Here is a 53,772-nt window from a genome sequence, read left to right as displayed (position 1 = left end):
CCCTGCGTCTGGCGCGCCCTGCCGAGGGGCTGGCTCGCCAGCGGCGCCGGGTGGTCCTGCTGGCGCAGCGCTGGGGTCAGGTCTTGCCTCGTTGGGAGAGCCTGCAGTCTCAGCGCCTGGCGCACTTGGCGCAGCGCCACCGCGCTGCGGCGCCCCAGCTGCTGCGCGGCAGTCAGCAGCACCTGGACGGCCTGGCCGCGCGCCTGGCAGCGTTGGATCCGAGGCAGGTGCTGGCCCGCGGCTATGCCTGGCTGGACGACGGCCAGGGCAGGGCGCTCACAACCGTGGACCAGCTGCAGGCCGGCCAGCAGCTGCGCGCCGTGCTGGCGGATGGCGAAGCGTCGCTGGAGGTGCTGTCCCTGGCGAGGTCCGGCAATGCCGGAGGATCACCGCCCCCTGTCAAGCGCCGTCGCAAAGCCACCAAAGACTGAGGCAGATCAAAGCGCCTGGATTGCCGAGGGTTTTGCAGGCTCTGCCTACAATGCTTCGGCACCGCAAGTGGCCATGCGCCCTTGTCCACATCCAGCGGGCCCTGGCTCCCCGGTGGGCCGCGGCCCCTTCCTTCACCGACAACGAGAGGACTCACCATGGAACACACCCTGCCCGCCTTGCCCTATGCCAAGGACGCCCTGGCACCCCACTACAGCGCCGAGACGCTGGAGTTCCACCATGGCAAGCACCACAACGCCTATGTGGTGAACCTGAACAACCTGCAGAAGGGCACCGAGTTCGAGACCAAGACGCTGGAAGAGATCGTCAAGACCTCCAGCGGCGGTATCTACAACAACGCCGCCCAGATCTGGAACCACACCTTCTTCTGGAACTGCATGAAGCCCCAAGGCGGCGGCGCCCCCACTGGTGCGCTGGCTGATGCCATCAACGCCAAGTGGGGCAGCTACGACGCCTTCAAGGAAGCCTTCGTCAAGAGCGCCGTGGGCAACTTCGGTTCCGGCTGGACCTGGCTGGTCAAGAAGGCGGATGGCAGTGTGGACATCGTCAACACCGGTGCCGCCGGCACGCCGCTGACCACCTCCGACAAGGCTCTGCTGACTGTCGATGTGTGGGAGCACGCCTACTACATCGACTACCGTAACCTGCGCCAGAAGTTCGTCGAGACCTTCCTGTCCAACCTGGTCAACTGGGAATTCGCTCAGGCCAACTTCGCCTGAGCCCGGGCGGCGTCATCGCCGTCTCAGTGAAAGACCGGCCCCCGAGCCGGTCTTTTTTTGCCCGCACTGGCGGCACAATCCGGGGCTCCCTCCTGCAGTTAGTGGTGTGCCATGCGAGTGCTCCTGGTCGAAGACGATGCCGCCCTGGGCCTGGGCGTGGCCCGAGCCCTGGAGCGCGAGGGCTGGCAGGTGGACCTGCTGCAGGACGGCCGGGCCGCGCTGGCGCCGGGCCTGATGACCCAGTTCGACCTGGCCGTGCTGGACCTGGGCCTGCCCGGTGTTGATGGCATGAGCGTGCTGCGCGAATGGCGGGGCCAGGGCCTGAAGCTGCCTGTGCTGCTGCTGACCGCGCGCGATGAGCTGGCGGACCGCGTCAGCGGGCTCAATGCCGGCGCGGACGACTACCTCGTCAAGCCCTTCGACCTCAGCGAGCTGGTCGCGCGGCTGCGCGCACTCAAGCGCCGCGCCGAGGGCCGCACCAGCGACTGCCTGGTCCTGGGCGCCCTGAGCCTGGACCTGGCCCACAAGGAGCTGAGCCACAAGGGCGAGATTGTGCGCCTGAGCCCCCGCGAGTACGCCCTGACCGAGATGCTCATGCAGCGCCCCGGCCGCGTGGTCAGCAAGGATGCCATCGTGGCGCGGCTCTCCAGCTGGGAGGCGGACTTCAGCGAGAACTCGGTGGAGGTCTACGTCTGCCGCCTGCGCAAGCGTTTCGCGGAGCTGGGCGTGGTGATCCGCACCGTGCGTGGCTTTGGCTATGCCATGGACCAGGTGCAGCCGGGCGAGACGGTCGGTGTCGACGCCTGACAGCGCCGTGCCGCCCGCCGGCCCTCGCCGCGCCCGCAGCCTGCGGGCCCAACTGCTGAGGCCGCTGGCCTGGATCTGGTCCCTGGGCCTGGCTGTGGCCGCGTTCGGGGCCTATGAGCTGGCTGTGGTGGCCGGTGATGCCGCATTCGACCGCGGCCTGCAGGACTCGGCGACCGCGCTGGCGGGCAAGGTGGTCTGGACCGACCGCGGTCCGCTGCTGGACGTCAGCCGGCAGTACTTTGAGCTGCTGACCTGGGACCAGACCGAGCTCAGCAACTACGCCATGCTGGACGAGCAGGGCCGTGTGCTGGCCGGCGATGCCGCGGTACCGGCGCCGCGGCAGCGTGTCTCGCGCCGGGCCTTCGAGCGACCCCTGCTCTACAACGCCCGCATGGGGGAGGAGGCCGTGCGCGGCGCGCTGTTCTCGATCGCCTCGCCTATGCTGGACCGGCATGTCAGCATCATCGTGGTCGAGACCCTTCACAAGCGTCAGCGCCTGGTCCTGGACGTGCTGACGGTGATGGCCGTGCCGACCCTGGGCCTGGGCCTGTTGACCCTGTCTCTGCTGGCCTGGGGCATCCGGCGTGGCGTGGCGCCTCTGCGCGCGGTGGCGGCCGAGGTCGCGGGCCGCGAGCCCAGCGACTGGCGGCCGCTGGCCGTGCAGGGTGTGCCGGCCGAGGTGCTGCCCCTGATCGAGCGTATCAACAGCCTGCTGGCCAATGTGGAGGAATCCGTGGCCCTGCAGCGCCGCTTTGTGGCAGATGCGGCCCACCAGCTGCGCACGCCGGTTGCCGGCCTGCGCGTGCTGAGCCAGGAGCTGGCCGCGGAGCTGGGCAGCCAGGGCGGCGTGCCTGCCGGCCGGACCGGCCCGCTGCTGGAAGGGTTGCAGCAGTCCAGCGAGCGCATGGGCAAGCTGATCGCCCAGCTGCTGACCCTGGCCCGCGCAGAGGCCGCACTGATGCAGCTGCAGGGCGTGGAGCCCATGGCCCTGGGCCCGCTGATCCATGAGGCGGTGGAGCCCATGGCGCTGGAGGCCGTGCGGCGCGGCAGCGAGATCCAGCTGCAGCTGGAGGAGCCGCCGGAGCGGCCGCTGGAGGCGCGGGCCCATGCCCTGTGGCTCAGCGAGGCCATCAGCAATGCGCTGGACAACGCCCTGCGCTACGGCGGGCGTCACATCCGCGTGCACCTGCAGGCAGAGGACGGCTGGGCCTGTATCCGCATCAGCGACGATGGGCCCGGCGTGGCTGCGGCGGACCTGCCCCGCCTGGGTCAAGCCTTCTGGCGAGGCGAGCGGGCTGATGTGCAAACCCAGGATGGCACAGGCTTGGGCCTGGCCATCGCCCACGACATCATCCGACGCCTGGGCGGACGCTGGGAGGTGCGCAGCCGGCCGGAGTTCCCGGGCTTGGAGCTGGTTTGGCGCCTGCCCCTGGTCTGATGGGCGAGACGGCCGGCTGTACGCAATGCGGCCAGTCCCTGGCGGGGACCACTGTGGCGTTCGTGAGGAATCCATCGGTCGGCTTGATATAAGTCATGTCCACCTTGGCTGGTTTGGCTAGATTGGGGGCCTGACGGATTCCGCCGGAGTCCGTGCCCTACAAGCCCAGAGCAGGACATCCGCCGCCCATGAGCGCCATGCCGATCGCCGCCGCATTGCCCTCGCCGGAAGGTGCGGCTGCTTCTGCGCCCCTTGCGCCGGCGGCTGCCTGCGATGACGCAGCGCAGCTGGATCGTTATACCGAGTGGCTGGACCACGGCGGTCGCCGCCTGGGGCGGTCCCAGCTGCAACTGGCGGGCATGCACTGCGCTGCCTGCGCCGGCATCATCGAACGTGCCCTGATGGCCCAACCTGGCGTGCAGGAGGCGCACGTGAACAGCGCCGCTGAGCGCCTGCAACTGACCTGGGACCCGGCCCGCACGCAGGTCTCGCGCCTGATCGCCGCCATCGAGCGCACCGGCTATGGCGCAGTGCCTGATCTCGCCGCGCCCGCTCGCCAACTGCGCGAGAAGGAGCACCGGCAGGCCCTGTGGCGCCTTTTCGTGGCCAGCTTCCTGATGATGCAGGTGATGATGCTGGCCACGCCCATCTACGTGGCCGGCCCTGGGGACATGGCGCCCGACCAGCGCAATCTGCTGCAGTGGGGCGAGTGGGTGCTGAGCCTGCCGGTGATGCTGTTCTCGGCCGGCCCCTTCTTCAGCGCTGCCTGGCGCCAGATCCGCAACCGCAGCCTGGGCATGGATGTGCCAGTGGCCCTGGGCCTGCTGGTGACCTTCGTGGCCAGCAGTGGTGCGGTCTTCGACCCGGCGGGCCTCTTTGGCCACGAGGTCTATTTCGATTCCCTGACCATGTTTGTCAGCTTCCTGCTGGGCGGTCGCTACCTGGAGCTGCGCGCGCGGCACAAAGTCGCCCGCTCCCTGGAGCTGGCCGGCGAGCGCCTGCCCGAGCTGGTGCAGCGCCTGCAGCCGGATGGTCAATACCAGACGGTGGGGCTCTCCGAGCTGCGGGTGGGCGACCGGGTGCGTGTGCTGGTGGGGCAGGCCTTCCCGGGCGATGGCGTGCTGATCGAGGGGGTCACGGCGGCCGATGAATCCCTGCTGAGCGGCGAGTCCCTGCCCGTAGGCAAGGCATCGGGTGACGAGGTCGTGGCAGGCAGCCTGAACCTGCAGGCGCCCGTGCTGATGTCGCTGCGCGGCCTCGGGGCGGACACCCGCTACGAATCCATCGTGCGACTCATGCGCAGCGCGTTGACGCAGCGGCCGGCCCAGCTGCGCCTGGCCGATCGCGCAGCCGGACCCTTCCTGTGGGGCGTGCTGGTCCTCGCGGCAGGTGCGGCCGTGGCCTGGAGCTGGATCGATCCCTCGCGGGCCGTGTGGGTGGCGGTCTCTGTGCTGATCGTCACCTGCCCCTGCGCCCTGTCGCTGGCTGCGCCCTCGGCCTGGCTGGCGGCCACGGGCCTGCTGGCGCGGCGTGGCGTGCTGCTGTCCCGTCTCGACCTGCTTGAGACCATGGCCCAGGTCGACACTGTGGTGATGGACAAGACGGGCACGCTGACGGAGGACCGCATGCGCCTGGGCAAGACCTGGCCCCAGGCGCCGGATGCCGAAGTGCTGCAGATGCTGCAGGCCCTGGCCGGCCAGTCCCTGCATCCCTATGCCAAGGCGGCCCTGGAGGCGTGGGCGCCGATGGCAGGCTCCGCGGTCCTGCATGAGCTGCGCGAGCATCGTGGGCAGGGCATGGAGGCCCTTGATGTGCAAGGGCGCCGCTGGCGCCTGGGCGCCGCCGGATGGGCGGCCCCAGCGCGTGTGGAGCTGCCGTCGGCGCAGCTGCTGCTGAGCTGCAACGGCGAGGTCCGCCTGGCCCTGCAGTTCGAGGAGACCCTGCGGCCGGATGCCGTGGACGCGGTGCAATCGCTGCGCTCCCTGGGCCTGCGCGTGGAGCTGCTGTCGGGCGACCGACCCGAGCGCGTCGAGGCCGTCGCGCTGGCCGCGGGCATTGCGCAGGCCACCGGCGGTGCCAGCCCTGAGGGCAAGCTGGCGAGGGTCGAGACCCTGCAGGCGGAGGGCCGCAAAGTACTGATGCTGGGCGACGGCGTCAACGATGCACCGGTGCTGGCGCGGGCCGACGCCAGCGTGGCCATGGGGCAGGGCGCCCTGATCGCCCGCACGCAGGCCGATGCCGTGCTGCTCTCGGGGCGTCTGTCCGAGCTGGCTCGCATGCGCGCGCTGGCCCTCAGGACACGCCGCGTGATCCGCCAGAACCTAGCCTGGTCCGCGCTCTACAACGCCGCTTGCATCCCGCTTGCCCTGGCAGGCTGGCTGCCTCCCTGGGCGGCAGGCATCGGCATGGCCAGCAGCTCGCTGCTGGTGATTCTTAACGCCCTGCGCCTCGCGCGGGATAGCAAGACCTGACCCCGCGGGGCAGGGTGCATGACATGGACATTCTCTACCTGCTGATTCCGATGTCGGTGGTGCTGGTGCTGCTGATCGTCGGGGTGTTCGGTTGGGCCATCAACAGTGGCCAATTGGACGATCTGGAACGCGAAGGTGAGCGCATTCTGGATGAGGAATCCCAGGGGGTTGATGGCGATCAAGCCATGAACAAAGTAATCCCCTAAAAATCCCGGGGTCAATCAAGTGTGAAGGAGCACGTCAATGGCAAGTGTCGCTCAGCCGGCCGGGCCGGTTTATGAGGACGGCGTCGTACGAGCGTTTGCGCTCGCAGCCGTCCTGTGGGGCATCGTGGGCATGCTGGTGGGGGTGGTCATCGCCGCCCAGCTGGCTTGGCCCGAGCTCAACCTCGGAATTCCCTGGCTCAGCTACGGCCGATTGCGGCCTCTGCACACCAACGCGGTGATCTTCGCGTTCGGCGGCTGCACGCTGTTCGCGACGGCCTATCACGTGGTGCAGCGCACCGGCCAGACGCGCCTGTTCGCGCCCGGCCTGGCCTGGTTCACCTTCGTCGGCTGGCAGTTGGTCATCCTGGCCGCCGCGCTGACTCTGCCGATGGGCTTCACCTCCGGCAAGGAATATGCTGAACTGGAATGGCCCGTTGACATCCTGATCACGCTGGTGTGGGTGTCCTTCGCCATCGTGTTCTTCGGCTCCGTAGGTATCCGCAAGATCCGCCACATCTACGTGGCGAACTGGTTCTTCGGTGCCTTCATCATCGCCGTCGCCCTGCTGCATCTGGTCAACAGCGCCGCCATCCCGGTGAGCCTGTTCAAGAGCTACTCGGCCTACGCCGGTGTGCAGGACGCCATGGTGCAGTGGTGGTACGGCCATAACGCCGTGGGCTTCTTCCTGACCGCAGGCTTCCTGGGCATGATGTACTACTACATCCCCAAGCAGGCAGGCCGTCCGGTGTACAGCTACCGCCTGTCCATCGTGCACTTCTGGGCCCTGATCTTCACCTATATGTGGGCGGGCCCCCACCACCTGCACTACACCGCGCTGCCCGACTGGGCGCAGTCGGTGGGCATGCTGTTCTCGCTGGTGCTGCTGGCTCCCTCCTGGGGCGGCATGATCAACGGCATCATGACCCTGTCGGGTGCCTGGCACAAGCTGCGTGACGACCCGATCCTGAAGTTCCTGATCGTGTCCCTGTCGTTCTACGGCATGTCGACCTTCGAGGGGCCGATGATGTCGATCAAGACGGTGAACGCCCTGAGCCACTACACGGACTGGACCGTCGGCCACGTGCACTCCGGTGCCCTGGGCTGGGTGGGTCTGATCTCCATGGGCTCGCTGTACCACCTGATCCCGCGCATGTTCGGCCGCACCGAGATGTACTCCAAGCGCGCCATCGAGCTGCACTTCTGGGTCGCAACGCTGGGCATCGTGCTGTACATCGCGGCGATGTGGATCGCCGGCGTGATGCAGGGCCTGATGTGGCGTGCGGTCAATCCTGACGGCACCCTGGTCTACACCTTCGTCGAGAGCGTCAAGGCCACCTATCCCTTCTACGTCATTCGTCTGTGCGGCGGTCTGCTGTACCTCGGCGGCATGGTCATCATGGCCTGGAACGTCGTGAAGACGGTCGGCGTCGGCAAGGTGCAAGCGCAACCCGTCCCCGCTGTGGCGGCTCACGCCTGAGGCATGGGAGAAAGCAACATGGCTAACAACAATCACGCCGTTTCCGGTCACGAGAAGATCGAGACCAGCAACTTCCTGATGATCGTGCTGGTGCTGCTGACGGTGGTCGTCGGCGGCATCGTGGAAATCGTGCCGCTGTTCTTCCAGCGCTCGACCACCCAGGCGGTCGAAGGCCTCAAGCCCTACACCGCGCTCCAGCTGGCTGGCCGGGACGTCTACATCCGCGAGGGCTGCTACAACTGCCACTCGCAGATGATCCGTCCCTTCCGTGCCGAGACCCTGCGCTATGGCCACTACTCGGTGGCCGGCGAGTTCGTCTACGACCACCCCTTCCAGTGGGGCTCCAAGCGGACGGGTCCCGACCTGCACCGCGTGGGCGGCAAGTACAGCGATGAATGGCATCGCATCCACCTGAACAACCCGCGCGACCTGGTGCCCGAGTCGAACATGCCGGCCTACCCGTGGCTCACCAAGGCCATGGTGGACCCGGCCGACATGGCGCCCAGGATGAAGGCCCTGCGCGTGGTCGGCGTGCCCTACACCGATGACGAGATCGCCAAGGCTGGCGAGGAAGTCAAGGGCAAGACCGAGATGGATGCCGTCGTCGCCTACCTGCAGGTGATGGGCACGGCCCTGAAGAAGTAAGGAGGCATCTCATGGACGTCAATGACCTCCGCGTCGCCTTCACGCTGTTCTCCATGGTGATCTTCCTGGGCATCGTGTCCTGGGCCTTCTCCAAGCGGAACAAGCAATCCTTTGACGAGCTGGGCGGTCTGCCCCTGATGGACGATCAGGCCGCCGGCGCAATCTCCTCCCAAGGAGGCCGCAATGAGTGACTTTTTCTCCAGCGGCTGGTCGACCTTCGTCGCAGCCGCCACCATCGCCGGGCTGGTCCTGTGCCTGGTGCTGCTGATCATCGCCAGCCGCCGCCGCGTGATGGCCGATGACAACACGACGGGCCACGTCTGGGACGTGGACCTGCGTGAGATGAACAACCCGCTGCCGCGCTGGTGGATGGGCCTGTTCGTGATCACGGTGGTGTTCTCGGGCATCTACCTGGCCATGTACCCGGGCCTGGGCAGCAGTGAGGGCAGCCTGAAGTGGACCAGCGTGGGCCAGTACGAGGCCGAGCAGGCCAAGGCCCGTGCGGCCCTGGAAGGCGTGTATGCCAAGTACAAGGCCATGGATGCCGCCGCCCTTTCCAAGGATCCGTCGGCCATGGCTATCGGCGAGCGCCTGTTCGCCAACAACTGTGCTGGCTGCCACGGCTCCGACGCCAAGGGATCCAAGGGCTTCCCCAACCTGACCGACAACGACTGGCTGTACGGCGGCGCTCACGAGACCATCGTGCAGACCATCAACGGCGGTCGCAATGGGGTGATGCCGCCGATGGCAGCCGCCGTCGGTGGCCCTGAGGACGTCAAGAACGTGGCCAACTATGTTCTGAGCCTCTCCGGCAGCCCGCACAACTCGATCGCTGCCCAGCTGGGCAAGGCCAAGTTCGGTGCCTGCGCAGCCTGCCACGGTCCGGACGGCAAGGGCAACCAGGCCATCGGCGCCCCCAACCTGACGGACAAGGTCTGGCTGCATGGCTGGGGTGAGGACGCTGTCGTTGCCATGATCAACAACGGCAAGAACAACGTCATGCCGGCTCACGCCTCGCGTCTGAGTGCCGAGCAAGTCCACGTGCTGGGCGCCTATGTGTGGAGCTTGTCGCAGGGCACCGCCGTTGCAGCCAAGTAAGTTCCCTCACGCCAAGGATTGATCCCCATGAGCAGTAGCAGCGATACCGTCCCGAGAGCTTCGTCTCCAGCCCTGCCGGGCGATGACGCTGCCCGCGAGATGGTGTCGCTCTACCAGGCTCAGAAGAAGATCTACCCCAAGGCCGTCAGCGGATGGTTCATCCGCTGGCGTTGGGCCCTGGTCTGGTTGACGCAGCTCCTGTTCTACGGGCTGCCCTGGCTGGAGTGGAACGCACGTCAGGCCGTCCTGTTCGACCTGGGCGCTCGGCGTTTCTACATCTTCGGCCTGGTCCTGTATCCGCAGGACTTCATCTATCTCACGGCGCTGCTGCTGATCTCGGCATATGCGCTCTTTCTCTTCACCGCAGTCGCCGGTCGACTGTGGTGTGGCTACGCCTGCCCGCAGACGGTCTATACCGAGATCTTCATGTGGATCGAGCGCAAGTTCGAAGGTGACCGTGCGGCCCGCATGAAGCTGGATGCCGCGCCCTGGTCCCTGGACAAGCTGCTGTGCAAGGGCGGCAAGCAGCTGGCCTGGATCGCACTGGCGTTCTGGACCGGCTTTACCTTCGTCGGCTACTTCACGCCCATCCACGTCCTCGGGGCGGAGGTGGCGGCCCTGGGTCTGGGGCCCTGGGAGCTGTTCTGGGTGCTGTTCTACGGCTTCGCGACCTACCTTTTCGCCGGCTACATGCGCGAGCAGGTCTGCAAGTACATGTGCCCGTACGCGCGCTTCCAGAGCGCCATGTTCGACAAGGACACGCTGATCATCAGCTACGACGCCGAGCGCGGTGAGCCGCGTGGCTCGCGCGGTCGCAAGATCGACATCAAGGCCGCGGGCCTGGGATCCTGCATCGACTGCAATCTGTGCGTGCACGTGTGCCCCACGGGCATCGACATCCGCAACGGCCTGCAGTACGAGTGCATCGGGTGCGCCGCCTGCATCGACGTCTGCAACGGTGTGATGGACAAGATGGGCTACCCCCGTGGCCTGGTTCGCTACGACACGCAGAACGGCCTCAGCGAACACCTCAGCCGTGCGCAGTTGATCCGGCGCATGTTCCGCCCGCGGGTGCTGATCTACTCCAGCATCCTGGTGCTGATCTGCGTGGCCCTGTTCTGGCACATGCTGACGCGCACGCCCTTCAAGGTCGATGTGGTGCGGGACCGCGCCTCGCTGGCCCGCCTGGTGGAGGACGGCTACATCGAGAACATCTATCGCCTGCAGGTCATGAACGCGACCGAGCAGACGCAGGCCTACACTGTTACCGCCGAGGGCCTGCTGGGCCTGGCGCTGACCCAGCCCTTGCGCATGAGCGTGGGTCCTGCCGAGGCGCGCTGGGTGTCCGTCGCGCTGCGCCTGCCGCCGCAGACGGCACAATCGGCGGGCGGTGGCGCCCACGAGATTCATTTCCGTATCGTCCGGGATGCAGGCGCTGGCGAAGTGCCCAGCCAACTGGTCGAAAAATCTACCTTTGTGGTTCCCCGCTAGGAGCGAGATATGGCTGACATCCAATCCTCTTCGCCCGTACCGCGCGCCTGGTGGCGCGAACGCATGATGTGGCTGGTGGTCGGCGGCCCCGCTGCCGTGGTGCTGGCCAGCTTCGTGACTCTGGGCGTGGCGCTCAAGCACCCAGATCCCGTGATCGAGACCCAGCAGCGTCTCTCCGCCGACAGTGCGGCTGACGGCCCACAGTCCGCGGCGCTCGCGCCGGCCATCGCGGCCCGCAACCATGCCGCCACCGGCGGTTCGGCGAGCGGCAAGTAGGCCCTCGCAGTCCATCGTGGAGGACGCCGGGATGGGACTGATTGGAGAGAAGCCGGGCCCTGCGCGCTGGGCCATGCATATCCTGTGGCCGGCCTTCGTGATGGCCGGTGTAACCGAGGCGCTGGTCTTTGCCCTGGTCGATCCCATGGACCTGAGCTGGTTTGGCCAGGCGCCAGTGCGGCTCAGCCGGGAAGCGATCTACAGCTTGAGTTTCCTGGCCTTCTGGCTGCTGATCAGCCTGGCCTCTGCCCTGACGATGCTGCTGGCGGCGCTGCCTGCCGAGCCGGCGCAAGAGCAGTCGCGACGCTGGCCTCACTGAGGGTCAGGTCTTGCCTTCACCCATGGGCTGAGCCGATTGCCGGCCTCCGTCCGGCGAGGTGGGCCGCACAAGAAGCAAAAAGCCCGCTTCACAGCGGGCTTGGTCAATGCCGAGCAGGCAGGGCGCTCAGGCACAGCGTGCTCAGGTGCAGTGCGCGGTGTTCACCAGCTTCTGCAGGCCGTCCTGGTTGAGGATGCGGATCTGGCGCTGCTTGACCTCAAGCAGGCCTTCGTCCTGGAACTTGGAGAAGGTGCGGCTGACTGTCTCGAGCTTGAGGCCCAGGTAGCTGCCAATTTCCTCGCGCGTCATGCGCAGTACCAGGGCCGATGCCGAGAACCCGCGGGCCTGCAGGCGCTGGGTGAGATTCAGCAGGAATGCAGCCAGGCGTTCCTCGGCGCGCATGGAGCCCAGCAACAGCATCACGCCGTGGTCGCGGACGATCTCGCGGCTCATGATCTTGTGGAACTGGTGCTGCAGGTCGGTGAACTCGCGGGAGAGCTCCTCGAGCTGGCTGTACGGAATCACACAGACCTGGCTGTCTTCCAGCGCCACGGCGTCGCAGGAGTGGCGGTCATTGCTGATGCCATCAAGGCCCAGAAGCTCCCCGGCCATCTGGAAGCCGGTGACCTGGTCGCGGCCGTCTTCCGAGGAGACGCAGGTCTTGAAGAAGCCCGTGCGGACGGCGTAAAGCGACTGGAAGGAGTCGCCGGTGCGGAACAGCGTGTCCCCGCGGGACACATTGCGGCGCGTAGCCACCAGGCTGTCCAGCTGGTTCAGGTCCGACTCGGACAGCCCGACGGGCAGGCACAGCTCCCGCAGATTGCAGCTGGAGCAGGCGACCTTGAAGGGCTCGATCTTGATCGGGGTCTGGGTATTCATAGGGCTCATTATGGGCTGGGACTGCCGGGGCGGCGAGGAGATGTCAATGGCCGCATCTGCTTCAGGGCAAACGTCCGGTCTGACGCTCCTCAAGGCTGTAGCCATTGTTTACCCGTGCCTGTTGATCAATCTTGATACAGGTCAATCAGTGCTTGTGCAGGCTTGGCACAGTGGCGGCATGGAAACCATCAACACTGCCGCCCTGCCGGGCATCACCGAGGATGTGCTGCGCCGCTTCGATGTGTCCGGTCCGCGCTACACGTCCTACCCGACGGCCGACCGATTCGTCGAGGCCTTCACTGTCGAGCAGTACAAGCAGGCCCTGAATCAGCGGGCCGACGGCGGTGTGGTGGGTGGTGGCGCGCCCCTGTCCCTCTACATCCATATCCCCTTCTGCGAGTCGGTCTGCTACTACTGCGCCTGCAACAAGGTCATCACCAAGCACCATGAGCGCTCTGCGGAGTACCTGGGAGTGCTGGTCCACGAGATGGACCTGACGGTGGCTGAGCTGCGCCGAACGCAGTCCATCTCCCAGCTGCATTTCGGCGGCGGCTCCCCGACCTTCCTCAATGACGAGGAGCTGACCGGCCTGATGGATGCCATCAGGCAGCGCTTCAAGCTCGCGCCTGGCGCCGAGGTGTCCATCGAGGTGGATCCCCGCACCGTCACCGAGGCCCGCCTGAAGCACCTGCGCCAGCTGGGCTTCAACCGCCTGAGCTTTGGCGTCCAGGACTTCGACCCGGAAGTGCAGAAGGCCGTGCATCGCGTGCAGAGCTACGAGATGGTCGAGAGCCTGATGCAGCAGGCCCGCGCCCTGGGCTATGAGTCCACCAATGTGGACCTGATCTACGGCCTGCCGAAGCAGACGCCGGAGAGCTTCCAGCGAACCATCCAGCAGGTGGCGACCCTGCGCCCGGACCGCATCGCCTTGTACGGCTACGCCCACCTGCCCACGCGCTTCAAGCCGCAGCGCCGCATTGATGCTGCCCAGCTGCCGGTTGCAGCCTCCAAGCTGACCATGCTGTCCACTGCCCTGAGCGGATTCGTCGGGCACGGCTACTCCTACATCGGCATGGACCACTTCGCGCTGCCCAATGACTCGCTCGCCGTGGCCAAGCGCCAGGGCCGCCTGCACCGCAACTTCCAGGGGTATAGCACGCAGCCGGACTGCGACCTGATCGGGCTGGGCGTGTCGGCAATCGGCCGGGTGGGCGCCACCTACAGCCAGAATGCCAAGACCCTGCCCGAGTACTACGACGCCATCCGCCAGGGCCAGTTGCCCATCCAGCGAGGCCTGGCACTCACCCGCGATGACCTGGTGCGCCGGGCCATGATCATGGCGCTGATGTGCCAGGGGCGGGTGGAGTTCGAGTCCATCGAGCTGGCCCATCTGATCAAGGTGCGCGAGTACTTCGGTGCCGAGCTGGAGCGCCTGGAGTCCCTGCAGGAGACCGGTCTGGTCGTGGTCGAGCCGGAGGCCATCCAGGTCACGCCCCTGGGCTGGTACTTCGTGCGGGCCGTTGCCATGGTCTTCGACCGCTACTTGCAGGCTGACCGCACGCGCGCGCAGTTCTCGCGCATCATCTGAGGGTAGAGTCCTCGCCATGGAAGCTGCCCTCGTCGGCTCTGCCCTGCTGATGGGGCTGGCCGGCACCCCGCATTGCGCCGTGATGTGCGGCGCTCCCTGCGCCGCGCTGAGCCAGGGCTCGCCGCGCAGTGTCGCGCATCTGGGCTTCCAGCTCGGGCGCCTGCTCAGCTATGGCGCTGCCGGTGCAGTGGCGGCGTCCAGCGTGTCGCTGATGGCGCATTGGGGGCAGACGGTGGCCCTCTTACGCCCCCTGTGGTTGCTGCTGCACCTGGGTGCGCTGGCCTTGGGCGTCTACCTGTTGTGGAAGGCGCGACAGCCGGCCTGGCTCTCTGCCCTGGGGCGCGAAGGCAGCCGTGATGGCGCGATTCCCGTTGTGGCTCTGGCTGCTGGCGGTCCCTCGCTCAGCACGCCGCGGCGCCCGCGCTGGCGTGCCGTGCTGGCGGGCCTGGGCTGGGTGGCCTGGCCCTGCGGCCTGCTGCAATCGGCCTTGCTGCTGGCCGCTCTGGCCAATGGCGCGCTCGGCGGTGCGGCGGTGATGGGCGCCTTCGCGATCAGCTCAGGCCTGGGCCTGGCCCTGGGGCCGGCCATCCTGTGGAAACTGCTGGGCCTGGGGCGGGCGGAAGAGGGCCGCGGCATGCGTTGGGCCACGCGCCTGGGGGGCCTGGGCCTGGTGCTCAGCGCCGGCTGGGCGCTGGGGCATGGCGTCTGGGCTCAGATCCAGGCCTACTGTGCCTGAATGCGGGCTTGCGCATCAAACAAGGCGTATCTGCGCTCATCTCGCGCTGGCGACTGGCGATTGCCGGTCTCCGGAAGCGTGGGTGCCTGCGTCGGTGCCCGTGTGCGCAGCGGCTCCGGATTCACTGCGGGTGAAACCGCATTGAAACGCCTGACTGCAAGGCGTATCAGGCCCATGAAAGCTCTGCTGGCATAGAATCGATTTCTTTATGGCGGCACCCCGCCGCATCCAACCTCGCGACTAGCGGAGACGACTACACATGTACCAACACATCAAGGTGCCCGAAGGCGGGCAGAAGATCACGGTCAACGCCGACTTCTCCCTGAATGTGCCCGATCAGCCGATCATTCCCTACATCGAGGGTGACGGCACGGGGTTTGACATCACGCCGGTGATGATCAAGGTCGTCGATGCAGCCGTGGCCAAGGCCTACGGCGGCAAGAAGAAGATCCACTGGATGGAGATCTACGCCGGCGAGAAGTCGACCAAGGTCTACGGCCCTGATGTCTGGCTGCCCGAAGAGACCCTGCAGGTTCTGAAGGACTATGTGGTCTCCATCAAGGGCCCGCTGACCACTCCCGTCGGTGGTGGCATCCGCTCGCTGAACGTGGCCCTGCGCCAGGAGCTGGACCTCTATGTCTGCCTGCGTCCGGTGCGCTACTTCAAGGGTGTGCCTTCCCCCGTGAAGGAACCGCACAAGACCGACATGGTCATCTTCCGCGAGAACTCGGAAGACATCTACGCCGGCATCGAATTCGAAGCCCAGAGTGACAAGGCCAAGAAGCTGATCGCCTTTCTGCAGAACGAATTCGGCGTCAAGAAGATCCGCTTCCCCGAGACCTCGGGCATCGGCATCAAGCCGGTCTCCAGGGAAGGTACCGAGCGTCTGGTCCGCAAGGCTATCCAGTACGCCATCGACAATGACAAGCCCAGCGTGACCATCGTGCACAAGGGCAACATCATGAAGTTCACCGAAGGCGGCTTCCGCGACTGGGCCTATGCCCTGGCCCAGAAGGAGTTCGGCGCTGAGCTGATCGATGGCGGCCCGTGGTGCAAGTTCAAGAACCCGAAGACCGGCAAGGACATCGTGGTGAAGGACTCCATCGCCGATGCCTTCCTGCAGCAGATTCTGCTTCGTCCCGCCGAGTACTCGGTGATCGCTACGCTGAACCTGAATGGGGACTACGTGTCTGACGCTCTGGCTGCGCAGGTTGGTGGCATCGGCATCGCCCCGGGCGCGAACCTGAGCGATTCCGTCGCCATGTTCGAGGCCACGCACGGCACCGCTCCCAAGTACGCCGGCAAGGACTATGTGAACCCCGGCTCCGAAATCCTGTCCGCAGAAATGATGCTGCGCCACATGGGTTGGCTGGAAGCGGCTGACCTGATCATCTCCTCGATGGAAAAGTCCATCCTGTCGAAGAAGGTCACCTATGACTTTGCCCGCCTGCTGGACGGCGCCACGCAGGTGTCGTGCTCTGGCTTTGGTCAAGTGATGATTGACCACATGTGACGACGTCGCCGGGTGTTTCCTGGCGTTGATACTGAAGCCCCGCGCTCTATGAGGACCGGGGCTTTTTTGTTGCCTAGTGTCGCCTTGGTGCGCCTCGCATCGCCAAGCAACGGGGCCATAATCGGGGCCATCTGGTGGGGCCATGGCCCCGTTTTGGGGCCACGGTGCGACACATCAACTACACGCTCAAGCCAGCGCAGATCGACAACGCGAAACCGGCTGAGAAGCCCTATGCGCTGACCGACGGCGGCGGGCTGATCATCGAGATCCTCCCGGGCGGGTCCAAGACCTGGCGTTACAAGTACCACCTCCTCGGCAAGCGCGAGAAGGTGACCATTGGGGCTTATCCAGCCATCGGGATCAAGGCGGCCCGGGACAAGCACGAGGAGCTGAGGGCGTTGGTCGAGGCCGGGCAAAGCCCGGCCAAGGCCAAGCAGGCGCAGGCGGTGGAGTCGCGCCAGGCTGCGGAGCGGGCTACGGCGTTTCGAGTCTTTGCGCAGCGCTGGATTGATGAGACGCTGTTCTATCGCTCGCCGACCTACCGCGCCCAGATCGTGCGCTGGCTCGACAGCTACGTCTACCCGGAGATCGGCGACATGGAGCTGGGCGAGGTGATGCCGGCCCATGTGCTGAGCATTTTGGAGAAGCGGCTGGACACGCCAACCACGGCCGATCGGGTGCGCGTGATCATCCAGCAGATCTACAACTTCGCCATCCGCAAGCTGCTGGTGACCACCAACCCTGCCACGCCGCTGCGTGGTGCAGTGGTGGTGCCGCCCAAGACACATGCGCCGCACCTAACGGCCAAGCAGCTGGGCGAATTCTGGCGGGTGGTGGACAAGCAGGGCGGGGCGCACGCATCCACCATCCTGGCCAGCAAGCTGCTATGCCTGACGATGGTCCGCAAGATGGAACTGCTGCGGGCCAAGAAGGCTGAGTTCGATCTGGAGGCAGGGGTCTGGGACATTCCCGCCGAGCGCATGAAGATGAAGCGCGTGCATCGGGTGATGCTGTCCAGCCAGGCGCTGGAGCTGGTGCGCATGCTGGTGCACTTCAGCAGTGGCAGTGACTACCTGGTGCCGTCGATCTTCAGGCGCGAGACGCACATGAGTGAGGTGACCCTCAACCACTTTTTCAAGCGCATGGATTTTGGTGTGCCCCGGTTCAGCCCGCACGGTTTCCGCGGGACTGCGGCGACGGTGCTGCGCGAACATGGCTTTGGCCGTGATGTGGTGGAGCTGCTGCTGGCCCACGCCGAGCGCGATGCCACCGTGGCGGCCTACTCACATGTTGAGCTGAACCCTGAGCGCCGGCGGGCGATGCAGTTCTGGGCCGACTTTGTGGACCGGGCGGCCGCTGGGGCTGAGGTGATCGTGCTGAGGGCGTGAAAAAAAATGCCGCCGATTGTAGAAAATAAGGGAAAACACCTATATAGTCACGCCAATGGTCGAACGGCTTGAAACGCTGCTCGATCAGAGGGCCTTAGCAAAGGCTCGGGCCGCAATGCTACGCGGCTTAAGGTGATGTCAGTACGGGCGTGTGAAGCAATCGGATCGCGAACCGCAGGGGCGTTAGCCCTAGAAAAAAACGCAGGGCGTTGCGCCAACTTGTGCTGACTGAGCTGAGATGCCCGAGACCATGCTAGCTAGGTCAACGGCTAGCGCCTGGCAAGGCGCGATACAAATGAGCCAACCTTCATCAGTTGGCGGATCCGCCGGCGTAAACAAGGTGAAAACCATGTTGAAGCTGACGTTGCAGTACGGGAAATTGAAGATCAATGTGGCTGTACCAGTCACATTGATTGCCTCAATCCTGATTTTGCTGCTATAGGAGTAAGGGGTGGGGCGAAAGCTCCACCCCCCAAACCGAACAGGGCTACATTGCGGGCGCAGGTTCGCGCTTCAGGCATCGGCAGCGTGGCCGATGTTGAGCACCTGCTCGATGGGCCACACCGTCGTCTTTTCGCCCAGCTTACGGCCCTCGGGCACGCGGCCGGCGGCGATCCACTTGTACCAGGTAGCACGGTTGATGGGCAGCAGGCCCGGCTGTCCGGTCTTGGTGTTGCGGCAGATCTGGGAGACGCGCAGCAGTGCGCCGGCGGGGTAGGTGATCTGGGTAGGGGGATTCATGCTGGGACTCCCGACTTGTCGAGGTGGACGGGCCAGAAGCGCCGGGTGCTGTCTGCTGGGATGGCATCGGCATGCCCGGTGGTGGCAATCATGTTCAGGGGGCGAGGGGTGGTGGCCAGGCGGGCGCACTCTGCCGCCATCTCGTTGACTCGGCGCTCGGACCAGTCAGCTGCTGCGATGGCGGTGGGGCGGTCCACCTGGTGGTCCAGCTGGTCCATGACCTCGAGGCCGATCTTTGCGAGCTGGTAATCCGGGCCGTCGAAGGCCACGCGGCCAGTGCGGCCGTAGCGGTTGACCAGGCGCTCTGCTAGGGCCAGCGGCTGGACCATCTCGTCGACGCCGAGGTCGAGCATCTCTGCCACCTTCGACCAGGTCAGCACGCTGCCGACCCAGCCCCACAGCATCGACTCCTGTGCCTCGCCGCGGGCAATGACGTCCAGGTTGGCCACGTGACAGAGGCCGAGATCGAGGCGCTGGTCGCGGGTCAGCTTGGGGCGCAGGCCTCGGTGGAGGCGGGCGATCAGCTCGGTCTTCGTCGGGCGCTGTTTCTTGGCCATGCTCAGACCTCCGCCGGTTCGGTTGCGCCACAGGTGGCATCGCTCGCGCCGGCGTCGCCGGCGCCCTCGTCAGCCCTGCCGGCGGAGCCGGCCTGGTCTTGACCCTCTTCGCAGGCGAGGTCCGCGAGCAGCGATTGCTGCCCAGCGGTCTCGGCCACCTCCCCCGTCGGCGCCTGCGCAGCCTCGGATGGGGTAGCGCCGGCCTCGAAGTCCTGCAACTTCGCGCCGCCGTTGATGGCCATGCGCAGCCATTTCGGCATGAGGCCTCGGCCGGACCAGGTCTCGCCGGTCTGGCTGTTCCGATAGCGGGCCGGGCTCTTGCTCTTGAACGGTGCCGAGGCGGGCTCGCCGGCGTTCTCTTCGACTTCGTCGTCCGCCCCCTCGTCAGCGCGCGCAGCAGTGGAAGGGGTAGGGGAGAGGGTTCGCGCCAAGTCGGAGCGGATCACGTCCTCGACCGCATGGTGATGCGGGTCAAGCGGGTCGATGGCGTAGGCCTTCGCGAGCTGGCGGCGCTGGTCGAGCTGCGTTTCCCGCTGAATCCATGCCTGGCGATCAATCGTCACCATGACCAGCAGGGACGCGAGCTCGTCTGCGCTCATGGCCATGACCTTTTCGACGCGCCACCTGTTGTCGTCGAGCTCGGCGTCTTGTGGCGCTTCCCAGCCGAGAACCTTCTCGGCGGGGCCGAAGTCGTCAGCCAGCTCGAGCTCAGTGAGCAGGACCCAGCGGAGTTCCTCTGTGGTCCGCTGGAAACCGGCGACGCGAGACATGGCTGCTTTGACGACCTCGCCCCAGGTGCGGTGCTCCATCAGGGCGCGATCGGCAGGGCTCATCGCCTCGAGCTCCGCCTGGTAGCGGGCGTCGTCCTCCCGTTGCTTCACGAGCCATGCGGGCGTGTAGACCTCTGGGGCCGGCTTCTTGGGAGCATCTGCGTTCTTGTCCAGCAGGGCCTCTGCCTGCTCATCGGAGATGCAGGTCAGAACGAGTCCGGGGACGTGGGGGTGGCCAATCACCGTGCGGGGGATGGGGTCCGGTGATGCTTCGATCAGGTCCTGGTACGAGAGCTCCAGGCCCATCAGGCTGGTCAAGCCCGACAGCTCAGTGACAACGGTGAAGCCGGTAGGGGCCATGTCTGCGCGGCTGACCAACAGGCCGCGGGCCTCCGCTGCGGGGATGGCTGCCCAGCCCTTGCTTGCAGCCTCTTCAAGTGCGGCCTTTTGCGCTGCCTCCGACTTGCTGCTGTAGCAGTCGGGGTTCGTGCAGACGCCTGCACCGCAGTCCTCGAGCAGGGCGGGCTCGTTGTCGCTCAGCCGCGGGCAAGCGTTGCATGAAGGGGTGTCCGGGATGAGGTTGATGGCGTCGCGGTCAAACGCGGCGTCGGCGATCTTGAGCCGGTATCGCGTGGACAGGATCTCCTTGACCCGGCGTGCAGGCAGCGCTGTGCGTCGATTGCTCTTGGTGGCCTCGTCCCAGATCGTCGTTGTGCAGTCTGTCAGAGCCTGGGCCTGCAGGGAATTCGGCAGCGTGGCCAGGTCCTTGGCGACCTCAGAGCCGATCACTCCCGTATCGAGTGCGCTGCGCACATGGTCGTGGGCGGTGGCCAGCTTGAGGCTCGCGAATACATAGCGACGGCTCTTGCCGGTGCGCTGCATCAGCTCTTCGATGCTCACGTTGTGGTGCCGGCGCAGCTCATGGAGGCTGTCGGCCTCTTCCATGGCTGTGACGTCCTCGCGCTGGGCGTTCTCGATCAGTTGGGCGACGCGGACCTCCTCGTCCGTCATCTCGCGGACAACCGCCGGGACCGAGGCCAGGCCGGCGATTCCCGCTGCACGGAAGCGACGGTGGCCAAAAACGACTTCGTGCGTGTGCTCGATGTCGGCCTGGGCAAGGGGGCGCGCGACGATCGGGGAATGGATGCGGCCCAGGGGCGGTCGCATGGTTTCCGCCAGCTCGTGCAGTGCGGCCTCGGAGTACTTCTTCCGGGGATTGAAGGGCGATTCGCGCAGCTGAGCGCGCGGGATGGTGAGGATGACCTCGGACTGTTCGATGTTCAGCATGGTGAGCCTTACTCGGTGCGCCAGATGCGCGCGGTGTTCGCGTCGAGCTGGCGGGTGATGAACTTGCGGTTGACGGTCTTGCCCCAGCGGCGGGCGCTGGCGACAAGGCGCTTGGCGGCCGCCGGCGAGCACTTGAAGCTCTGCCCCGGCGTCATGCGGGCGAAGACTGCGTCATAGACGAAGGACTTGGCGCCCGGGCCGCCTGGAGGGATGGGCACGCCGTCTTCGATCAGCAGGGACTCGGGTGAAGGCAAGGCGACCGGGCCCTTCGTGCCTTCGGCTGACGGCTGCTTCTTCTCCTCGAGCCACTTGTTGAAGGTGGGGGGCTCCGGCTGGGGATCGGGCACTGCCGCCGGCTCGATGAGCTTCGAGCCGGCGCGGATGACGCTCGTGCCGCTTTCATCCTTGGCGCGTGCCAGCAGCTGATTCGCGAAGCACGACGCCAAGAGCGCACTGATGCTGTGGCTGGACACGTCGTACTTCTGTGCGACGTCGCGCAAGCTCAGCTCTTCTTCGGGGTGGGCCCTGAAGAAGGCGCAGAGGCGGCCGGCGAGGCTGTCGGGCTGCGGGGTGTAGCTCATGCCGCCACCTGCTGATCCATGACGTCACGGAAGCTGACCAGGCACTGCTCGATGATCTTGCAGCGCAGCGCGGCGGCGTTCGTGTAGAACTGGCGCAGCGTCAGCGTGATCACGCCGAGGGTGTCCCGGGCGGGCAGCTGGCGGATCTCCAGATCCAAGCACCGGGCCAGGTCCCGCACATCAAACACGAACGTGCCGGCGACGTCGTTGGCGATGGCTCGCAGAAAGCGCGCGGGCTCTTCTTGGCCTTGCTCCTGCACCAGGTGCAGCTTGGTGATGCTGCCGTCGCGCAGCGGAAGTTCGTGCGACTTGGCCAGGATGGAATAGCGGCCCTTCTTGCAGAGGATGGCGTGATCAGTCATGGAGGCTCCCGGGGCGGGTAGGGTGGGGATCGAGGGGGATGACGTCGGCGACGTCTTCGAGCTTGAGCACGGCGTGGCCGTGGTCGGTGCGCGGGGTGATCCCCGCAGCGGAAACAATGACGGTGGTGCCGCGGCGGAGCAGGCGCTGCTTGGCCTGGGCCGCGAGGTGCTGGATGGGCTGAGTGCCGTAGTCTTGCGTGACGGAGAAGGGGAAGCCCTTGCCACCCTTTAGCGTCATCAGCAGGAGCGCGTGAGGCGCTTTGCCTGCCGTGTAGCGGAGCTCAGCATCGCTGACCAGTTCTCCGGTGATGCGGATGCTCATTGCTGCACCCCGGCATGGGTGTTGGTCAGCACGCAAAGGGTGCCGTCGATGCTCAGGCCCAAGCGGCCGGTGCCTTCGGCCTCCATGCGCTCGCCCAGCTCAATGGTCTGCTGCCAGCGGTAGTCGAGCGCATCTTCGGCATCGGCCAGGCGGCGCTGCAGGTCGGCGATCAGCTGGTCCTGCTCGGCCAGGCGCTCGCCCTGCTCGCTCACAACCCCGCGCAGGTGGCGCAGCTCGAGACGCTGCAGCCGAAGCTGGATGCGGCGGGTGTCGGCGGTGTGGCGGGCGCTCATCGCGGGGCCGCCATTTGATTGAGCAACTGCTCGCGATGTGCCTGCAGCTTCGTCATGCGCTCGCGGTCCTCGACGCGGCGAGCTTGCAGCGTCGGGCTCTTCAGATAGAGCCGCCGATTTATTGCAGCTAGGCGGTCGTCAATCTCGATGTTGAACGACAGCTGGTCGATCTCGGCTGTGAGCCTGCGTACCTCGGCTTCGAGGGCATGCTCACAGATGCTCCTGTGCAGACGCCTGCACAGCTTGACGATCGCTGCCAGTAGCGCCTTGCCAGGCGCTGTGGGCGACTTGGTGACTGTCTGCTGAAGGTCCATCGCAACCCCTTGGTGTGGTGGTGATGGCGCGAAATATCACATACGTGATTTGTGGTGTCAACACGAACGTGATTGTTTGGGCAAAAAAAAGAGCCCGGGTTGCGGGCTCTGTGGTCTGCCGGCCCCGTTGGGCCTAGTCATTCATCACATTGTCGGGAGGGGGCCGGGGGTCGGGCCGGGAGTCGCATCCGGTTGCGCCTCGGGCGCGACCAGGGCGAACTTGCTGATGGTTTGGGGCGGCAGGAGCGTTGCGCTCGCGGCGGTCTCGCCGCCGGAGACTGCCTCGATCTCCAGCTCTGACAGCTGCTTCAGGGTTTCATTCATGGAGCCTCCTCGGTTGTGGCTATTGAATGATAGCCGCCCTGCGGGCAAGCAGCGCGGCATCAAGAGCACTCATGCAATGCATGGCGCTCACTGTGGCCGATAGGGTCTCGCTGGCTTGTCGATCGCTGAGGTTGAGGCGATCTGCCACATCTCTGATGCTGAGCCCATCGGCCACTAGTTGCAGCATGTGCTTCTCTATGGGGGCGAGTGCGGGCAAGCTGTCGAAGGGGTCTGATGGTAAAAGCAGGTGGCGGGCGGCGGCTAGGGCGTGGATCGCAAACTCCTGCAATGCATGCGCGTCATGAATTTGGCGGCTGCTGCCATAGTTGAGATCTCGGTCAGAGTGCAGCGAGACCTGAAGGACTCGCTCTCCCGGGAGCTGAAGCGCAGTGCACACGCCTGACGCCAGGCCAAGCGGCGAAATGGCGTCATAGATGTCACGGACGGCGCTGGCCGCGTAGGTGCGTGATCCCCACAGAATCGGATCACTTCTGTATCGGCAGTGCTGCTGAACTGGGCACCGGCGGCCCATCGTCGGGTCCAAGGCCAGCCAGTCGGAATGACGGGGCAGGTTATCGACCATGGCGTGCGCCCTGGGGTTGGTGCCGGTGTCGACAAAGGCGATGGCATCGCAGGTTCCATAGCCGCGGTCGTGCGCGAAGGCGCACAGGTGTCGCAGGAAGTCGCTAGTACTGCGAGCCTCTGAGACGTCGATGAGGCGCTGGTGAACGTTCGTCATGTATCAAATCCCTCGCCGGGCATTGTGATGACTCATCACGTGTGTGATCTACCTGCAACCGCTTACAGGTTGCCAGCTATAACGGTTGTGATAGATAGTTCGCACCCTGATGCACAAAGAAGCACAAAATTTACAGGGAGACGTGCTGACGCTACTGCCCGCTGCGTGGCAGTTCGACCATGCTTTGAGGCTGGAGTTCGTTCACTTCCAAACCGTCGTCAATCCGCCGAGCAGCGTGCCGGCGGGTTTGTTGGCGTCTGGGGTCACGACCTGGTACTGCAGCAATCTGCAGAGTGCGGTCATGCTCACATGGCCTTGGTCACTCGCGTACGGCGACGCTCTTCCCTGGGTGCATGACTATCTCGCCGTGGAGACCAACCTCGTCCCATATCGAGTGGTAGACGGGGAGGCGGTGCGGTTCGATGCGATTGAGCGCGCTGCGTATGTCTCCCGTCTGCTGTTCACCTTCGACTGGGCGCAGCAGGTAATGGCTGAGATCTTGGCCCTACTGGGCCCTTCGCTTTTGCGGGCCTGACGTCTTGCGGCCCGTCAGGGAGGGCTTCGCCGGCATCGTCGGCGTGAGATGGTCCTTGATCTCGCCAATCACCGTCAGAAACTTGGCAAGCTGATCCGGCGACAGGTCGGCGCCGATCTTCTTCATCTGGCTCTCCCATTCCGCGCTTGGGTCACGATCCATCGTCCGCGGAGCGCTTGCATCGGCGGTGCCTTGGCTCATGACCTCGTCAGCAGCCGCGCACAAGGCCATGGATGGGCCGTTCACGATCACCATTGACACCAGCTGGGCCAGCTGGACGCGCACTTCATGCGGCCGGCGCTGCGCGAGCTCACCCAGCTCATGCAGGCGCACACCAAACGGTACGGCTGGGGAGGCTGCAGGAGGCTCGCCGGCTGCGCCTGGGTACTTGGGGCCCCGGCCGTCCTTCAGCCATTCGGGCCTGACGCCTCCTGCCGCAGCGATCGCAAGAATCTCGCGCGGCGACTTGCGGTGGCCTGACTCAATGTTGCCGATGGTGCCCTGAGAAACGCCTGCGCGCTCGGCGAACTCGGCCTGCGAAAGGTTGAGTTCGGTCCGGACTTCAATGAGGCGTTCGGCAATGGTTCTCACATCTGTGATTGGACACGGATCTTCAATCACGAGGGTGTTATGCTTATGATCACGAACGTGATTAATAGCAGGTGCTGAATCGTGACCAAAACCGACGCCACGAGCAATAACGACATTGTTGCCGCCCTGGATGAGGCTATCGCGCTTTGCGGCGGGGCCAAGGCCTTTGTTGAGCGCATTCATGTCGCGTCCAGTAGCCCGGCTATGTGGCGGCGGCGGCAAAGCGTGCCTGCAGACCACTGCCCGTCGATCGAGCGGGAGACGGGAGGCAAGGTCCGCTGCGAACGGCTGCGGCCGAAAGTTGACTGGGGGTACTTGCGAAAGTCCTCCCCAGTCCAATTGGCCGAGGGGGCGCAGCAAGGCTGAGCTAGGAAGGGTGCAGGCATGGGCCGGACTATCTCGCCAACAGCCTGCCGCATCAACTTGAAGTTAGGGGTGAATTTCACATGAACGTTCTCGACGCCGCATTCCATACCGTACACAACCGGGAGCATGGTGGTGCCATGGGCTTGGCGCCGCGCTTGGGGAAGACGCACCAGGCTCTCAGTGCAGAGGTGAGGGGGGCTCAGGGGTTCAAGCTGGGGCTGTTGGACGCCATGTCAATCCAGATGCTGACCGGCGACAAGGCCATCCTCTACGCCATGGCTGCGGAATTGGGTGAAATGTGCATCCCGTTGCCGCAGAACCTGATCCCCGACGCCTCGCCCTGCGCGGCCAGGGTCTCGCTCATGGCGCAGGACTTTGCCGCGCTCATGGGGGAACTGGCTGCTGACCTTGTAGATGGCGTCATCAGCGACAACGAGCTGTCCCGCATCGAGGAAAGGTGTGGGGAACTCATTGCTGCAGTCCAGGGCATGCTGAAGCATGTGGCGGCCATGAACGCTGCCACGCACCACGGCGATGGCCAGCGCCCCGCCGGTGGCTCGCTGTGAGGCCGCGCGGCGAGATTCGGGCGGCCGTCGTGGACGCTTTCCCCCCGTCTGGGCAAGGTGCCGCGACTTGGCGCGACGTGGCGGCATTGCTGCACCTGAAGGGGGTGATCAACGCCGATGCGAGGGGAGAAGTCCGCCTGGTGAAGAAGGCTGTCGAGAACGCCGTCCAGGCGCGTGAGCTGATGCCGGAAGGTGGCACTGTGCGCGTTCCAGGCTCCTATCGACCGATGAGGCGATATGCACGGAGCTCGAACTGGGCAACAGCCACGACGGGCCAGCTGGACTGCGTGATGCAGACCTGGCTGCGCTGACGGCTTGACGAATCACCACCAAACACAGGACGGCAGGGCTGGCGCAAGACTGGCCCGCCGGATGCTATGGCGCACAAGCCTATCAACTATCTTGCGCTGAACGAGGCGCTGCTGCAGCGCGTCGCAGCCTTGCTCAGAGCCTGGCTGCCAAACGGCGAGGAGCGCAACGGCCGCTGGTACATCGGGGACTTTGACGGCTCAGCGGGTGAGTCCGCGAACGTCAACATGGACACCGGCCAGTGGATCGACAACGGCAACGCTGACGACGTCGGCCGTGATCTGATCAGCCTCTATGCGCGGCTGAACAACCTGAGCAACCACGACGCTGCCGTCGCGCTCATGCGCGATGAGCTTGGCTGGGAGCGTCCCGGCGCGGATGTGCCAGTGCAGGCGTCTGCACGCGCGAGCCAGGGGCAAGGGGAGCAGCGTCCTGAGCCGACGGCGGATGGCGAGGAGATGCTCCTGCGCGCGCCAGCCCAGGACAAGGGTGAGAAGAAGCCGCGACAGAAGCGCTGGCAGGCCGTGGTGCCAGTTCCCGATCACGCACCGGCGCCAAAGTTCCGCTGGCTGTACTACGACAAGAAGCGCGACCAGCGGGTCGAGCTTGAGGCGGTCAAGACCTGGGAGTATTCGTTCGAGGGTCAGCGCTACGGCTACGTGGCTCGCTTCGAGCGGATCAACAGCGAGGGCGACCTGGTCAAAGACACGCTGCCGCTGACCTGGTGTGAAAGCTTGGACGATGGGATGGGGCATCGGCGCTGGCACTGGAAGCAGTGGGAGGCGCCGCGGCCGCTGTTCGTGCCGTCAACGTTACTCAGTCGGGACCTGTCGCTGCCTGTGGTGGTGGTCGAGGGCGAGAAGTGCGCGGAGGCGGGGCACCAACTGCTGGGGCACGAGTTCGACTTTGTGACCTGGCCTGGAGGCTGCAAGGCCTGGGCCCTCGCGAACTGGTTCTGGTTGGTGGGGCGGACGGTCTACCTTTGGCCGGACTGCGATGCCCAGCGTGAGGCCTTGAACCGCGCGGAGCGAGAGCAAGGGGTGGAGGCTGCTACCAAGCCCATCCGCGACGCCGCGCGGCAGCCAGGGATGCAGGCCATGGTCGGCATCGGTACCGAGATGCAGGCGAAGCACGGGTGCAAGGTGTTCATGTGCAAGATCCCCGCGCCTGGCTCTGTGCCAGACGGCTGGGACATCGCAGATGCCATTGCATCAGGCTGGGATGCTGCCCGTGTCCGCGAGTTCATCCGTGCGGCAGGCGAGTTCCGCTCTCCGAATGATGAAGCGCGGGCCATGGCCGCCGAAACCCCTTCCGGGGCTGGCGCGAGCGATGAGGAGGCGGCGATCGCGTGGCGGCGCAAGCTCATCCTGTCCAGCACCGGCGCCATCAAGGCCTGCCGCGAGAACATCGTGCTTGCCCTGGATGGCATCCCCGAGCAGGGCCTTCCTGGCGCGGCCGAGGTCGCTGGCGTGATCGCCTTCAATGAGTTCACGAACAACGTCGTCAAGCTCAAGGCCCCGCCATGGGGAACAGGCGAGGGTGTGTGGCAGGAAGAGGATGAGCTGGAGATGGGCAACTGGCTCTCTCGGACGCTCTACCTCCCGCCCATGCCACGAGGCACGCTCGAGGAGGCCGTCCTCATGGTGGCCAAGCGGCACAAGTTCCATCCGGTGCGCGAGGAGATCACCTCGCTGCGTGGGAAGTGGGATCGCAAGAAGCGGCTGTCGACCTGGCTGCGGCGCGTGTGCATGGCTGAGGCGGAGTACGACGACAAGGACCCGCTGCAGCAGTACCTGGCCCGCGCGGGGACCTGGTTCGTCATGGCCATGTGCGCCCGGGTGCTACCTGAGGTCAAGAACGGCGTCACAGTGGTGCGCGGGCCCGGCACGAAGTTCGACTACATGCTGGTCTTCGAGGGCAAGCAGGGCTGGGGCAAGTCCACCATCGCCGCGATCCTGGGCGGGGACTACTTCGCCGACACAGGCCTCATCCTCGGGGAGAAGGACAGCTACCAGAACCTGCAGGGCATCCACGTGTACGAGTGGGGCGAGCTGGACAGCCTGGCCAAGGCTGAGGTGACGAAAGTCAAGCAGTTCATCGCCAGCTGCAAGGACCGCTTCCGGGCCAGCTTCGATAAGCGGCCTCGTGACTACCCTCGCCAGGTGGTGTTCGTCGGCACGACGAACGAGAGCCACTATCTGACCGACCTGACCGGGAACCGGCGCTTCTGGCCTGTGCGCCTTGAGCAGCCGGCTGATCTGACCTGGCTGCGGGAGAACCGCGAGCAGCTGCTCGCCGAGGCCCTGCACTACCTCGACAAGGATGTGCGCTTCTTCCCGATGGCGGCTGAGCAGCGCGAGATGTTCGACCCGCAACAGATGGCCCGCACGGTCGAGTCATCGATCGACAGCCAGATCCGCACCTACCTGTACGACGAAGAGCAGAAGGTGCCGCACAACGGCGTCAACGGCGCCACGGTCAACCAGATCAGCCTGGTCGAGCTGCTCGGTCGCATCGGCTACACGCCGGACAAGCAGACGGCTGTTGTGATGAAGCAGGCCGGCTCGGTCATGGAGCGCCTGGGCTGGACAGTGATCCGGCCTAAGGCCAACGAAGAGGGGCAGCGCCCGCGCTTCTACCGGCGCCCGGCGGGCACGGTGAGCGCCGCTGCCATTCCCAGCAACAGCTCAACGCAGAGCACTCAACCCACGGTGGACGACTATGGCTTCCCGCTTTGACCCTCGATCGGCAGGCGTGCCGGACAAGGTCGCGGCAGCCCAGTCCATGACGCCTATGTAAGCCCCACGCGACCAGGCGCGCCTGGATGTCCGCGATGTCCACCTGCTTTGAGTGAGTCCTCAACGTCTTGGCATAGGCCAGATTGGGGGCTCTTGGCGGAGCTTTGTCTGAATGGTCCAGATGACCACTGAAAAGCGCGGCCGGGCAGGGGCGGATGGGCGGGCAGGCACGCGCGCCTGAGCACTTGAGCGCTTTCACATCTCTCTCTTTTCAGGTGGACAAGATGGACAGAAAGAAGAATTGGGACTGGCTGCTGGAGCACATGCCCCGAACGGTGGCCATGCTGCGCGAGTACCGCGAGCTGGGCGAGGGCGGGCACGTTGACGAGTGCTGGCGTCACGGCGTGCTGGCGGGCCTGCCCAACTGGTTCTATGCCCGCGAGGGCGTCATCACGCTCGGCACGCCGTTCGACCCGCTGCCGGCGACTTCCACGCTGGGTGCGATGGAGCAGTGCGAGCTGGCCCGCACGGGGACGCAGCTGCTGCTGGCGCCCTTGGGCAAGGACCTCGACTTCATCCGGCGCCGTCAGCGCATCTCTGGAAAGGTGGCGTAATGGCGAAGATCGAGGAGATCGAGCGTCGGCTCTTGAACTGGGGCCGGTGGCGGCATGGTGCTGGTGCGGGTGGGCTGGGCTATGCCCGAGTCGTCTACACGGAGGTGCTTGCGACTGACCGAGACAACTACCAGGAGGCTGTCATCCCGACGGTCGACTGCGAAGCGGAGGTGACCGAGCGGGCGGTCCAGGCGCTGGCCTCCGAGTTGCGGGCGACGGTCGAGGTCTACTACGTGCTGGGCGGCGGGCTGGCGGCGAAGGCGCGGCGCCTGGCAGTGGCCGAGGCCACGGTCAAGTCCCGGATCGACCGATCGCATCGCATCATCCAGGCGTGGCTGGCTGAGCGAGAGCGCGGGCAGCTGGAGCAGCGCAGACGCGTGGAGCTGCTCACGCAGGCGGCTCGGCCCAAGGGGGAGTTTTAGTGCATAGCTCTTTTCGCTAAATTTCAGGCACGCTGCGGACATGCCACGTCAGGCTTGTTCGTGGTGGTGATTCGTGAACCTCTTGGCCCGTCAGGTTGCAGCCCTGCCGGGCCTCTTTTTTGGCGGTCCGTCTGCTCGTCGAAGGTCAACTGCCATGCCGATCTCAGCGCCGAAGCCCTGCACAGCATGTGGTGTGCTCGTGAGGGATGGCACGGCCAGGTGTGAGAAGCACAAGGTGCGTCTCGGCCAGTTCGCCGACAGCCGCCGAGGGTCGCGGCAATCACGTGGCTACGGTGCTGCGTGGGACAGGCTCCGCCTTCGCATCCTGGCGCGCGATAGCGGCATCTGTCAGTGCGACGAGTGCAAGAGCTTGGGTCGCCTGCGCATGGCGACTCAGGTCGACCACCGCATCAACAAGGCGACATGGAAGCGGCTGCACGGATCGCTGGCTGGCGTCGATGACGACAGCAACCTGCAGTCGATCAACGCGGACTGCCACAAGGCCAAGACCGCGCGTGAGGCCCAGCAGGGGAGAGGGGTAGGAAAAGTCTGAGGACCTTCCCCTACAGGACCGGCCTGGTACCCAAATCTTTGCGCGCGCAGGTTTTGGGGGTGGGGGGGGTTCAGACGTCTGTACGTTTAGAGGGGTGATCAAATGGGTGCTCGTGGTCCAAGTCCGAAGCCGGCCGAGCTGAAGCTGCTGGAAGGCAACCGCGGCAATCGGCCGCTGAACCTTGATCAGCTGTTCCGGCCCGAAGTCGGCGTGCCCGACGCGCCAAAGTATCTGATGCCTGGCGCGAAGAAGGCCTGGCGGCGGCTGAGCATTGAGCTGGTGCGCTACAACCTGATCAGCAAGGTCGACCGCGATGCGTTCGCCATGCTGTGCCAGACCATCGGCCGCCTCGAGCTGATCGAGCAGTCGCTGATGGCCAAGCAGGCACTGCTGCTGGCTGAGGGCAAGGACCCGACCGATGCGCTGGTCGACACCACGCCGAACGGGCTGCGCATCCAGTCGGTCAACTACCAGCTGCTCAACAAGGAGCAGGCCAAACTGCACGGGATGCTGAAGACCTTCGGCCTTCGGCCTGATGCACGCGCGTCGGTGACCACAGCCATCCGCGCCCAGCTGCAGCTCTTCGAGGGCGGCGTGGGCTCGTCGACGGCAAAGCAGGAGTCAGCACTGGAGCCGCGCGGCTTCGCTGATTTCGAGTGATGGCGGCCAGCTACTTTGATCGCGCGCTGGCGTATGCGCGGCGCGTGATCGCCGGTGAAGAGGTCGCCGGCCTCTACGAGCGCCTGGCTTGTCAGCGCTTCCTCCGCGACCTGGAGAGGGAGGGCTCCGATGCGTTCCCGTTCGTACTGGACCGCGCTGCTGGCGCTCGCGCTTGCCGGTTCTTCGAGCTGCTGCCTCACATCAAGGGCGAGTGGGCCAAGCCTGTCTACGTCGACGGCAAGCTGGGCTATGCCAAGCTGCGGCTGGAAGATTGGCAGATCTTCATCGAGTTCCAGCTCTTCGGCTGGAAGCACCGTGAGACGGGGCTGCGGCGCTTCCGTCGTTCCTACGAGGAGATCGCCCGCAAGAATGCCAAGAGCACGCGGGCCGCCGCGCGCGAGTTGTACCTGGTCAGCGCCGATGGCGAGCCGGGCGCACACTGCTACAGCGCGGCGACCACCGGCGAGCAAGCACGCGAGGTCTTCGATGTGGCGCGCCACATGGCGCTGCGTGAGCCTGAGTTCCTGGCGCGCTTCGGCGCCGAGGTCGGCAAGCACGACATCACAATCCCTGGCACGGCGAGCAGCTTCAAGCCGTTGAATGCCGAGGGCTCGACGCTCGATGGCCTGAACATCCACGGCTGTGTGGTGGACGAGGTTCACGCACACAAGACCCGCGCGGTGTGGGACGTGCTCGACTCGGCGACCGGCGCACGCTCGCAGGCCCTGATCAGCGCGATCACGACAGCGGGCAGCGATCGCTCGGGCATCTGCTACGAGCTGCGCGACTACACCATCAAGGTCCTGGAGGGGACTGTCGAAGACGAGACCTGGTTCGGGATCATCTTCACGATCGACGAGGGCGACCTCTGGCATGACCCGAAGGTCTGGCGCAAGGCGAACCCGAACCTTGGCATCAGCGTCAAGCTCGATGACATGGAGGCCGCATGCCGCAAGGCGCTGGCCCAGCCCTCGGCCGTGGCCAACTTCCTGACCAAGCGTCTGAACGTCTGGATTAGCAGCAGCTCGGCCTGGATGGACATGCAGTCCTGGAAGCACTGCGCGAAGGACCTGCAGCTGCAGGACTTCTTCGGCGAGCGGTGCTGGATCGGCATGGACTTGGCCGAGAAGCGGGACTTCGCAGCGCTGGTGCTGGTCTTCAAGCGCGACGAGGAGTGGTTCTTCTTCCCGCGGCTGTACCTGAACGAGTCGGCCATCGAGCAGTCGGGCAACGCCCACCTGCAGGGCTGGGCCCGGGCCGGGCACGTCATCGTCACGGACGGCAATGTCACCGACTTCGATGTGATCGCTGATGACCTGCGGCGCTTCTGCTCTGAGTTCGACGTGCAGGAGATTCCCTTCGATCCGGCCATGTCGCGGTACTTCGCGACCAAGCTGGTGGAAGAGGGCCTGCCGCTGGTCGAGGTGCGCCAGGCGCCAATGTTCTTCACGCAGCCGCTGATCCACATCGAGAACCTGGTGCTGGAGAAGAAGCTGCACTTCGACGGCAACCCGGTGTTCACCTGGATGATGGGGAACGTCGAGGTCAGCGTCTCGAAGTTCAGCGGCTTGAAGCACCCGACCAAGGGCCGGGAAGAGAACAAGATCGACGGTCCGGTAGCCCTGCTCATGGGCCTGGGCCGAGCCATGCTTGATGAGTCTGACAAGCCCGTCGTCTACGAGGGTGATCTGGAGATTGCTTGATGTCTATCCGCACCAAGGTTGCCGGCTGGCTGCTGCGTGGTGTGCACCCCCGCGATCCGTCGCTGATCGACCTGTTCGGTGGCCAGCTGACGGCTGCGGGCGTCAGCGTCAACGCCGACTCGGCGATGCGCGTTGCGGCGGTGTACTCCTGCGTGCGGGTCATCTCCGAGTCGCTGGCCTCGCTGCCGTTGATCCTCTATCGACGCAAGCCGGGCGGAGGTCGGGAGCGTGCGACGGACCACTGGCTCTACCCGCTGTTGCACTCCCGTGCCAACGGCTGGATGGGGAGCATGGCCTGGCGCGAGATGTGCACCGCGCACATGTGCCTGCGCGGCGTGAGCTACACGCGCATCGTTGGCGACAAGCGCGGCCGCGTCCAGCTGGTGCCTCGGCACCCCGACTTCGTGCGCTGCGAGCAGCTGAGCAATGGGCGGCTCGCCTACATGTTCCGCCAGCCGTCTGGCGGTGCCGAGCCGCTGCTCCAGGAGGAGGTGCTGCGCGTTCCGTTCCTGACGTTGGATGGTGTCAGGCCGGTGACGCCCATCGAGCTGCATCGGGAGACGATCGGCACGGCCCTGGCGAGCCAGCAGCATCACAACCGCTTCTGGGCCAACGATGCGCGCCCTCGTGGAGGCTGGATCTCGGTCGACGGCGACTTCAAGGACGACAAGGAGCGGGTGAAGTTCCGGGACCAATGGCAGCAGCATGTGTCTGGCGTCAATGCGGGCAAGGTCGCCTTCCTGAAGAAGGGCATGACCTACCACCCGTTCGAGGTGAAGGCGGAGGACATCCAGTACATCGAGAGCCAGAAGCTCAGCCGCAGCCAGATCGCCGGCCTGTATCGCGTGCCCCCGCACATGATCGGCGACCTGGAGCGGGCCACCTTCACCAACATCGAGCAGCAGAGCATCGACTTCGTCGTGCACTGCATGCAGCCCTGGGCGAAGCGCTGGGAGCAGGAGATCCCCGCGGCCCTGCTGACCGAGGCAGAGCAAGAGCAGTACTACGTCGAGCACCTGTTCGACGGGCTGCTGCGTGGGGACGCGACGTCCCGCGCCAACTACTTCCGCACCGCGGTCCTCACCGGCTGGATGAACCGCAACGAGGTGCGCGAGATCGAGAACATGAACCGTGCAGACGGGCTGGACGAGTTCCTGAGTCCGCTGAACATGGCGCCGGCAGACCTGCTGGCCGAGGCAATCAAAGGAAAGGTGACTCAGTCATGAAGGACTTCGAGCGACGCCACTTCACCTGCGAGTCGATCAAAGTCGAGACGCGGGCCAAGGGGGACAAGAAGGTCCCCATCCTGCGCGGGTACGCCGCAGTCTTCAACCAGCTGAGCGAGGACCTCGGCGGCTTCCGCGAGCAGATCGCCCCGGGCGCCTTCGCTGACGCGATCAAGACCGACGACGTGCGGGCGCTGTGGAACCACAACGCGGACTACGTGCTGGGGCGCAACCGCAGCGGGACGCTCAATCTCTTCGAGGACGCCCGCGGCCTCGGCATCGAGATCGAGCCGCCCGACACGCAATGGGCCCGCGATCTGCTGGTGAGCATGGAGCGGGAGGACATCAACCAGATGTCGTTCGGCTTCAGCTTGCGCCCGAACGGCCAGAACTGGGCGAAGGATGACAGCGGGCAGGTGGTCCGGACCCTGACGCGGGTGCGGCTCTTCGACGTGAGCCCCGTGACCTATCCGGCCTACACGCAGACGGATGTGGCCGTGCGGTCCATGAAGGACTGGCTGGGCCTTGGCATCAACCCGGATGCGGAGCGCGCCTTGGCAGAGCAGGCCGAGGGCCATCGCCAGGTCCAGATGCAGCTGCGCCGGCTGTCGCTGTTGTAGCGCCGTCCCTGTGCAGGCGTCTGCACACCCAAACCCCCAGGCCGTCTGCCCGCTCGCAGACGGCCTTTTGCTTTCTAGGCGTCCGCCGCTTCGTCGGCCTGGCGGCGCCACCCGGTGTCACTGGCCGACACATCAACCAAGGACTCAACGATGAAGCGACTGAGAGAACTGCGGCAGCGCCGCAACGAGCTGATCACGCAAAGCCGCACCCTGCTGGACAAGGCCGATGCCGAGAAGCGCGGCCTGAGCGCGGACGAGCAGACCCAGTACGACAAGCTCTGGAAGGACCAGGACGAACTGCGCGCCGAGATCGAACGCGAAGAGCGCCAGCTGCAGGTCGAGCGCGAGCTGGCCGAAAGCGAGATGCGCAACGGCGGCGGCAACGGCGGCGGCAACGGTGGCGGCAACGGTGGCGGCAACGGTGGCGGCAACGGTGGCGAGAACCGTAGCGGCGGCCCTCGCAGCACCCCCGAGTTCCGCGACGCCTTCCACGCGCTGCTGGTGAACGGTCGCAACTCGCTGACGGCGGACCAGATCCGCGCGCTCGCCATGGACAACGGCACGCAGGGTGGCTTTCTGGTTGCCAGCGAGCAGTTCGTCGATCGCCTGATCCAGGCCGTCGACGACGAAGTGTTTGTGCGCCGCTATGCCACCGTCGAGCGCGTGGATCGTGCCGCCAGTCTCGGCGTTCCCACGCTGGATGCCGACCCGGCTGATGCCGACTGGACGAGCGAGATCCAGACCGGCAACGAAGACAGCCAGATGTCCATCGGCAAGCGCGAGTTCGTGCCGAGCCCTCTGGCCAAGCGCATCAAGGTCAGCAACAAGCTGATCTCGCGCGTCGGTCAGCGTGCCGGTGACCTGGTGGCGCAGCGCCTGGGCTACAAGTTCGGCATCGCCCAGGAGAAGGCCTTCTTCCTGGGCTCTGGTGCGAACCAGCCGCTGGGCGTCTTCACTGCTCATCCGTCGGGCATCCCGGTGGCTCGCGACGTGAGCAACGGCAACACCGGCACCGCCATCACCATGGACGGCCTGGTCGCCGCCAAGTACTCGCTGAAGGCGCAGCACCAGAAGAAGGCGCGCTGGGGCTTCCACCGCAATGGCATCGAAATGATCGCCAAGCTGAAGGACTCCCAGGGCGGCTACCTGTGGCAGCCCGCGAAGAAGGAAGGCGAGCCCGACATGCTGCTGGGCCTGCCGCTCGACATGAGCGAGTACATCCCGAACACGTTCACCACCGGCAAGTACGTCGGCATCCTGGCGAACTGGAAGGACGGCTACTGGATCGCTGACGCCATGGACTTCCAGATCCAGGTGCTCAAGGAGCTGTACGCCGAGACGAACCAGACCGGCTACATCGGCCGCATGGAAACCGACGGCGCTCCGGTCCTGGCCGAAGCGTTCGCCCGCGTCAAGCTGGCCTAAGCCCCAGTCGAGCGATCGCCGCCGTGCGGTCGCTCCCTCTGCACCTCACATTTGGAGATCCAGATGATCGATCTGAAGAACCAGCTGGACGTGGTCCAGTCCCTGGCACCCGCCGCCCGCAACGCTTCGGCCAACGGCACCGGCGTCGACACCGTCAACTACAACGGCGTCATGGCGGTGGCCGAGTGCGGCGCTCTCACCGACGGCACCCACACGCCGGTGCTGCAGGAGAGCGACGACAACTCGGTGTTCAGCCCCGTCGCTGCCGGCCAGCTGGTCGGCGCCTTCGCTCCGCTGGCTACCAACACGGTCCAGCGCGTCGGCTACGCCGGCACCAAGCGCTACCTGCGGCTGGCCCTGACCGTGGCTGGCGCGACCACCGGCGCCGTCACCAGCGGCGTCATCGTGGGCGGCGCGCTGCGCAAGGCTCCCTGACCTTCCGTGAGCTGAGGACCATCATGCTGAAAATCAAACTGCTCACCATCCTGGCCGACGCCGTCCGCCGCGGCAATCCGGGCGACGAGATCATCGTTGACGACGAGGAAGGCGAAGCGCTGATCCGCGCCGGCTATGCGAACATCGTCATGACCGGCGAAGAGCTGGAGGCCCAGCGTGTGGCCGATGCTCAGCGCGCCGCTGAGGCGGAGGCTGAAGCGGAAGCGGTCGAGAAGGCACGCGCCGCGTTCCGCGCCTCGCTCCTGCGAGGCGAGCGGCCGGCATCCGTGGTCCAGCAGGCGCCGGCCCCGGTGCCGCGCACCAGCTCGCGTCGCGCTGCCCGTGCGACTGCTCAGTCCGACCAGGCCGCGGGCGGCGTGCTGGCACCTGCACAGGATGCTGGCCAGGCGTCGAACGACGATGCCAGCGCTGGCACCTCGAACGCATCGAGCGATGCGGTGGCCAGTGGCCCCGCCACCGATGTCGCGCCCGCAGCCGAGGCCCCCGCTGGCGATGCCCCGCCCGCGGCTGACGCTGTGGCGCAGCTGGACCTGGCCACTGATGGTCCTGCCGCCGGCGAGCAGCCATGATCCACCGTCGCATCGCCGCGCCCGCGCTGGCCTCGGAGCACATCACCCTGGCCGCGGCAAAGGAGCACCTGCGTGTGACGGACAGCGCCGATGACGCGCTCATCCAGAGCCTCATCTCCGAGGTTCGGCAGATGGGCGAGGACATCACGTCGAGGGCCTGGTGCACCTCGACCTGGGTCGCGGTGCTCGATGAGTTCCTCTGCGATGGCATCAGGCTCCCGGCGCCTCCCGTGGTCTCGGTGACCTCGGTGCAGTACGTGGACGAGTCTGGTGTCTCGCAGACGCTCGCGACACCGCTGTGGCAGCTGGACAGCGACAGCGAGCCGGGCTACCTCTTCCCCGCGTACGGCACCACGTGGCCCACGACGCGGCCGCAGGCCAACGCAGTTCGCATTACCTGCACGTGCGGCTACCCGGTCGGAACCCTGCCCGAGTCCCTGCGCCGCTGGATGCTGTTGCACATCGGCCATGCCTACGAGCATCGCGAGGCCACTGGAGATCAGCGGCTGGTCGAGCTTCCCTACACCCGCGGACTGCTGGACAGCTACCGCATCTTCACCCTCTGACGCTATGCCTGCTGGAGATCTCGACCGTCGAGTGAAGCTCGACGCGCCCGTCGTCGTCCGCGACCCCGACTTCGGCTCCGAAGTCGCGACCTGGAACACGGTCGCGACCGTCTGGGCCAAGCTGCAGGAGCGCATGGCCAGTGAAAGCAGCGAGGCGGACCAACGCGTGATGACGCGCCAGATCACGATCCGCATTCGGTACCGCGCGGACGTGCTCTCAACCTGGCGCGTGGTGTACGGCAGCCGTCGCTTCCGCATCACCGGCACGCTGGAGGTCGGACGTCGCGAGTACCTGCACCTGCTCTGTGAGGAGACCAGCGATGCTTAACGTGAAGCTGAAGGGGTTTGCCGAGCTGGAGAAGGCGCTCAACGAGTTGCCCGAGAAGATCGAGCGCAACATCGTTCGCAGCGCTCTGCGCCAAGCGGCCAAGGTCATCGAGGCCGAAGCGAAGCGCCAGGTCCCGGTGCGCAGCGGCAAGCTGCGGGACAGCATCCGTGTCAGCGTCAAGCTGAAGAACGGCAAGCCGGTGGCCACGGTCACGGCAGGCGGCAACAAGCGCGGCCAGCCGTTCTACGCGCACTTCGTCGAGTTCGGCGCCGCTGCACACGTCATCAAAGCCAAGCGCGGCAAGGCGCTGGCCATTGGCGGGGGCGCGGTCGAGCGCGTGGACCATCCCGGGGTCCGCAAGAAGCCATTCATGCGCCCCGCGCTGGACGGTGCCGCGCGAGCCGCCGTCCAGGCTTTCGGTGAACAGGTGCGGCGCAGGCTGACGAAGGAGGGGCTCAACGCTCCTGACGTCGCCGTCGACGACGAGAAGGACTAGGCCATGCAAGCAGAGAAGGCAATTCGCGCCTTGCTGATGCAGGACGTCGCAGTGACGGCGCTTGTAGGAGACCGTTGCTATCCGGGCGAGCTACCCGAAGGTTGTGCGCTTCCAGCCGTGGTGTTGGACCACATCAGCACGCTGGACCTCGAGACGATTGGCGCAGGCTCATATGGCCTGTGCCAGTCCCGCATCGAGGTCAAGGTGCTCGCCTCCAGCTATGTGCAGCAGAAGAGCCTGACGGCCGCTGTCCTCGCTGCCTGCCGCTACCAGCGAGGCGTCATCGCAGGCGTGCGTGTCGCCAAAGTCGCCCGTGCTTTGACCGGCCCAGATCTACGCGACTCGGATCGGGGCGTTTTCTACCAATCCACTGACTTCCACGTCACCTTCCAGGAAGCCTAGCTTCCACACTTGGAGCCACCCTCATGCCGAACGCACCAGCATCAGACATCTATCGCCAGTACTCCTACAAGCCTGAAGCCGTCTATGGCGTGGCGCCTTCGAGCGCCGGCGCGCAGCAGTTCCGCCGCGCAACGCCGAACGGCTTCGACCTGAAGAAGGACACCTACCAATCCAACGAGATTCGTACGGACTTCCAGATTGCGGACTTGCGGCACGGCGTGCGGCGTGTCGTGGGCAAGCTGGGAGGTGAGCTCAGCTGCAAGACGTATGCAGACGTCTTCGCGGCAGTGCTCAAGCGAGACTTCACCGCTGGCGCCTCTGCTGCCGGTGTGGGCCTGACGATTGCAGGCGCCGGGCCGACCTATACCGTCACGCGGGCGGCTGGCAGCTACCTTACTGACGGCTTCAAGATCGGCGACGGCATCCGTCTTTCGGTGGGGGCGCTGAACGCTGCCAACATCAACAAGAACCTGCTCATCGTGGGTCTGACGGCAACAGTGGCGACGGTCATGACGCTCAATGGCTCGTCGCTTGTTGCAGAGGGCCCCATCGCAGGATGCACGGTGGCTGTCGTTGGCAAGAAGACTTTTGTGCCGCAAACCAGCCACATCGACCGGAGCTTCACCTTTGAAGTCTGGTACGCGGACCTGCTGCAGAGCGAGCTGTACACGGGCAACAAGTTCACGCAGGTGGCGGTCAACCTTCCCCCCACCGGCATTGCCACCATCGACATGGATCTGCTGGGGCAGAACATGGTCCCGGCTGCGGCGCAGTACTTCACGTCGCCCACTCCCCAGACAACCACGGGCGTTGCTGCTGCGGTCAACGGTATCGCCCGGGCTGGCGGGTCGATCCAGGCGAACTTGACCGGGCTGTCGATGAACATTTCGGCCGGCTATGGCGGTGGCCCCACGGTCGGGACCAACGTCATTTCGAACCTGGCGGCGAACAAGCCGGTGGTGGTCACGGGACAGATCTCGGCCTTCTTCGACAGTGTCGCGATGCGCGATGCATTCATCAATGAAGGCGAGATCGACATCCTCGGCGCCTTCACCGCGGACAACTCGGCGAACAGCGACTTCCAAGTGTTCTCGATGTCCCGCTGCAAGCTGCTCGATGCAGCCAAGTCTGTCGGTGACGGCGGGATCATTCAGACGCTGCCCTTCCAGGCGCTGCTGAACTACAACGGCGGCGCTGGCACCGCCACCGAGCGCACCACGATCTCCATTCAGGACACCCAAGCCTGACCCCCTCCCCAGTGCAGACGCCTGCACTGGAATCCAGAGCACCGACCCGGGCCGGCTCGCCATCCTCGCAGGTGGCGGCCGGCCTGGGCGCGGGCATTTCTCTTTCTACCTGCGAGACCATGACCATGAATCAAACCCAAGACATGAACACCGCGGCGCAACTGAACGCCGCGACCCAGCTGATCGCTGTCGGCTTCAACACCATCCTGCCCTATGACGACGTGGCTTCCGCCTGGCTGCAGCTGCGGGACCCCAAGACGGGCGTGCTGTTGCCGATGCATCTGGAGCTGATGGGCCCGGAGCACCCGGCCCGCAAGCAGGCGGCATTCCAGCAGACGCGCCGCGTGCGCGAGGGGATGCTGAAGACGGGCAAGCCCTCGTTCGAGGACCCGGAAGCGGAAGACTCGACCGAGCCCGAGCGCGTGGCCGATTTGGTGCTGAGCTGGAAGATTGATCTCCCCAACGCCCCGGTCTTCTCGCGCAACCAGTTGGCTGTGCTGTTCCGCACCAAGCGCTGGGTGCTGACCCAGGTGAAGGTGGCGCTGGACGAGCGCGACCGTTTTATTCAGCGCTCCGACGGGAACTGATCGAGGCGGCGGAGCGCGAAATGCAGCTGGCCCAGCGCCAAGGCGATGGGGCCACGCTGCGGGAGCATCTGCAGCGCCTGGCGAGGAACACGGGACGTGTCGACCCGCGCTTGCGCGGCAGCGTGCCCTCGGCCGCCGAGAACGTCTGGCAGCTGTACACGGCGCTGGGCATACAGCGTCGCAGCGGCATGGGCATGCACCCCCTGACGTTCTCCGACATTGAGGCGTGGTGTCGCCTCTACGGCGTCCAGCTCAACCCGTGGGAGCTGGACACGATCCTCGAACTTGACGCCGCCTCTCTTCGCATGGCTGCCCGCGCCCAGCGCCAGGCAGCTGCAGCAACCTCCAAGACCTGACGATCATGAACATCGGCGGACTCACCATTGAGATGGCGGCCGACCTGGCGCGCTTGCGTCAGGACATGGACGATGCCAAGCGCTCGGTGAGCGGCGCTATGGCGGACATCCAGAAGGCTGTGGACCTGGCCAAGACGGCCTTCATCGCACTCGCCGGTATCGGCAGCATTGCTGCCTTCGCCGGCATGATCAAGGGCTCCATCGATGCGACGGCGGCCCTGCACGACTTGTCGATTCAAACCGGCGCGAGTGTTGCGGCCTTGGGTGCCTTCAAGTCCGTCGGCTCCTACACGGAGACGAGTGCCGAGTCCATTGCCGGCGCGATGAACAAGCTGGCCAAGAACATGGCCATGGCAGACGAGGACAGCAAGGGTGCCGCTGTCGCGATCAAGGCGCTGGGTCTGAACTTCGACGACTTCAAGAAGCTCAAGCCCGAAGATCAGATGCTGGTTGCGGCAAAGGCGATGGGCCAGTTCGAGGACGGGGCGGACAAGACGGCTGCGGCCATGCTGCTGTTTGGCAAGGAAGGCGCCAAGCTCCTCCCGTTCCTCAAGGACCTGGGCGACGAGGCCGACACGATTTCGGCGAAGCTCACTGACCAGGAGAAGGCGCTCAAGGCGAACCAGGCCGCGATGGCGGACGCCTTTGGCGACAACCTCACGAAGATCCGCAAGGACTCCGACGCCTGGAAGAAGGACATCGCCACGGGGATGATCCCGGCGCTGTACGAGGCGAGCCAAGCCTTCGTTGACGTTGCCAACGGCGCCGGCGGCGTGAAGGAGTACATCAGCAAGCTGGCCAAGGACGGCACGATCACGGAGTGGGCCCGGATGGGTGTCACCGCGATCACCTACATTGCCGACGCCTTCCAGGTGACCTGGCGCATCCTTGAGACCATTGGCAAGTCCATCGGCCTGTTCTTCGCGCGCCTGGCGACGGAGATCGAGGCAGTCGGGGATGCAGCCAAGCTGGCTGCCACTGGCGACTTCTCCGGTGCGGTCGATACGCTGAAGCGCGGCTTCAAGCAGAGCGAGCAGATGGCGGTCGACTTCAGGGAAGAGACCCTGAAGGCCTTCAGCGAGTCCACCTGGGGCTCGAAGATGCGGGACCGGATGGCCGAACTGAAGGGCGTTGCGCTCACGGGATCTGAAGCAAAGGACAAGCTCGGCAACCTGAAGGACATCGTCGATCAAACGAAGGCGTCCCAGGAGGCAGCCGCCAAAGCGGCCAAGGAGCATGAGGCCGAGCTGAAGAAGCAGCAGCAGGCCGCTGAGGCTGCAGCCAAAGCCGGCGCCGACCTCATCGCCACGCTCGACAAGAAGCGCACGGCACTGAAGCTGGAGCTGGATCTCGGCCGCAAGCTCTCTGACGCGGAGAAGGAGCAGATCGACCTCGACGACAAGCTCAAGAACGGCAAGATCGTCCTGGACCCGCTGATGCGCGCATACGCTCAGCAGCTGGTCGACCAGAATCGCCAGCTGGAGCTGAGCGTGAGGTGGCAGGAGGAGTCCCGCAAGCAGAACGAGCAGGCTGCTGAGACCCTGTCCAAGCAGACGGAATCGCTGGCCCAGCAGATCGAGAAGCAGAAGGAGTCGAACCAGGCTGCCGGCAAGAGCAGCGAGCAGCTGGCCAAGCTGGAGATCGCGAGCCTGCAGGAGTTGGCCGTCGCCAGAGAGCGCATCGCTGCGCTGATGGATGAGGTCGACTGGTCGGGCAAGACGGGCGACGAGTACCGCAAGCAGGCGGAGCAACTCCGCAAGCTCGCCGATCTGAAGGCAGAAGGCATTCACCTCAAGGCGGCACAAGAGTCAGCGGAGGAGTGGAAGAAGACCACTGACAGCATCTACAGCGGCCTGACCGATGCGCTGATGCGTGCCTTCGAGTCCGGCCAGGGCTTTGCGGACGCCTTCAAGTCGACGCTGATCAACGCCTTCAAGACGATGGTGCTTCAGCCAGTGATCAAGGCCATCATCCAGCCCGTTGGTGATTCGATCGGCTCGATCTTCGGCGCCGGCGGATCGGGTGGCGGAGGACTCTTCGGCGGCATGGGCGGCACTGGGGGTGGGGGCTTCGGCGGCATGGGCAACCTGGGCGGCCTCGGCTCGGTCCTTGGGTCCTTTGGCTCCGGCTTCTCAGGTGGCTGGCAGCTTGGCAACGCTGGCTTGTCCAGCGGCTGGGATGCCTTCAGCAGCGGCTGGACCGGCCTGGTCGAGGGCAATGGCGTCTCCAGCAGCCTCGGGCAGATGTTCGGCTCCGGAGCAAACATGCTGGGCACCGTCGGTGGCTACTTCAATGCCTTCAATGCTGCGAAGGACGGCAAGTGGGGGTCAGCCATTGGCTCGGGCGTTGGCACTTTCTTCGGCGGCCCGGTCGGGGGCGCCATCGGTAGCGCAGTCGGCGGCTTTGTGGACAAGGCATTCGGGGGGGACGGGCACGACTTCCATGGGGCTGACTACGTAGCCACCTCGACGGGCGGCTATCGGCCGCGCGAGTACGAGGTGGGCGATCGGCAATACGGCTGGTCCATCACGGGCGCGCGCAGCGACGATCTGGAGAAGGCCCTCAAGGGGGTCTCGGACGTCAGCCTCGCGTCGCTCAACGGCCTGTCGAAGCTGTTTGGCGGGACCGACAACTACAAGCTCGGGACCTACTTCTCAAGCAATGAGACGACGCGCAACAGCCAGGGCAACATCCGGCTATGGCAGGGCGGCAGTGTCCTTAGTGAGCTGTCAAGCCAGCGGTATGCCACCGACCCCAAGAAGGGCTTCGAGGAGTACTCGCAGGACGTCGTGGCGGCCGTCAAGTCGGCAATGCAGGCCATTCAGCTGCCGGAGTGGGCCCGCAAGCAGATCGATGCGCTGGGGACCGGCGCGACCGTCGAGCAGTTGGCTAAGACCGTCCAGGCCATCGAGCAAACCAAAGCTGCGCTGTTGGGCATGGGCTCTGCCTTTGCTCCGCTGGGCGGTGTGTTCGCGAAGATCGGCAGCCTGAGCGACGACGCGAAGCTGCAGCTGGCGGGCTTTGCTGGGGGCATCGATGCGCTGATCGCCAAGACCCGAAGCTATGTGGACTCGTACTACAGCGACGGCGAGAAGAACGCGATCTCCGCGGCTTCGATCAAGAAGCAGCTGGACGCAGCAGGCATCACCGCCAATCTGGGCAGCAAGGAGGACTTCCGTGCGCTGGTCGACAGCCTGGGGGACAAGCTGGACACCGAGGCTGGGCGGAAGCAGCTCGCAGCGCTGCTGGACCTGAACCAGGCCTTCGCGCCTATTGGTGAGTACCTGAAGCAGCAAGGCATCACGCTGAACGATCTGGCCGCCCAGGCGCCCCAGGTCGCAGCACTGCAGTCGATGTCTGAGCAGCAGGCGTCCTCGCAACAGGCCCAGCTCGACGCAACGCAGCAGCTGAACTCCAGCGTGGTGAGCATCGGTGAGCAGATCTCCAACGGTCTGATTCGCCTCGGCGCCACGCTGGTGGAGCGGCTGGGTGCCGTCGAGGCCGCCGTCAACAGCAACGCCAAGTACATCGGCGACAGCCTCTTGGAAGCAACTGCATGAGCATCAGCAATGCGCAGTACACGGCCTGGTTGGCCGCGGACAACAAGGAGCGGGTGATCCTGGTCGAGGTCGACGCCTATGCGTCGGGCTCGACCGTCACCCGCTACATGAGCGACCGCGGCTTCACCTCCAGGCCGACCGACACGCCGGCCAACACAGCCTACGACGACATCGTCTTGGCGGTGCCCGGCATCCGGTCTGCCTTGGCCGACGCGCTGCGCGGCCGCAGCTTGGTGAGCTTCGGCGACTTGGACGTTGACAACTCGGCCGGCGTGCGCGACAGCTGGCTGCTCGATGCCTGGGACGGCCGGCCCCTGCGGCTGTACCTGGGCGACGCGAGCTGGCCGAAGGCGGACTTCCGCCTGGTCTTCTCGGGCGTGGTCGCCGACATCCAGGCGCGCGACAACGCGGCGCTCACGCTGAAGCTGCGCGACCGGCAGTACCTGCTGGACGTGCCGCTGCAGACGAACTTGGTCACGGGGGCGGGCAGCGCGAAGGACCAGCGGCTGCCGGTCTGCTACGGCGAGGTCAAGATGATCGAGCCGGTGCTGATCGACAGCGCGCTGCGCAAGTACGCAGTGCACGACGGGCAGATCCAGAGCGTCGACGCGGTCTACCAGGACGGCGTTGCGATCGGGACCTACACCGCCGACCTGACGGCCGGCACCATCACGCTGACCGCGGCCCTGACCGGCCGGATCACGGCCGACGTGAAGGGCAGCAAGACGGGCGGCACCTACGTCAACAAGACCGCCGACATCGCCCAGCGCATCGTGCAGGAGCGCGCCGGCTGGTCCGTGTTGGACATCGACGCGGCCAGCGTGACGCAGCTCAACACCGACGCGCCAGGCGCGGTCGGCATCTATGTGACCGAGGACCAGGCCACGGTCCTGTCGACGCTTGACGCGCTTGTCACCGGCGCCGGCGGCTACTACGCCATCGGCCGCGACGGGAAGCTGACCATGGGCCTGTTCAAGGCGCCGGCCGGCACGCCCGTGGTGACGATCGGCGACGACGACGTCGAGCAGGGCCGGGTGGAGCTGACGAAGCGGATCGTGCCGCTCAAGTCGGTGCGCGTCGGGTATGCACGCTACTACACCACGATCGACAGCGGCGCCGCGTCGAGTCTCAGCGAGGCGCAGCGCCAACGCCTGCGCGACGGCTATCTGGTTGCCAAGGCAACGACATCGCTCACGGGCTTCCTGCTGGCCGTCGACGGCGACCTGCAGGGCTCGTGCTACGTCAACCAATCGGACGCAAGCGCCGAGGCCACCAGGCGCGCAGCGCTGTGGGGCCAGCTGCGCCGGATCTTCCGCATCAGCGGATTCTTGGCCGCGCAGCAGGTCAGGCTCGGCGACGTCGTCGCCCTTGACCTGTCGCGCTATGGCCTGGCCGGCGGGGTGCTGGCCACGGTCGTGGGCCTGCGCGAGTCCATCACCGGCGGCAGCGTCGAACTGGAGGTCTTCTTGTGAGCATTCGCCTCGTCACCTCGAACGTGAGCGATGCGGCCACGCTGAGCAGCCCGGACTTCACGGCGGGGTTGCCCGTCTCGAATCTGCAGCTGGAGGGCCGCGCGCGCGTGGCCAGGACCGCGAACGCCACTGGCACCAAGACCATCAACGGCGACCTGGCCGGTGTCTCGATGCTTGGGGCCTGCGTGCTCTACAACCACAACCTCACCAGCCAGGCCACCTGGCGCCTGCGGTTGTGGGATGCGGCCGGCCAGTCCGGCAACCAGGTCTACGACAGCACCACGGCCAGCGCGCTGCCGGCGCTGGGGTGGGGCGACTTTCAGTGGGGCGCGGTGCCTTGGGGCGCCTCGGTCTTTACAGGCTGGGGGACAGCCTTCTCGGTCCTGTGGTTCCCTGCAGTCCTGGCGCGCAGCTTCCGGCTGGAGGTCACCGACCCGGCCAACGGTGACGGCTACCTACAGGCGAAGCGCCTGCTGCTGGGGCCTTACTTCGAGCCGCAGGTCAACATCGAGCTCGGGCTGCAGCTGTACTGGGAAGACAACTCGGTGCAGCGCCGCACGCAGGGTGGCTCGCTTCGTACAGACGTCCGCACTCGATATCGCGTCCTGCGTGGCCAGCTCGGACACCTGAGCGACAGCGAGCGAGCAGTGGCGGTCGACACGATGCGTCAGATCGGCCTGCGTACCGAAACCTTCGTCAGCGTGTTCCCCGGCATGGGCGGGGCTCAGGAGCGCGACTACAGCATGCTGGGTAAGTTCACCAGCATGCCTCAGTTCACCAACGGCGAGCTCTTCAGCCATCAGGCGCAGCTCTCCTTCGAGGAGGTATGAAATGGCCGACTTCAGCGGCTTTCTGATCAACCTGGGGAACACCAGCTATCCCACGGTCTACAACGCCTTCGTCACGGCCCTGCAGCCGTACGCGACGGAGATCGAGGCTGGCCGGCAAGGCCAGGCCTCGCTGGCAGCGAACTTTGGTCGCTACATCTTGGCCAGCCAGGGCCTGACCATGAACTTGGCGGCCAGCGGCTTCCGCATCACTGGGTTGCCCGTGCCGGTGGCCGCCGATGAGCCGGCCACGAAGGCCTTCGCCGAAGGACTGGCGTTCTCCCCCGCGCTCCCTGGCCAGGCCGGCAATGCCGGCAAGGAAATCACGACGGATGGGGTGAGCGCGTCCTGGGGTCTGACCGGCCCGGGCGCTATCGCCATCCTCAACTACATCAACTTCTGACTGGAGCGTCGCATGTCTTCCCCCCTCAACGCCGCCGTCCCGGCCGCATTCCAGAACGGCATCGCGAACCTGATCGCGGCCGACGGTACCCAGGCAAAGGTGCTCGTCGATGCGCTCGCCGCAGCAGCTGCAGGCGTGACGTCGCCGCTGCTCTTTGGTGGCGGCAGCGTCATCGATATCACGGCCACCAGCACGGACGCTGCGGCCAAGGATGTGATCCTGTGGCTCGGCCAGGTGCTGACGACCACCGGCGCTGCCACCGGCACTGCGGCCATGACGGTCAGCACGATCACGCGCTCCACCGGTGATTTCTTCCTCGACGGCTGGCGCCCCGGTGACCTGGTGATGGTGTTTGCCGCAGGCAACGCTGGCAGGCAGGCGAATGATGGCGTCCTCGGCATCGTCACGGGCGTGAGCAGCGCGACCCTGACCGTCAATGGGACGCCGTTCTCAGCGCTGACGCTCAACACTGGTGTTCGGCTCTGTCGCATGGCCTACCAGTTCAGGGCGCCGATGGCGGCAAGCGCTGGAACCAATGGCACCAGCGCGTCGGTCAATCTGCTGAACAACGGCAACGATGGCTCGGTGCTGCGCTACGAGAAGAAGCTGGGCCTCAATGAGCTGCTGGCCGTGTCGGCGGCCTCGGCCGTCTCGGCCCTGCCTGCCTACATCAACGTCTCGGCCGACGTGGCGCGCTACTGAACGGAGGTGCCCATGGGGAATCCAATGAACGCGGGCCTGCCGAACAGCTCGCAGGTCATCGCACCGGACATCGAGATCGGGCAGCACGTCCCCTTCTATGGCGCGCTGAACTACTTCAAGAGCGGCCAGCGGGAGTACCTGCGCAGCGGCTTCTTGCGCGCCTTCAGCGCAGCCTATGCTGGCTACGTGGCTCGCGTGCCCGCCGGCGCCTACGTGGACATTCCGTCCACTCGAACTGGGGCCATTCAAACTGCAGAGGCGGCAAACCTGAATGCCCACCTCTTCTATGACGGCACGCGGTATGTCAGTGTGACACTGGTCTCAAACGGCGCTCCTGGTGCAGTGCTCACGACCGATCTGTCGAATTGGAGCGCGATGAGCGGGTCCAGTTCGTTGGACAGTGGCTCGATGGGTGCGGCGCAGGCTGGCGCAAACGGGACTATCGCACTGGTCGGCATCGGGACTGCGACAGGCGGGATCTACAAGACCTCCGCATCCAGTTCCTGGAGTCAGTCCAGCGGGCTCCCTGGCGGGGCCTACTTCAGCGGCATCGCCTTTAATCCGGCGGGTACGCTGGGGCTCGCTGTTATGCAGAATGCGCTGCTGGCGTCTGCAGGGTCCATCCGCACAACCGCCAATGGCGGCGGGAGCTACACCAGCGTGACCCCCTCGGGCGGAAGTTCCGTGCAAATCGCTGGCGTCCACTACTCCCCGGCTGCTGGCGGGTTCCTGGTCTTCAACATGGGGAATCAATTCCTCAACATCAACAAGACGACCGACGGGACCAACTTCACCAACGTGCTCATCGACACGGCGGTCAGGACGGGCGTGAGCTGGGAGTTGTGCCCTCAGAAGTACATCGCCTCGAGCCCCACGGTAACGCTGGTGTCGTGCGCGAACGGGAAGCTGAAGCGGACCACGGACGGAACAACCTGGACCACTGTTGACCTGACGCAGCAGAACGGGTGCTTCCTGCTGTCGACGTCGTCCGCTGCCTACCAGATCTTCTACAACGCGGTCGAGGGGCGGTTCTATGCCAACTGCTACGGGGTCTACAACGCAGTGAGTGCGTTCCCCTTCCTCGTTAGCACGGATGGCATCAACTGGGTGCCGTCCTTCAGCTTCCGCGACACCGCGTCTCTGGGAAACGTCCTGAAGGTGGAGGGGGTGAATGGGAAGTCCTTCGCGTGCACGGTGCTGGCTGCCAGCCTGTACGACTGGAAGGACATCAGCACCGCCCAGCTGCGGGGCACGCCTGACTGGGTCGGCAGCTTGTCGATGATCTTCGGCTATAGCGCCGGCGCCTCCCCCTATTCGCACGTGAGGATTGCATGAACCAGTTCGCCACCCTGAACGACGCCGCGGTGAAGGAGGACACCTCCTTCTACGTGGACGTCGGCCCGTTCTTCGATCGCTTCGAGGCAGCTCAGCTGGCCGTGCTGGGCAGCACCGACCCGACGGTTCGGGCCTTCCTTGAGTCCTGCAAGGTTCGCAAGTGGATCTGGGTGAAGCACCCCTTTGTGGGGCAGGGCATCGACGCCATCATCGCCGCCGGCACCCCCGGCGTGGACGCGTCGCTCAAGGCTCGCATTCAAGGAACGCCCGCCCGCCCCAGCGAGCAAGCCGCCCTGTTGAAACTCTACTTCGGAGGTTGACTATGAAAGTGATCTTCTGCCGCAAGCGCACGCTGGGCTCCTGGCTGATTCGCGCCTGGTCCTGGTCGCCCTGGTCGCACCTGGTGATCGTCGAGGACAGCGAGCATGTGATCGACTCGACCTTCGCGCATGGTGGCGTTCGTCGTCGCCGGCTGATCGACATCGTCGAGGAGTACTCGGTGATCGAGGAGATCGAGATCCCGCTCGTCGACGAGCAGGCCGCGTTGGACTTCGTACGCGCTCAGCTGGGCAAGCCCTACGACTGGACCGCGATCTTCGGCTTTCTGCTGAGGCGGGACTGGGCAGAGCCTGACGCCTGGTTCTGCAATGAGCTCTTCGAGGCGGCGGCCGTCGCCGGCGGTCGCCGCCGCTTCCGCGACGACATCTCGCACATCACGCCCCGCGAGTCCTGGATGGTCTGCAGCTAGGCCCCTTCCGCCCCTTCACGAGGCCCGCCCCGGCATGCCGCGGCGGGCCTTTCTACGCGCGCCGCGCGCATCCACGCGGCACTCACCCACAAGGAAACCCATGAGTACTCCCATGCGAGCCAAGTTCGTCGTCACCTCTGTCGACCGCACCGTCGACCACGCCGGCAACGTCTGCGCCGAGCGTGTCAAGTTCAACGCCGTCTCCAAGAGTGGCGGCTACCCCGAGGACGGCTCGGACGAAGACAACACTTTCGCGAAGTGGTCGCCCCAGGCCAACTGCGAGATCTACATCAACAACCCGGCCCTGCACGGCAAGTACGCGCCTGGCCAGAAGTTCTATGTCGACTTCACGCCGGCCGAGGCCTGAGCCTCCGAAGGCCTGTCCGACCTGCTCTCGACCCGGCGCTGACGAGTGCGGCCGCGTCGAGTGCGGCAATCGTCGGCCGGTGACGGCCAGTGCTCAGGGTGGGGGCTACGGCGCCCTCGCATTCGGCTGCCTGCGGCGCGTCCCCACCACCAGGGAGTGATGACGCCCTGGACGGCCCCGGCCCGCAGGTGCGGGCCATTCATTTCATCGATTCACTCTATCGGGAGGCATATGGCCGAACCTACATCGAGCAGCGTCGCCGGGCTCGCTGGCTGGAAACTCGTCGGCGGCGCCGCCGGCGTCACCGCGGGGGCGTTCAGCCTGGCCGCGGCCGTCGTCATGCTCATGACCCCGCCGCGCTCTGGTCGCGAGTGGGCCGTGGGCCTCATCAGCACGCTGGTCAGCTCCATCGCGGGCGGCGCCTGGCTGCTGCACTGGGTTGGCATGAGTGATCTGGCCATCTCTGGCCCGCTCGGCCTGGCGGTCCTGTTCGGCCTGAGCTTTCTGTGCGGGCTGCCGGGCTGGGCCCTGGTCCGCGCGATCTTCACCTGGCTCATTCGCCGTGAGGGTAAGGACATCGGCGAACTGGCCGAGGACGCCGCCTCTGACGTGCGCGATGTCTTGAAGGGGCAGCAGTCATGATCAGCATCGATACCCTGATTGCGGCCGGCATCACGCCCACGCTGGCCAAGATCTTCGCGACGCCGCTGGCCGAGGCCTGCGTGCGCTTCGGCATCAACTCGCCGAAGCGGGAGGCAGCGTTCATCAGCCAATGCGCCCACGAGTCGGCCGGGTTGAGCACGCTGGAGGAGGGGCTGTACTACACGACGCCGGAACGCATCCGCGTCATGTGGCCCTCGCGCTTCGCCACGATGGCCGAGGCGGCGCAGTACCTGCGCAACCCGCAGGCCCTGGCCAACCGTGCCTATGCGAACAGGAATGGCAACGGCGACGAGGCGTCGGGCGATGGCTGGCGGTACCGCGGCCGGGGGCTCTTGCAGCTCACGGGGCGGGCCAACTACCTCGCTGCGGAGGCTGCGATCAACGCGCCCTACAAGTCGCAGCCTGACCTGGTGCAGACGCCTGCACATGCCGCGATGACGGGCGCCTGGTTCTTCGTCTCGGCCGGCTGCCTCCGGGGCGCTGACGCCGGCGACGTCGTCGCGGTAACTCGTGCCATCAACGGCCCGGCGCTCGCCGGGCTCGAGGACCGCCGCAAGCGCTACGACCTGGCGCTGGAGGCATTCTCATGATCGGTCCGCTCTCGCTAATCTCAGCCCGCACCTGGCTGACGCTGGGGGCCTTCTTCATCCTGTCGGCCGCCCTGGGCACGCAGACCTTGCGCCTGGAGGCTGCGGTCTCTCAGACCGAGGCCCTGCGCGCCCAGCTGCAGGCTGAGCACTCCCGCCAGCTGGCGGCCATCAACCAAGCGGCGGCCGAACGGGCAGCCATGGCCGCGGCGCGCGGCAAGACCATGCAAGAGGCAAGAGATGCTGAACAAATCGCCCGCCAGGCTGCTCAAGCCGACGCCCGCGCTGCTCGCGCTACTGCTGACGGCCTGCGCCAACGTGTCGCCGAGCTTGCCGTCGCTGCCGGTGGTGGTGCCTGCCCCGGAGATCCCCGAGCTACCGAACGAGGCGCGGCAGCCGCCGGCGCCGGAGATCTGCTCGCCGAGCTGCTCGGCCGGCTTGATCAGGCTGCGGGAGAACTTGCGGAGTATGCCGACCAGGCCCGCGTCAGCGGCCGGCTCTGCGAGCGGCAGTACGACGCAATAGCGAAGCCTCTCCGGCAATAAAGAAGCAGGGCGACCCCAGGAAGTGCAGCAACACCGCCTGAGGTCACCAAACCCACAGATCGCGCCTGTGAGCCCAGCCAAGGCCCCACCTGCCTCCCGGGAGGCGGGGCGCAGTGTAACCACGAATTGGACCCACATGGCTCAACCCATCATTCCTTGGATCGGCGGCAAGAGGCGCCTGGCCGATCAACTCATCCCGCGCTTCCCTCCGCACAAGACTTACGTCGAAGTCTTCGCAGGGGGCGCGGCTCTGTACTTCCTGCGCCCCCCGGCGGATGTTGAGGTGATCAACGACGTCAATGGCGACCTGGTCAACCTATACCGCGTCGTCAAGCATCACCTCGAGGAGTTCGTGCGCCAGTTCAAGTGGGCGCTTTCCAGCCGTGAGGTCTTCAAGTGGCTGCAGGACACCCCGCCCGAGACGCTCACCGACGTCCAGCGTGCGGCCCGCTTCTACTACCTGCAGCACCAATGCTTCGGTGGCAAAGTCGAAGGGCAGACTTGGGGGACTGCAACTACTGCGCCCCCGGTCAACCTGCTGCGGATTGAGGAGCAGCTGAGCGCGGCGCACCTGCGCTTGGCCAGCACCTACATCGAACGGCTGGACTGGCGCGAGTGCATGCGCCGCTACGATCGACCGCATTCGTTCTTCTACCTCGACCCGCCCTACTGGCAGACTGAGGGCTACGGAGTGGCCTTCCCATTCGAGCAGTACCGGCTGATGGCTCAGGTCATGGGCGAGCTGCAGGGCAAGGCGATGATCAGCATCAACGATCACCCTGACATCCGGGCCTGCTTCGAAGGCTTCTACATGGAGAGCCTGGACATCAGCTATACGGTCGGAGGCGGGGCCAAGAAGGCAGATCGCAAGGAGCTGGTGATCTGGTCATGGGATCAGGCTGCCGAGCCGGCTGGGTTGTTCTAAATCTTGCTCAGCATGCCGTTGCGCCGGGCGCATGTTGGTGACTGAGCTGCCGTGCAGGACAAACTGCGCAAGTGAGTGAGAGGAGGGGCCGAGCATTGTCCGGCCCCGTGGAGAGGCGCAAAGCCGGGGCCGCCCTCATATTGGCCTTCCGTCAGCAGCAGGTGCTGGACGCTGCGGCGGTCCCGACACTTGCCTCAGGTCACCGTCGCTGGTGAATTTACTGGCCCGGCGTGGTTTGCCGGGCCAGCTTTTCTAGCGAGGGGCTACGCTACGTTGGACAAGACATCCATCAGCGCCTGAATCTGGTGCAGCAGAACGGATACCTGCCAGACCAACGACGTGCAGCTGAAGAGCAGTCCAGCAACCGCCGTCGTGTCACTGAGCAGTTTTTCCCGGCGCGTTGCCGGCTTCGCTTGAACCTCTTCGGATGGAACTTTTTGCATGTTTGCCCTTTCAAAGGTAAGGCAGATTTGCGTCGAGGTCCCGCCACAGGTATAAAGTTTGGCTGTCTC

General features: G+C 65.6%; 65 protein-coding genes (2 of these 65 only partly in view). 52 read left to right on the top strand and 13 right to left on the bottom strand.

Annotated elements, in window-relative coordinates; genetic code table 11:
- The 13 genes from xseA to H5407_RS09400 all read left to right on the top strand — a co-directional run.
- Nucleotides 1–431, top strand: partial view of an exodeoxyribonuclease VII large subunit gene (gene xseA, locus H5407_RS24260; protein ID WP_255501166.1) — the 3' end only. Its footprint begins 919 nt before the window's first position; only the last 431 of its 1,350 coding nucleotides appear in the window; the start codon falls outside the window, past its left edge; its stop codon occupies nt 429–431.
- 156 nt (nt 432–587) lie between these two features.
- Nucleotides 588–1,169, top strand: a complete 582-nt coding sequence (locus tag H5407_RS24255) for a superoxide dismutase (protein ID WP_255501165.1) — start codon at nt 588–590, stop codon at nt 1,167–1,169.
- A gap of 111 nt (nt 1,170–1,280) precedes the next feature.
- Complete coding sequence (locus H5407_RS09450) at nt 1,281–1,976, top strand: response regulator transcription factor (protein WP_183104200.1); 696 nt, start codon at nt 1,281–1,283, stop codon at nt 1,974–1,976.
- Nucleotides 1,963–3,414 carry a sensor histidine kinase gene (locus H5407_RS09445; RefSeq protein ID WP_183104199.1) on the top strand — a complete coding sequence of 484 codons (1,452 nt, stop codon included), beginning with the start codon at nt 1,963–1,965 and terminating at the stop codon, nt 3,412–3,414. The genes H5407_RS09450 and H5407_RS09445 overlap by 14 nt, the downstream gene beginning before the upstream one ends.
- A 188-nt stretch (nt 3,415–3,602) precedes the next feature.
- Nucleotides 3,603–5,885 carry a cation-translocating P-type ATPase gene (locus H5407_RS09440; protein WP_183104198.1) on the top strand — a complete coding sequence of 761 codons (2,283 nt, stop codon included), beginning with the start codon at nt 3,603–3,605 and terminating at the stop codon, nt 5,883–5,885.
- 23 nt (nt 5,886–5,908) lie between these two features.
- Nucleotides 5,909–6,091: a cbb3-type cytochrome oxidase assembly protein CcoS gene (gene ccoS, locus H5407_RS09435; RefSeq protein WP_183104197.1), complete on the top strand. Its 183-nt coding sequence runs from the start codon at nt 5,909–5,911 to the stop codon at nt 6,089–6,091.
- Nucleotides 6,092–6,128: 37 nt separating this feature from the next.
- Nucleotides 6,129–7,568, top strand: a complete 1,440-nt coding sequence (gene ccoN / locus H5407_RS09430; protein ID WP_183104196.1) for a cytochrome-c oxidase, cbb3-type subunit I — start codon at nt 6,129–6,131, stop codon at nt 7,566–7,568.
- An 18-nt stretch (nt 7,569–7,586) separates the two neighbouring features.
- On the top strand, nt 7,587–8,213 hold the full coding sequence (ccoO, locus tag H5407_RS09425) for a cytochrome-c oxidase, cbb3-type subunit II (RefSeq protein ID WP_183104195.1): 627 nt from the start codon (nt 7,587–7,589) through the stop codon (nt 8,211–8,213).
- 11 nt (nt 8,214–8,224) lie between these two features.
- A complete protein-coding gene (locus H5407_RS09420) occupies nt 8,225–8,404 on the top strand; it encodes a cbb3-type cytochrome c oxidase subunit 3 (protein WP_183104194.1) in 180 nt (59 codons plus the stop codon).
- Nucleotides 8,397–9,311 carry a cytochrome-c oxidase, cbb3-type subunit III gene (ccoP, locus tag H5407_RS09415; RefSeq protein WP_183104193.1) on the top strand — a complete coding sequence of 305 codons (915 nt, stop codon included), beginning with the start codon at nt 8,397–8,399 and terminating at the stop codon, nt 9,309–9,311. Before H5407_RS09420 ends, ccoP begins: the two co-directional genes overlap by 8 nt.
- Before the next feature lie 27 nt (nt 9,312–9,338).
- Nucleotides 9,339–10,802 carry a cytochrome c oxidase accessory protein CcoG gene (gene ccoG, locus H5407_RS09410; protein ID WP_183104192.1) on the top strand — a complete coding sequence of 488 codons (1,464 nt, stop codon included), beginning with the start codon at nt 9,339–9,341 and terminating at the stop codon, nt 10,800–10,802.
- A 9-nt stretch (nt 10,803–10,811) separates the two neighbouring features.
- On the top strand, nt 10,812–11,078 hold the full coding sequence (locus tag H5407_RS09405; protein ID WP_183104191.1) for a hypothetical protein: 267 nt from the start codon (nt 10,812–10,814) through the stop codon (nt 11,076–11,078).
- A 31-nt stretch (nt 11,079–11,109) separates the two neighbouring features.
- Nucleotides 11,110–11,397 carry a hypothetical protein gene (locus H5407_RS09400; protein WP_183104190.1) on the top strand — a complete coding sequence of 96 codons (288 nt, stop codon included), beginning with the start codon at nt 11,110–11,112 and terminating at the stop codon, nt 11,395–11,397.
- Between the two features lie 141 nt (nt 11,398–11,538).
- Here the strand turns inward: H5407_RS09400 and fnr are convergent, their stop codons facing one another.
- Nucleotides 11,539–12,276: a fumarate/nitrate reduction transcriptional regulator Fnr gene (gene fnr / locus H5407_RS09395; protein WP_183104189.1), complete on the bottom strand. Its 738-nt coding sequence runs from the start codon at nt 12,274–12,276 to the stop codon at nt 11,539–11,541.
- Nucleotides 12,277–12,454: 178 nt separating this feature from the next.
- Here fnr and hemN point away from each other — a divergent pair, with 178 nt between their 5' ends.
- The 4 genes from hemN (at nt 12,455) to H5407_RS09375 (ending at nt 17,501) form a co-directional block, all read left to right on the top strand.
- Nucleotides 12,455–13,864: an oxygen-independent coproporphyrinogen III oxidase gene (gene hemN / locus H5407_RS09390; RefSeq protein ID WP_183104188.1), complete on the top strand. Its 1,410-nt coding sequence runs from the start codon at nt 12,455–12,457 to the stop codon at nt 13,862–13,864.
- Nucleotides 13,865–13,880: 16 nt separating this feature from the next.
- Nucleotides 13,881–14,600, top strand: coding sequence for a sulfite exporter TauE/SafE family protein (locus tag H5407_RS09385; protein ID WP_183104187.1), 720 nt, complete (start codon nt 13,881–13,883; stop codon nt 14,598–14,600).
- A gap of 259 nt (nt 14,601–14,859) precedes the next feature.
- Nucleotides 14,860–16,113: an NADP-dependent isocitrate dehydrogenase gene (gene icd, locus H5407_RS09380; RefSeq protein ID WP_183104186.1), complete on the top strand. Its 1,254-nt coding sequence runs from the start codon at nt 14,860–14,862 to the stop codon at nt 16,111–16,113.
- A gap of 164 nt (nt 16,114–16,277) precedes the next feature.
- Nucleotides 16,278–17,501 carry an integrase arm-type DNA-binding domain-containing protein gene (locus tag H5407_RS09375; protein WP_183104185.1) on the top strand — a complete coding sequence of 408 codons (1,224 nt, stop codon included), beginning with the start codon at nt 16,278–16,280 and terminating at the stop codon, nt 17,499–17,501.
- Nucleotides 17,502–18,014: 513 nt separating this feature from the next.
- Here the strand turns inward: H5407_RS09375 and H5407_RS09370 are convergent.
- The 10 genes from H5407_RS09370 to H5407_RS09325 all read right to left on the bottom strand — a co-directional run bounded on the left by H5407_RS09370 (nt 18,015) and on the right by H5407_RS09325 (nt 23,791).
- Complete coding sequence (locus H5407_RS09370; RefSeq protein WP_183104184.1) at nt 18,015–18,242, bottom strand: AlpA family transcriptional regulator; 228 nt, start codon at nt 18,240–18,242, stop codon at nt 18,015–18,017.
- Entirely contained in the window at nt 18,239–18,799 is a 561-nt protein-coding gene (locus tag H5407_RS09365) for a hypothetical protein (protein ID WP_183104183.1), read from the bottom strand. The genes H5407_RS09370 and H5407_RS09365 overlap by 4 nt, the downstream gene beginning before the upstream one ends.
- Nucleotides 18,800–18,801: 2 nt before the next feature.
- Nucleotides 18,802–20,856 (bottom strand): ParB/RepB/Spo0J family partition protein, encoded by a 2,055-nt coding sequence (locus tag H5407_RS09360; RefSeq protein WP_183104182.1) that lies wholly within the window; start codon nt 20,854–20,856, stop codon nt 18,802–18,804.
- A gap of 8 nt (nt 20,857–20,864) precedes the next feature.
- On the bottom strand, nt 20,865–21,437 hold the full coding sequence (locus H5407_RS09355) for a hypothetical protein (protein ID WP_183104181.1): 573 nt from the start codon (nt 21,435–21,437) through the stop codon (nt 20,865–20,867).
- On the bottom strand, nt 21,434–21,799 hold the full coding sequence (locus H5407_RS09350) for a hypothetical protein (protein ID WP_183104180.1): 366 nt from the start codon (nt 21,797–21,799) through the stop codon (nt 21,434–21,436). The genes H5407_RS09355 and H5407_RS09350 overlap by 4 nt, the downstream gene beginning before the upstream one ends.
- Nucleotides 21,792–22,121 (bottom strand): hypothetical protein, encoded by a 330-nt coding sequence (locus H5407_RS09345; protein WP_183104179.1) that lies wholly within the window; start codon nt 22,119–22,121, stop codon nt 21,792–21,794. The genes H5407_RS09350 and H5407_RS09345 overlap by 8 nt, the downstream gene beginning before the upstream one ends.
- Nucleotides 22,118–22,414, bottom strand: a complete 297-nt coding sequence (locus H5407_RS09340; protein WP_183104178.1) for a hypothetical protein — start codon at nt 22,412–22,414, stop codon at nt 22,118–22,120. The genes H5407_RS09345 and H5407_RS09340 overlap by 4 nt, the downstream gene beginning before the upstream one ends.
- Nucleotides 22,411–22,728, bottom strand: a complete 318-nt coding sequence (locus tag H5407_RS09335) for a hypothetical protein (protein ID WP_183104177.1) — start codon at nt 22,726–22,728, stop codon at nt 22,411–22,413. The genes H5407_RS09340 and H5407_RS09335 overlap by 4 nt, the downstream gene beginning before the upstream one ends.
- Nucleotides 22,729–22,872: 144 nt before the next feature.
- Nucleotides 22,873–23,052: a hypothetical protein gene (locus H5407_RS09330; protein WP_183104176.1), complete on the bottom strand. Its 180-nt coding sequence runs from the start codon at nt 23,050–23,052 to the stop codon at nt 22,873–22,875.
- Between the two features lie 19 nt (nt 23,053–23,071).
- Nucleotides 23,072–23,791, bottom strand: coding sequence for an autoinducer binding domain-containing protein (locus tag H5407_RS09325; protein ID WP_183104175.1), 720 nt, complete (start codon nt 23,789–23,791; stop codon nt 23,072–23,074).
- A gap of 109 nt (nt 23,792–23,900) precedes the next feature.
- Between H5407_RS09325 and H5407_RS09320 the strand changes: the two genes are divergently transcribed.
- Nucleotides 23,901–24,326, top strand: coding sequence for a hypothetical protein (locus H5407_RS09320; RefSeq protein ID WP_183104174.1), 426 nt, complete (start codon nt 23,901–23,903; stop codon nt 24,324–24,326).
- Here the strand turns inward: H5407_RS09320 and H5407_RS09315 are convergent.
- Nucleotides 24,297–25,100 (bottom strand): helix-turn-helix domain-containing protein, encoded by an 804-nt coding sequence (locus H5407_RS09315; RefSeq protein ID WP_255501163.1) that lies wholly within the window; start codon nt 25,098–25,100, stop codon nt 24,297–24,299. The two genes, H5407_RS09320 and H5407_RS09315, sit on opposite strands and share 30 nt — an antisense overlap.
- On the opposite strand from H5407_RS09315, the gene H5407_RS24850 reads away from it, so the two are divergent.
- The 34 genes from H5407_RS24850 (at nt 24,999) to H5407_RS09145 (ending at nt 53,260) form a co-directional block, all read left to right on the top strand.
- Nucleotides 24,999–25,283: a YdaS family helix-turn-helix protein gene (locus H5407_RS24850; RefSeq protein ID WP_220800533.1), complete on the top strand. Its 285-nt coding sequence runs from the start codon at nt 24,999–25,001 to the stop codon at nt 25,281–25,283. The two genes, H5407_RS09315 and H5407_RS24850, sit on opposite strands and share 102 nt — an antisense overlap.
- A gap of 80 nt (nt 25,284–25,363) precedes the next feature.
- Entirely contained in the window at nt 25,364–25,849 is a 486-nt protein-coding gene (locus H5407_RS09305) for a phage regulatory CII family protein (protein WP_183104172.1), read from the top strand.
- A gap of 29 nt (nt 25,850–25,878) precedes the next feature.
- Nucleotides 25,879–26,160, top strand: coding sequence for a hypothetical protein (locus H5407_RS09300; RefSeq protein WP_183104171.1), 282 nt, complete (start codon nt 25,879–25,881; stop codon nt 26,158–26,160).
- A 66-nt stretch (nt 26,161–26,226) separates the two neighbouring features.
- Entirely contained in the window at nt 26,227–28,896 is a 2,670-nt protein-coding gene (locus H5407_RS09295; RefSeq protein WP_183104170.1) for a VapE domain-containing protein, read from the top strand.
- A 284-nt stretch (nt 28,897–29,180) separates the two neighbouring features.
- A complete protein-coding gene (locus H5407_RS09290; protein ID WP_183104169.1) occupies nt 29,181–29,510 on the top strand; it encodes a hypothetical protein in 330 nt (109 codons plus the stop codon).
- Nucleotides 29,510–29,932 carry a hypothetical protein gene (locus H5407_RS09285; protein WP_183104168.1) on the top strand — a complete coding sequence of 141 codons (423 nt, stop codon included), beginning with the start codon at nt 29,510–29,512 and terminating at the stop codon, nt 29,930–29,932. Before H5407_RS09290 ends, H5407_RS09285 begins: the two co-directional genes overlap by 1 nt.
- 235 nt (nt 29,933–30,167) lie before the next feature.
- Nucleotides 30,168–30,485 (top strand): HNH endonuclease signature motif containing protein, encoded by a 318-nt coding sequence (locus tag H5407_RS09280; RefSeq protein ID WP_310737634.1) that lies wholly within the window; start codon nt 30,168–30,170, stop codon nt 30,483–30,485.
- A gap of 102 nt (nt 30,486–30,587) precedes the next feature.
- Nucleotides 30,588–31,145, top strand: coding sequence for a P27 family phage terminase small subunit (locus tag H5407_RS09275; RefSeq protein WP_183104167.1), 558 nt, complete (start codon nt 30,588–30,590; stop codon nt 31,143–31,145).
- Nucleotides 31,145–32,848 (top strand): terminase large subunit, encoded by a 1,704-nt coding sequence (locus H5407_RS09270; protein WP_183104166.1) that lies wholly within the window; start codon nt 31,145–31,147, stop codon nt 32,846–32,848. Before H5407_RS09275 ends, H5407_RS09270 begins: the two co-directional genes overlap by 1 nt.
- Nucleotides 32,848–34,074 (top strand): phage portal protein, encoded by a 1,227-nt coding sequence (locus H5407_RS09265; RefSeq protein ID WP_183104165.1) that lies wholly within the window; start codon nt 32,848–32,850, stop codon nt 34,072–34,074. The genes H5407_RS09270 and H5407_RS09265 overlap by 1 nt, the downstream gene beginning before the upstream one ends.
- Nucleotides 34,071–34,694, top strand: coding sequence for an HK97 family phage prohead protease (locus tag H5407_RS09260; protein WP_183104164.1), 624 nt, complete (start codon nt 34,071–34,073; stop codon nt 34,692–34,694). Before H5407_RS09265 ends, H5407_RS09260 begins: the two co-directional genes overlap by 4 nt.
- Before the next feature lie 150 nt (nt 34,695–34,844).
- Nucleotides 34,845–36,119 (top strand): phage major capsid protein, encoded by a 1,275-nt coding sequence (locus H5407_RS09255; protein WP_183104163.1) that lies wholly within the window; start codon nt 34,845–34,847, stop codon nt 36,117–36,119.
- Between the two features lie 63 nt (nt 36,120–36,182).
- Complete coding sequence (locus tag H5407_RS09250; protein ID WP_183104162.1) at nt 36,183–36,554, top strand: hypothetical protein; 372 nt, start codon at nt 36,183–36,185, stop codon at nt 36,552–36,554.
- 23 nt (nt 36,555–36,577) lie between these two features.
- Nucleotides 36,578–37,144, top strand: coding sequence for a hypothetical protein (locus tag H5407_RS09245; protein WP_183104161.1), 567 nt, complete (start codon nt 36,578–36,580; stop codon nt 37,142–37,144).
- Nucleotides 37,141–37,710 (top strand): phage head-tail connector protein, encoded by a 570-nt coding sequence (locus H5407_RS09240; RefSeq protein ID WP_183104160.1) that lies wholly within the window; start codon nt 37,141–37,143, stop codon nt 37,708–37,710. The genes H5407_RS09245 and H5407_RS09240 overlap by 4 nt, the downstream gene beginning before the upstream one ends.
- Nucleotides 37,711–37,741: 31 nt before the next feature.
- On the top strand, nt 37,742–38,038 hold the full coding sequence (locus H5407_RS09235; protein ID WP_183104159.1) for a phage head closure protein: 297 nt from the start codon (nt 37,742–37,744) through the stop codon (nt 38,036–38,038).
- The gene (locus H5407_RS09230) at nt 38,031–38,534 is read left to right on the top strand and encodes an HK97-gp10 family putative phage morphogenesis protein (protein WP_183104158.1); all 504 of its coding nucleotides are present in this window, start codon (nt 38,031–38,033) and stop codon (nt 38,532–38,534) included. Before H5407_RS09235 ends, H5407_RS09230 begins: the two co-directional genes overlap by 8 nt.
- 3 nt (nt 38,535–38,537) lie before the next feature.
- Complete coding sequence (locus H5407_RS09225; protein WP_183104157.1) at nt 38,538–38,936, top strand: DUF3168 domain-containing protein; 399 nt, start codon at nt 38,538–38,540, stop codon at nt 38,934–38,936.
- Nucleotides 38,937–38,959: 23 nt separating this feature from the next.
- On the top strand, nt 38,960–40,183 hold the full coding sequence (locus H5407_RS09220) for a phage tail tube protein (RefSeq protein WP_183104156.1): 1,224 nt from the start codon (nt 38,960–38,962) through the stop codon (nt 40,181–40,183).
- Between the two features lie 125 nt (nt 40,184–40,308).
- Entirely contained in the window at nt 40,309–40,770 is a 462-nt protein-coding gene (locus tag H5407_RS09215; protein WP_183104155.1) for a hypothetical protein, read from the top strand.
- A gap of 20 nt (nt 40,771–40,790) precedes the next feature.
- Nucleotides 40,791–41,126 (top strand): hypothetical protein, encoded by a 336-nt coding sequence (locus tag H5407_RS09210; RefSeq protein WP_183104154.1) that lies wholly within the window; start codon nt 40,791–40,793, stop codon nt 41,124–41,126.
- A 119-nt stretch (nt 41,127–41,245) separates the two neighbouring features.
- Nucleotides 41,246–44,686 (top strand): hypothetical protein, encoded by a 3,441-nt coding sequence (locus H5407_RS09205; protein WP_183104153.1) that lies wholly within the window; start codon nt 41,246–41,248, stop codon nt 44,684–44,686.
- A complete protein-coding gene (locus tag H5407_RS09200) occupies nt 44,683–46,158 on the top strand; it encodes a hypothetical protein (protein ID WP_183104152.1) in 1,476 nt (491 codons plus the stop codon). Before H5407_RS09205 ends, H5407_RS09200 begins: the two co-directional genes overlap by 4 nt.
- A complete protein-coding gene (locus H5407_RS09195) occupies nt 46,155–46,988 on the top strand; it encodes a hypothetical protein (protein WP_183104151.1) in 834 nt (277 codons plus the stop codon). The genes H5407_RS09200 and H5407_RS09195 overlap by 4 nt, the downstream gene beginning before the upstream one ends.
- Nucleotide 46,989: 1 nt before the next feature.
- Nucleotides 46,990–47,388: a hypothetical protein gene (locus tag H5407_RS09190; RefSeq protein WP_183104150.1), complete on the top strand. Its 399-nt coding sequence runs from the start codon at nt 46,990–46,992 to the stop codon at nt 47,386–47,388.
- A gap of 12 nt (nt 47,389–47,400) precedes the next feature.
- Nucleotides 47,401–48,090: a hypothetical protein gene (locus tag H5407_RS09185; protein ID WP_183104149.1), complete on the top strand. Its 690-nt coding sequence runs from the start codon at nt 47,401–47,403 to the stop codon at nt 48,088–48,090.
- 24 nt (nt 48,091–48,114) lie between these two features.
- Entirely contained in the window at nt 48,115–49,425 is a 1,311-nt protein-coding gene (locus H5407_RS09180) for a hypothetical protein (RefSeq protein WP_183104148.1), read from the top strand.
- Nucleotides 49,422–49,745 carry a hypothetical protein gene (locus H5407_RS09175; RefSeq protein ID WP_183104147.1) on the top strand — a complete coding sequence of 108 codons (324 nt, stop codon included), beginning with the start codon at nt 49,422–49,424 and terminating at the stop codon, nt 49,743–49,745. The genes H5407_RS09180 and H5407_RS09175 overlap by 4 nt, the downstream gene beginning before the upstream one ends.
- Before the next feature lie 2 nt (nt 49,746–49,747).
- Nucleotides 49,748–50,173 carry a hypothetical protein gene (locus tag H5407_RS09170; protein WP_183104146.1) on the top strand — a complete coding sequence of 142 codons (426 nt, stop codon included), beginning with the start codon at nt 49,748–49,750 and terminating at the stop codon, nt 50,171–50,173.
- A gap of 100 nt (nt 50,174–50,273) precedes the next feature.
- On the top strand, nt 50,274–50,540 hold the full coding sequence (locus H5407_RS09165; protein WP_183104145.1) for a hypothetical protein: 267 nt from the start codon (nt 50,274–50,276) through the stop codon (nt 50,538–50,540).
- A gap of 231 nt (nt 50,541–50,771) precedes the next feature.
- The gene (locus H5407_RS09160; RefSeq protein WP_183104144.1) at nt 50,772–51,182 is read left to right on the top strand and encodes a hypothetical protein; all 411 of its coding nucleotides are present in this window, start codon (nt 50,772–50,774) and stop codon (nt 51,180–51,182) included.
- Nucleotides 51,179–51,793 (top strand): glycoside hydrolase family 19 protein, encoded by a 615-nt coding sequence (locus H5407_RS09155; RefSeq protein ID WP_183104143.1) that lies wholly within the window; start codon nt 51,179–51,181, stop codon nt 51,791–51,793. Before H5407_RS09160 ends, H5407_RS09155 begins: the two co-directional genes overlap by 4 nt.
- Nucleotides 51,790–52,335, top strand: a complete 546-nt coding sequence (locus H5407_RS09150; RefSeq protein WP_183104142.1) for a DUF2514 family protein — start codon at nt 51,790–51,792, stop codon at nt 52,333–52,335. The genes H5407_RS09155 and H5407_RS09150 overlap by 4 nt, the downstream gene beginning before the upstream one ends.
- 136 nt (nt 52,336–52,471) lie before the next feature.
- A complete protein-coding gene (locus tag H5407_RS09145) occupies nt 52,472–53,260 on the top strand; it encodes a DNA adenine methylase (protein ID WP_183104141.1) in 789 nt (262 codons plus the stop codon).
- 263 nt (nt 53,261–53,523) lie between these two features.
- On the opposite strand, the gene H5407_RS09140 is transcribed toward H5407_RS09145, so the two are convergent.
- A protein-coding gene (locus tag H5407_RS09140; protein WP_183104140.1) for a hypothetical protein crosses the window boundary here: on the bottom strand, nt 53,524–53,772 show its 3' portion. 132 nt of this gene lie beyond the right edge of the window; 249 of the gene's 381 nt are visible here — the last part of the coding sequence; its start codon lies beyond the right edge, outside the window; its stop codon occupies nt 53,524–53,526.

This window comes from Mitsuaria sp. WAJ17 (assembly GCF_014174515.1).
In the GTDB taxonomy this organism is placed as follows: Bacteria; Pseudomonadota; Gammaproteobacteria; order Burkholderiales; family Burkholderiaceae_C; genus Roseateles_B.
The sequence above is the reverse complement of the archived record's forward strand: the minus strand, read 5'-3'. Positions and strand labels throughout refer to the sequence as shown.

What these genes read in the sequence shown, in the direction of transcription:
- H5407_RS09330 (WP_183104176.1), bottom strand. Translation starts at nt 23,052, where the DNA reads ATGAATGAAACCCTGAAGCAGCTGTCAGAGCTGGAGATCGAGGCAGTC.
- H5407_RS09420 (WP_183104194.1), top strand. Translation starts at nt 8,225, where the DNA reads ATGGACGTCAATGACCTCCGCGTCGCCTTCACGCTGTTCTCCATGGTG.
- H5407_RS09270 (WP_183104166.1), top strand. Translation starts at nt 31,145, where the DNA reads ATGGCGGCCAGCTACTTTGATCGCGCGCTGGCGTATGCGCGGCGCGTG.
- H5407_RS09255 (WP_183104163.1), top strand. Translation starts at nt 34,845, where the DNA reads ATGAAGCGACTGAGAGAACTGCGGCAGCGCCGCAACGAGCTGATCACG.
- H5407_RS09340 (WP_183104178.1), bottom strand. Translation starts at nt 22,414, where the DNA reads ATGAGCGCCCGCCACACCGCCGACACCCGCCGCATCCAGCTTCGGCTG.
- H5407_RS09260 (WP_183104164.1), top strand. Translation starts at nt 34,071, where the DNA reads ATGAAGGACTTCGAGCGACGCCACTTCACCTGCGAGTCGATCAAAGTC.
- H5407_RS09440 (WP_183104198.1), top strand. Translation starts at nt 3,603, where the DNA reads ATGAGCGCCATGCCGATCGCCGCCGCATTGCCCTCGCCGGAAGGTGCG.
- H5407_RS09240 (WP_183104160.1), top strand. Translation starts at nt 37,141, where the DNA reads ATGATCCACCGTCGCATCGCCGCGCCCGCGCTGGCCTCGGAGCACATC.
- H5407_RS09315 (WP_255501163.1), bottom strand. Translation starts at nt 25,100, where the DNA reads ATGAATGCGCTCAACAAAGGCCTTGGCCCCGCCGCAAAGCGCGATAGC.
- ccoO (WP_183104195.1), top strand. Translation starts at nt 7,587, where the DNA reads ATGGCTAACAACAATCACGCCGTTTCCGGTCACGAGAAGATCGAGACC.
- ccoS (WP_183104197.1), top strand. Translation starts at nt 5,909, where the DNA reads ATGGACATTCTCTACCTGCTGATTCCGATGTCGGTGGTGCTGGTGCTG.
- H5407_RS09175 (WP_183104147.1), top strand. Translation starts at nt 49,422, where the DNA reads ATGAACCAGTTCGCCACCCTGAACGACGCCGCGGTGAAGGAGGACACC.
- H5407_RS09250 (WP_183104162.1), top strand. Translation starts at nt 36,183, where the DNA reads ATGATCGATCTGAAGAACCAGCTGGACGTGGTCCAGTCCCTGGCACCC.
- H5407_RS09365 (WP_183104183.1), bottom strand. Translation starts at nt 18,799, where the DNA reads ATGGCCAAGAAACAGCGCCCGACGAAGACCGAGCTGATCGCCCGCCTC.
- fnr (WP_183104189.1), bottom strand. Translation starts at nt 12,276, where the DNA reads ATGAATACCCAGACCCCGATCAAGATCGAGCCCTTCAAGGTCGCCTGC.
- H5407_RS09215 (WP_183104155.1), top strand. Translation starts at nt 40,309, where the DNA reads ATGAATCAAACCCAAGACATGAACACCGCGGCGCAACTGAACGCCGCG.
- H5407_RS09170 (WP_183104146.1), top strand. Translation starts at nt 49,748, where the DNA reads ATGAAAGTGATCTTCTGCCGCAAGCGCACGCTGGGCTCCTGGCTGATT.
- H5407_RS09325 (WP_183104175.1), bottom strand. Translation starts at nt 23,791, where the DNA reads ATGACGAACGTTCACCAGCGCCTCATCGACGTCTCAGAGGCTCGCAGT.
- H5407_RS09145 (WP_183104141.1), top strand. Translation starts at nt 52,472, where the DNA reads ATGGCTCAACCCATCATTCCTTGGATCGGCGGCAAGAGGCGCCTGGCC.
- ccoN (WP_183104196.1), top strand. Translation starts at nt 6,129, where the DNA reads ATGGCAAGTGTCGCTCAGCCGGCCGGGCCGGTTTATGAGGACGGCGTC.
- H5407_RS09360 (WP_183104182.1), bottom strand. Translation starts at nt 20,856, where the DNA reads ATGCTGAACATCGAACAGTCCGAGGTCATCCTCACCATCCCGCGCGCT.
- H5407_RS09345 (WP_183104179.1), bottom strand. Translation starts at nt 22,121, where the DNA reads ATGAGCATCCGCATCACCGGAGAACTGGTCAGCGATGCTGAGCTCCGC.
- H5407_RS09295 (WP_183104170.1), top strand. Translation starts at nt 26,227, where the DNA reads ATGGCGCACAAGCCTATCAACTATCTTGCGCTGAACGAGGCGCTGCTG.
- H5407_RS09320 (WP_183104174.1), top strand. Translation starts at nt 23,901, where the DNA reads ATGCACAAAGAAGCACAAAATTTACAGGGAGACGTGCTGACGCTACTG.
- H5407_RS09355 (WP_183104181.1), bottom strand. Translation starts at nt 21,437, where the DNA reads ATGAGCTACACCCCGCAGCCCGACAGCCTCGCCGGCCGCCTCTGCGCC.
- H5407_RS09200 (WP_183104152.1), top strand. Translation starts at nt 44,683, where the DNA reads ATGAGCATCAGCAATGCGCAGTACACGGCCTGGTTGGCCGCGGACAAC.
- H5407_RS09155 (WP_183104143.1), top strand. Translation starts at nt 51,179, where the DNA reads ATGATCAGCATCGATACCCTGATTGCGGCCGGCATCACGCCCACGCTG.
- H5407_RS09290 (WP_183104169.1), top strand. Translation starts at nt 29,181, where the DNA reads ATGGACAGAAAGAAGAATTGGGACTGGCTGCTGGAGCACATGCCCCGA.
- H5407_RS09370 (WP_183104184.1), bottom strand. Translation starts at nt 18,242, where the DNA reads ATGAATCCCCCTACCCAGATCACCTACCCCGCCGGCGCACTGCTGCGC.
- hemN (WP_183104188.1), top strand. Translation starts at nt 12,455, where the DNA reads ATGGAAACCATCAACACTGCCGCCCTGCCGGGCATCACCGAGGATGTG.
- H5407_RS09220 (WP_183104156.1), top strand. Translation starts at nt 38,960, where the DNA reads ATGCCGAACGCACCAGCATCAGACATCTATCGCCAGTACTCCTACAAG.
- icd (WP_183104186.1), top strand. Translation starts at nt 14,860, where the DNA reads ATGTACCAACACATCAAGGTGCCCGAAGGCGGGCAGAAGATCACGGTC.
- H5407_RS09350 (WP_183104180.1), bottom strand. Translation starts at nt 21,799, where the DNA reads ATGACTGATCACGCCATCCTCTGCAAGAAGGGCCGCTATTCCATCCTG.
- H5407_RS09275 (WP_183104167.1), top strand. Translation starts at nt 30,588, where the DNA reads ATGGGTGCTCGTGGTCCAAGTCCGAAGCCGGCCGAGCTGAAGCTGCTG.
- H5407_RS09335 (WP_183104177.1), bottom strand. Translation starts at nt 22,728, where the DNA reads ATGGACCTTCAGCAGACAGTCACCAAGTCGCCCACAGCGCCTGGCAAG.
- H5407_RS09245 (WP_183104161.1), top strand. Translation starts at nt 36,578, where the DNA reads ATGCTGAAAATCAAACTGCTCACCATCCTGGCCGACGCCGTCCGCCGC.
- H5407_RS09225 (WP_183104157.1), top strand. Translation starts at nt 38,538, where the DNA reads ATGCAAGCAGAGAAGGCAATTCGCGCCTTGCTGATGCAGGACGTCGCA.
- H5407_RS09285 (WP_183104168.1), top strand. Translation starts at nt 29,510, where the DNA reads ATGGCGAAGATCGAGGAGATCGAGCGTCGGCTCTTGAACTGGGGCCGG.
- H5407_RS09165 (WP_183104145.1), top strand. Translation starts at nt 50,274, where the DNA reads ATGAGTACTCCCATGCGAGCCAAGTTCGTCGTCACCTCTGTCGACCGC.
- ccoP (WP_183104193.1), top strand. Translation starts at nt 8,397, where the DNA reads ATGAGTGACTTTTTCTCCAGCGGCTGGTCGACCTTCGTCGCAGCCGCC.
- H5407_RS09150 (WP_183104142.1), top strand. Translation starts at nt 51,790, where the DNA reads ATGATCGGTCCGCTCTCGCTAATCTCAGCCCGCACCTGGCTGACGCTG.
- H5407_RS09230 (WP_183104158.1), top strand. Translation starts at nt 38,031, where the DNA reads ATGCTTAACGTGAAGCTGAAGGGGTTTGCCGAGCTGGAGAAGGCGCTC.
- H5407_RS09400 (WP_183104190.1), top strand. Translation starts at nt 11,110, where the DNA reads ATGGGACTGATTGGAGAGAAGCCGGGCCCTGCGCGCTGGGCCATGCAT.
- H5407_RS09210 (WP_183104154.1), top strand. Translation starts at nt 40,791, where the DNA reads ATGCAGCTGGCCCAGCGCCAAGGCGATGGGGCCACGCTGCGGGAGCAT.
- H5407_RS09405 (WP_183104191.1), top strand. Translation starts at nt 10,812, where the DNA reads ATGGCTGACATCCAATCCTCTTCGCCCGTACCGCGCGCCTGGTGGCGC.
- H5407_RS09385 (WP_183104187.1), top strand. Translation starts at nt 13,881, where the DNA reads ATGGAAGCTGCCCTCGTCGGCTCTGCCCTGCTGATGGGGCTGGCCGGC.
- H5407_RS09190 (WP_183104150.1), top strand. Translation starts at nt 46,990, where the DNA reads ATGGCCGACTTCAGCGGCTTTCTGATCAACCTGGGGAACACCAGCTAT.
- H5407_RS09160 (WP_183104144.1), top strand. Translation starts at nt 50,772, where the DNA reads ATGGCCGAACCTACATCGAGCAGCGTCGCCGGGCTCGCTGGCTGGAAA.
- H5407_RS09185 (WP_183104149.1), top strand. Translation starts at nt 47,401, where the DNA reads ATGTCTTCCCCCCTCAACGCCGCCGTCCCGGCCGCATTCCAGAACGGC.
- ccoG (WP_183104192.1), top strand. Translation starts at nt 9,339, where the DNA reads ATGAGCAGTAGCAGCGATACCGTCCCGAGAGCTTCGTCTCCAGCCCTG.
- H5407_RS09450 (WP_183104200.1), top strand. Translation starts at nt 1,281, where the DNA reads ATGCGAGTGCTCCTGGTCGAAGACGATGCCGCCCTGGGCCTGGGCGTG.
- H5407_RS09265 (WP_183104165.1), top strand. Translation starts at nt 32,848, where the DNA reads ATGTCTATCCGCACCAAGGTTGCCGGCTGGCTGCTGCGTGGTGTGCAC.
- H5407_RS09305 (WP_183104172.1), top strand. Translation starts at nt 25,364, where the DNA reads ATGAACGTTCTCGACGCCGCATTCCATACCGTACACAACCGGGAGCAT.
- H5407_RS24255 (WP_255501165.1), top strand. Translation starts at nt 588, where the DNA reads ATGGAACACACCCTGCCCGCCTTGCCCTATGCCAAGGACGCCCTGGCA.
- H5407_RS09180 (WP_183104148.1), top strand. Translation starts at nt 48,115, where the DNA reads ATGAACGCGGGCCTGCCGAACAGCTCGCAGGTCATCGCACCGGACATC.